This window comes from Pseudomonas sp. Irchel s3b2 (genome assembly GCF_900187445.1).
Lineage (GTDB): Bacteria > Pseudomonadota > Gammaproteobacteria > Pseudomonadales > Pseudomonadaceae > Aquipseudomonas.
Window position 1 is genome coordinate 1 of sequence record NZ_FYEB01000024.1, and the last position, 55,920, is coordinate 55,920.

General features: G+C 56.0%; 52 protein-coding genes and 1 pseudogene (1 of these 53 only partly in view). 36 read left to right on the forward strand and 17 right to left on the reverse strand.

Translation table 11 applies throughout. The annotated features are described in order from the left end of the window. The first annotated feature begins 298 nt into the window (after positions 1–298). The 10 genes from CKW20_RS28110 (at position 299) to CKW20_RS28155 (ending at position 8,460) form a co-directional block, all read left to right on the forward strand. Complete coding sequence (locus tag CKW20_RS28110; protein ID WP_030128737.1) at positions 299–577, forward strand: hypothetical protein; 279 nt, start codon at positions 299–301, stop codon at positions 575–577. 150 nt (positions 578–727) lie between these two features. Then, on the forward strand, positions 728–1,024 hold the full coding sequence (gene ihfB / locus CKW20_RS28115) for an integration host factor subunit beta (protein WP_003369729.1): 297 nt from the start codon (positions 728–730) through the stop codon (positions 1,022–1,024). Positions 1,025–1,051: 27 nt separating this feature from the next. Continuing rightward, on the forward strand, positions 1,052–1,291 hold the full coding sequence (locus CKW20_RS28120; protein ID WP_095055797.1) for a LapA family protein: 240 nt from the start codon (positions 1,052–1,054) through the stop codon (positions 1,289–1,291). Positions 1,292–1,517: 226 nt separating this feature from the next. Beyond that, entirely contained in the window at positions 1,518–2,594 is a 1,077-nt protein-coding gene (gene rfbB, locus CKW20_RS28125; RefSeq protein WP_095055846.1) for a dTDP-glucose 4,6-dehydratase, read from the forward strand. Then, on the forward strand, positions 2,591–3,484 hold the full coding sequence (rfbD, locus tag CKW20_RS28130; RefSeq protein ID WP_095055798.1) for a dTDP-4-dehydrorhamnose reductase: 894 nt from the start codon (positions 2,591–2,593) through the stop codon (positions 3,482–3,484). Before rfbB ends, rfbD begins: the two co-directional genes overlap by 4 nt. Next, entirely contained in the window at positions 3,481–4,371 is an 891-nt protein-coding gene (rfbA, locus tag CKW20_RS28135; RefSeq protein WP_095055799.1) for a glucose-1-phosphate thymidylyltransferase RfbA, read from the forward strand. Before rfbD ends, rfbA begins: the two co-directional genes overlap by 4 nt. A 49-nt stretch (positions 4,372–4,420) precedes the next feature. Continuing rightward, complete coding sequence (locus tag CKW20_RS28140; RefSeq protein ID WP_095055800.1) at positions 4,421–5,344, forward strand: glycosyltransferase; 924 nt, start codon at positions 4,421–4,423, stop codon at positions 5,342–5,344. Continuing rightward, positions 5,341–6,303, forward strand: coding sequence for an SDR family oxidoreductase (locus CKW20_RS28145; RefSeq protein WP_095055801.1), 963 nt, complete (start codon positions 5,341–5,343; stop codon positions 6,301–6,303). Before CKW20_RS28140 ends, CKW20_RS28145 begins: the two co-directional genes overlap by 4 nt. Beyond that, positions 6,300–7,325, forward strand: coding sequence for a glycosyltransferase family 4 protein (locus CKW20_RS28150; protein ID WP_095055802.1), 1,026 nt, complete (start codon positions 6,300–6,302; stop codon positions 7,323–7,325). Before CKW20_RS28145 ends, CKW20_RS28150 begins: the two co-directional genes overlap by 4 nt. Before the next feature lie 61 nt (positions 7,326–7,386). Then, positions 7,387–8,460: an acyltransferase gene (locus tag CKW20_RS28155; RefSeq protein WP_095055803.1), complete on the forward strand. Its 1,074-nt coding sequence runs from the start codon at positions 7,387–7,389 to the stop codon at positions 8,458–8,460. A 221-nt stretch (positions 8,461–8,681) separates the two neighbouring features. Here CKW20_RS28155 and CKW20_RS28160 read toward each other — a convergent pair whose 3' ends face one another. The 3 genes from CKW20_RS28160 to CKW20_RS29675 form a co-directional block, all read right to left on the reverse strand. Then, a complete protein-coding gene (locus CKW20_RS28160; RefSeq protein ID WP_095055804.1) occupies positions 8,682–9,743 on the reverse strand; it encodes an acyltransferase in 1,062 nt (353 codons plus the stop codon). A 521-nt stretch (positions 9,744–10,264) separates the two neighbouring features. Then, positions 10,265–11,353 (reverse strand): acyltransferase, encoded by a 1,089-nt coding sequence (locus CKW20_RS28165; RefSeq protein WP_095055805.1) that lies wholly within the window; start codon positions 11,351–11,353, stop codon positions 10,265–10,267. Between the two features lie 125 nt (positions 11,354–11,478). Continuing rightward, positions 11,479–11,724: a hypothetical protein gene (locus CKW20_RS29675; RefSeq protein ID WP_176466971.1), complete on the reverse strand. Its 246-nt coding sequence runs from the start codon at positions 11,722–11,724 to the stop codon at positions 11,479–11,481. Between the two features lie 10 nt (positions 11,725–11,734). Here CKW20_RS29675 and CKW20_RS28175 point away from each other — a divergent pair. Next, a pseudogene (locus CKW20_RS28175) lies at positions 11,735–12,656 on the forward strand (IS66 family transposase); the annotation flags it as partial. Positions 12,657–12,873: 217 nt separating this feature from the next. Here CKW20_RS28175 and CKW20_RS28180 read toward each other — a convergent pair. The 3 genes from CKW20_RS28180 to CKW20_RS28190 are packed head-to-tail and all read right to left on the reverse strand — an operon-like array spanning position 12,874 to position 18,288. Beyond that, complete coding sequence (locus tag CKW20_RS28180; protein ID WP_095055807.1) at positions 12,874–16,164, reverse strand: hypothetical protein; 3,291 nt, start codon at positions 16,162–16,164, stop codon at positions 12,874–12,876. After that, positions 16,164–17,480, reverse strand: a complete 1,317-nt coding sequence (locus CKW20_RS28185) for an ABC transporter ATP-binding protein (RefSeq protein ID WP_218228020.1) — start codon at positions 17,478–17,480, stop codon at positions 16,164–16,166. Before CKW20_RS28185 ends, CKW20_RS28180 begins: the two co-directional genes overlap by 1 nt. Next, positions 17,470–18,288, reverse strand: a complete 819-nt coding sequence (locus CKW20_RS28190) for an ABC transporter permease (protein ID WP_095055808.1) — start codon at positions 18,286–18,288, stop codon at positions 17,470–17,472. The genes CKW20_RS28185 and CKW20_RS28190 overlap by 11 nt, the downstream gene beginning before the upstream one ends. 764 nt (positions 18,289–19,052) lie before the next feature. Between CKW20_RS28190 and CKW20_RS28195 the strand changes: the two genes are divergently transcribed. From CKW20_RS28195 to CKW20_RS28220, 6 genes are all read left to right on the forward strand, one after another. After that, on the forward strand, positions 19,053–21,047 hold the full coding sequence (locus CKW20_RS28195; RefSeq protein ID WP_095055809.1) for a nucleoside-diphosphate sugar epimerase/dehydratase: 1,995 nt from the start codon (positions 19,053–19,055) through the stop codon (positions 21,045–21,047). 112 nt (positions 21,048–21,159) lie between these two features. Next, complete coding sequence (locus CKW20_RS28200) at positions 21,160–21,495, forward strand: helix-hairpin-helix domain-containing protein (RefSeq protein ID WP_095055810.1); 336 nt, start codon at positions 21,160–21,162, stop codon at positions 21,493–21,495. A gap of 206 nt (positions 21,496–21,701) precedes the next feature. Beyond that, a complete protein-coding gene (locus CKW20_RS28205) occupies positions 21,702–22,496 on the forward strand; it encodes an SDR family oxidoreductase (protein WP_095055811.1) in 795 nt (264 codons plus the stop codon). Between the two features lie 32 nt (positions 22,497–22,528). Further along, on the forward strand, positions 22,529–23,803 hold the full coding sequence (gene fabF, locus CKW20_RS28210) for a beta-ketoacyl-ACP synthase II (protein ID WP_095055812.1): 1,275 nt from the start codon (positions 22,529–22,531) through the stop codon (positions 23,801–23,803). 74 nt (positions 23,804–23,877) lie between these two features. Continuing rightward, positions 23,878–24,531: a GntR family transcriptional regulator gene (locus CKW20_RS28215; protein WP_095055813.1), complete on the forward strand. Its 654-nt coding sequence runs from the start codon at positions 23,878–23,880 to the stop codon at positions 24,529–24,531. A 16-nt stretch (positions 24,532–24,547) separates the two neighbouring features. Continuing rightward, entirely contained in the window at positions 24,548–25,399 is an 852-nt protein-coding gene (locus tag CKW20_RS28220; protein ID WP_095055814.1) for a DUF1989 domain-containing protein, read from the forward strand. A gap of 184 nt (positions 25,400–25,583) precedes the next feature. On the opposite strand, the gene CKW20_RS28225 is transcribed toward CKW20_RS28220, so the two are convergent. Beyond that, complete coding sequence (locus CKW20_RS28225) at positions 25,584–25,751, reverse strand: DUF2897 family protein (protein ID WP_008006000.1); 168 nt, start codon at positions 25,749–25,751, stop codon at positions 25,584–25,586. A 223-nt stretch (positions 25,752–25,974) separates the two neighbouring features. Continuing rightward, positions 25,975–27,339 (reverse strand): ethanolamine permease, encoded by a 1,365-nt coding sequence (eat, locus tag CKW20_RS28230; protein WP_095055815.1) that lies wholly within the window; start codon positions 27,337–27,339, stop codon positions 25,975–25,977. A gap of 399 nt (positions 27,340–27,738) precedes the next feature. On the opposite strand from eat, the gene kdpF reads away from it, so the two are divergent. The 6 genes from kdpF (at position 27,739) to CKW20_RS28260 (ending at position 35,885) form a co-directional block, all read left to right on the forward strand. Further along, positions 27,739–27,828, forward strand: coding sequence for a K(+)-transporting ATPase subunit F (gene kdpF / locus CKW20_RS28235; RefSeq protein ID WP_095055816.1), 90 nt, complete (start codon positions 27,739–27,741; stop codon positions 27,826–27,828). An 8-nt stretch (positions 27,829–27,836) separates the two neighbouring features. After that, a complete protein-coding gene (gene kdpA, locus CKW20_RS28240) occupies positions 27,837–29,531 on the forward strand; it encodes a potassium-transporting ATPase subunit KdpA (protein WP_095055817.1) in 1,695 nt (564 codons plus the stop codon). Between the two features lie 10 nt (positions 29,532–29,541). Next, positions 29,542–31,599, forward strand: a complete 2,058-nt coding sequence (gene kdpB, locus CKW20_RS28245) for a potassium-transporting ATPase subunit KdpB (RefSeq protein ID WP_095055818.1) — start codon at positions 29,542–29,544, stop codon at positions 31,597–31,599. Positions 31,600–31,798: 199 nt separating this feature from the next. Continuing rightward, positions 31,799–32,344, forward strand: coding sequence for a potassium-transporting ATPase subunit KdpC (gene kdpC, locus CKW20_RS28250; RefSeq protein WP_095055819.1), 546 nt, complete (start codon positions 31,799–31,801; stop codon positions 32,342–32,344). 142 nt (positions 32,345–32,486) lie between these two features. Further along, entirely contained in the window at positions 32,487–35,138 is a 2,652-nt protein-coding gene (locus tag CKW20_RS28255) for a sensor histidine kinase KdpD (protein ID WP_095055820.1), read from the forward strand. 48 nt (positions 35,139–35,186) lie between these two features. Continuing rightward, entirely contained in the window at positions 35,187–35,885 is a 699-nt protein-coding gene (locus CKW20_RS28260; RefSeq protein WP_095055821.1) for a response regulator, read from the forward strand. Positions 35,886–35,989: 104 nt separating this feature from the next. Here CKW20_RS28260 and CKW20_RS28265 read toward each other — a convergent pair whose 3' ends face one another. Continuing rightward, on the reverse strand, positions 35,990–37,030 hold the full coding sequence (locus CKW20_RS28265; protein WP_095055822.1) for a patatin-like phospholipase family protein: 1,041 nt from the start codon (positions 37,028–37,030) through the stop codon (positions 35,990–35,992). Between the two features lie 234 nt (positions 37,031–37,264). On the opposite strand from CKW20_RS28265, the gene CKW20_RS28270 reads away from it, so the two are divergent. The 3 genes from CKW20_RS28270 (at position 37,265) to CKW20_RS28280 (ending at position 39,357) form a co-directional block, all read left to right on the forward strand. Then, entirely contained in the window at positions 37,265–37,543 is a 279-nt protein-coding gene (locus CKW20_RS28270; RefSeq protein WP_095055823.1) for a hypothetical protein, read from the forward strand. A 93-nt stretch (positions 37,544–37,636) separates the two neighbouring features. Then, complete coding sequence (locus CKW20_RS28275; RefSeq protein WP_095055824.1) at positions 37,637–38,395, forward strand: CHAD domain-containing protein; 759 nt, start codon at positions 37,637–37,639, stop codon at positions 38,393–38,395. A 164-nt stretch (positions 38,396–38,559) separates the two neighbouring features. Continuing rightward, positions 38,560–39,357 (forward strand): acyl-CoA thioesterase II, encoded by a 798-nt coding sequence (locus CKW20_RS28280; protein ID WP_095055825.1) that lies wholly within the window; start codon positions 38,560–38,562, stop codon positions 39,355–39,357. On the opposite strand, the gene CKW20_RS28285 is transcribed toward CKW20_RS28280, so the two are convergent. From CKW20_RS28285 to CKW20_RS28295, 3 genes are all read right to left on the reverse strand, one after another. Further along, positions 39,358–39,726, reverse strand: a complete 369-nt coding sequence (locus tag CKW20_RS28285) for an Mpo1-like protein (RefSeq protein ID WP_095055826.1) — start codon at positions 39,724–39,726, stop codon at positions 39,358–39,360. Between the two features lie 211 nt (positions 39,727–39,937). Next, the gene (locus tag CKW20_RS28290; RefSeq protein WP_095055827.1) at positions 39,938–41,419 is read right to left on the reverse strand and encodes a methyl-accepting chemotaxis protein; all 1,482 of its coding nucleotides are present in this window, start codon (positions 41,417–41,419) and stop codon (positions 39,938–39,940) included. Between the two features lie 115 nt (positions 41,420–41,534). Then, positions 41,535–42,344: a TatD family hydrolase gene (locus tag CKW20_RS28295; protein ID WP_095055828.1), complete on the reverse strand. Its 810-nt coding sequence runs from the start codon at positions 42,342–42,344 to the stop codon at positions 41,535–41,537. 236 nt (positions 42,345–42,580) lie between these two features. Between CKW20_RS28295 and CKW20_RS28300 the strand changes: the two genes are divergently transcribed. From CKW20_RS28300 to greB, 6 genes are all read left to right on the forward strand, one after another. Next, positions 42,581–44,002, forward strand: coding sequence for a transglycosylase SLT domain-containing protein (locus CKW20_RS28300; RefSeq protein ID WP_095055829.1), 1,422 nt, complete (start codon positions 42,581–42,583; stop codon positions 44,000–44,002). Between the two features lie 103 nt (positions 44,003–44,105). Further along, entirely contained in the window at positions 44,106–44,540 is a 435-nt protein-coding gene (locus tag CKW20_RS28305) for a DoxX family protein (RefSeq protein WP_095055830.1), read from the forward strand. A gap of 260 nt (positions 44,541–44,800) precedes the next feature. Continuing rightward, positions 44,801–45,109: a hypothetical protein gene (locus CKW20_RS28310; protein ID WP_095055831.1), complete on the forward strand. Its 309-nt coding sequence runs from the start codon at positions 44,801–44,803 to the stop codon at positions 45,107–45,109. Between the two features lie 340 nt (positions 45,110–45,449). Beyond that, positions 45,450–45,746, forward strand: a complete 297-nt coding sequence (locus CKW20_RS28315; RefSeq protein WP_095055832.1) for a helix-turn-helix transcriptional regulator — start codon at positions 45,450–45,452, stop codon at positions 45,744–45,746. Beyond that, positions 45,743–47,065 carry a type II toxin-antitoxin system HipA family toxin gene (locus CKW20_RS28320; RefSeq protein WP_095055833.1) on the forward strand — a complete coding sequence of 441 codons (1,323 nt, stop codon included), beginning with the start codon at positions 45,743–45,745 and terminating at the stop codon, positions 47,063–47,065. Before CKW20_RS28315 ends, CKW20_RS28320 begins: the two co-directional genes overlap by 4 nt. A gap of 21 nt (positions 47,066–47,086) precedes the next feature. After that, positions 47,087–47,560, forward strand: a complete 474-nt coding sequence (greB, locus tag CKW20_RS28325; protein ID WP_095055834.1) for a transcription elongation factor GreB — start codon at positions 47,087–47,089, stop codon at positions 47,558–47,560. A 5-nt stretch (positions 47,561–47,565) separates the two neighbouring features. On the opposite strand, the gene CKW20_RS28330 is transcribed toward greB, so the two are convergent. Then, positions 47,566–50,070: an ABC transporter permease gene (locus CKW20_RS28330; protein ID WP_095055835.1), complete on the reverse strand. Its 2,505-nt coding sequence runs from the start codon at positions 50,068–50,070 to the stop codon at positions 47,566–47,568. Then, positions 50,070–50,753, reverse strand: coding sequence for an ABC transporter ATP-binding protein (locus CKW20_RS28335; protein WP_095055836.1), 684 nt, complete (start codon positions 50,751–50,753; stop codon positions 50,070–50,072). Before CKW20_RS28335 ends, CKW20_RS28330 begins: the two co-directional genes overlap by 1 nt. A 10-nt stretch (positions 50,754–50,763) precedes the next feature. Between CKW20_RS28335 and CKW20_RS28340 the strand changes: the two genes are divergently transcribed. From CKW20_RS28340 to CKW20_RS28350, 3 genes are all read left to right on the forward strand, one after another. Then, positions 50,764–51,369: an arylesterase gene (locus CKW20_RS28340; protein WP_095055837.1), complete on the forward strand. Its 606-nt coding sequence runs from the start codon at positions 50,764–50,766 to the stop codon at positions 51,367–51,369. A 56-nt stretch (positions 51,370–51,425) separates the two neighbouring features. Further along, a complete protein-coding gene (locus CKW20_RS28345; RefSeq protein WP_007899882.1) occupies positions 51,426–51,719 on the forward strand; it encodes a hypothetical protein in 294 nt (97 codons plus the stop codon). 272 nt (positions 51,720–51,991) lie between these two features. Beyond that, complete coding sequence (locus CKW20_RS28350; RefSeq protein ID WP_095055838.1) at positions 51,992–52,963, forward strand: L,D-transpeptidase family protein; 972 nt, start codon at positions 51,992–51,994, stop codon at positions 52,961–52,963. 123 nt (positions 52,964–53,086) lie between these two features. On the opposite strand, the gene oprI is transcribed toward CKW20_RS28350, so the two are convergent. After that, entirely contained in the window at positions 53,087–53,338 is a 252-nt protein-coding gene (gene oprI / locus CKW20_RS28355) for an outer membrane lipoprotei OprI (protein WP_003172710.1), read from the reverse strand. A gap of 630 nt (positions 53,339–53,968) precedes the next feature. On the opposite strand from oprI, the gene CKW20_RS28360 reads away from it, so the two are divergent. Then, on the forward strand, positions 53,969–54,250 hold the full coding sequence (locus CKW20_RS28360; protein ID WP_030132333.1) for a GNAT family N-acetyltransferase: 282 nt from the start codon (positions 53,969–53,971) through the stop codon (positions 54,248–54,250). 70 nt (positions 54,251–54,320) lie between these two features. On the opposite strand, the gene CKW20_RS28365 is transcribed toward CKW20_RS28360, so the two are convergent. Both CKW20_RS28365 and CKW20_RS28370 read right to left on the reverse strand, forming a co-directional pair. Next, positions 54,321–55,397: a 3-deoxy-7-phosphoheptulonate synthase gene (locus CKW20_RS28365; protein ID WP_038982203.1), complete on the reverse strand. Its 1,077-nt coding sequence runs from the start codon at positions 55,395–55,397 to the stop codon at positions 54,321–54,323. A 132-nt stretch (positions 55,398–55,529) separates the two neighbouring features. Continuing rightward, positions 55,530–55,920, reverse strand: the 3' portion of a protein-coding gene (locus tag CKW20_RS28370) for a PilZ domain-containing protein (RefSeq protein WP_052964035.1). It continues 38 nt past the right edge of the window; 391 of the gene's 429 nt are visible here — the last part of the coding sequence; the start codon falls outside the window, past its right edge; the stop codon is at positions 55,530–55,532.

Here is a 55,920-nt window from a genome sequence, read left to right on the forward strand (position 1 = left end):
ACCTTGGTCTGGTCTCAATACTGGATACGATCAACCGGCTTAGCTGCATAACCTGAACCGCCGTATACGGAACCGTATGTACGGTGGTGTGAGAGGACGGCGGATGTAAATCCGCCTCCTACTCGATTCTGCGATTTGGTGAATCCGGGAAGGATGGTGGCGCTACCAATATTTCTTTCGTGAAACCAACGATCTACATAAGCTGTCTGTAACTTCATGCAGGTCAATCGTCTATTCAAGGCTAGTCTTAGTCTGAAGTGAACGAGCGTTGGACGATCCGCCTGGTAAAAGGAAATAAATGAATAAGCTCATTGTCGTGATAGCAGTACTGACATTGGCAGGCTGTACCACTAGCGCCAAGACTCATGCGGTGCGCGGAGTTAGTGGTATAGAGATCGACTGTTCAGGGTTGGGCTCCGGATGGGAGAAGTGCCACAAGCGCGCCGCCAGGGAGTGCAAAGGCGCAGGTTATAAAGTTGTCGTAAGGTCCGATGACGCGAAGGAGGAAGATGAATTCCCTTTCGGCTTCAATCCTGCGGGTTATCTGACGCGCACCATGCTGGTTATCTGTAGATGAATACGGGGCTTGAGCACGCTTGCGGTGCTCTGAAATCGGGCATCTCATTGCCGGGAAATATATGTCAAGAACTCGGGCTGTTCAAATTCCTCCGGGCATGCTAAAACCTTTGAAGCGCTGATCTAGCTGCTTGAAAAAGAAGGGAAAAATATGACGAAGTCGGAGTTGATCGAACGAATTGTCACCCATCAAGGGCTGCTCTCATCCAAGGATGTGGAGCTGGCCATCAAGACCATGCTTGAGCAAATGTCCCAATGTCTGGCCACTGGTGATCGAATCGAGATCCGTGGTTTTGGCAGCTTCTCTCTGCACTATCGCGCACCGCGCGTTGGTCGCAATCCTAAAACCGGTCAGTCCGTCAGCCTCGACGGCAAGTTCGTTCCGCATTTCAAGCCAGGCAAAGAACTGCGTGATCGTGTGAACGAGGACGAGGAGGAAGGGCTTTGACAGCTGCTGCACTTCAAGGAACCGCTGATGCATAACCTCAAGCGCGTACTTCTCGCTGTATTTGTCCTGTTGCTCGTTCTAACGATCCTGGCGTTCGTTCTTGAGAACCAGCAAGGCGTGTCACTGTTGTTTCTAGGCTGGGCAGGCCCACAGTTGCCAGTTTCACTGATCATGGTGATTGCGCTGCTGATTGGCATGGTGATCGGGCCGATTCTTGGCTGGTTTCTGGGGCGTACGTCCAGAGCCTCACGCAAGCGCCTTGTCTGATTGCAAACAAACCCGTTGTGCGCGCCGAATTTGCGCCACAGCTTGTCCATATCCATTAGTAAAACCTTCATTAAGCTGTAAAATGCTGCGCTTGGTCGATAGGGTATTCCCGTATCGGTTCAGACTGACTCTGTCAGAAGCCACGGCGGGCTTGATGGCTTTTGCATTCATGGATTAGACAGTGCGCGGTTGGCGGCCCTGTCAGCAACTTAAGGGTATGGTTCGCGTGAAAATTCTAGTAACCGGCGGCGCCGGGTTTATCGGCTCGGCAGTCATTCGTCATATCATCTCCAACACTAACGATTCTGTCGTTAACGTCGATAAACTGACTTATGCCGGTAACCTTGAATCGCTGGCTGAAGTCAGCCAGAACTCGCGTTATGTGTTCGAACGCGTCGACATCTGCGACCGTGATCAAGTGGACCGTGTCCTGCGTGAACACCAACCGGATGCCATCATGCACCTGGCCGCAGAGTCCCACGTTGACCGCTCGATCTCCGGTCCGTCTGAATTCATCCAGACCAACATCATCGGCACCTACACCTTGCTGGAAGCAGCACGCCACTATTGGGCGGCACTGGATGATGCGCGCAAAGCCAACTTCCGCTTTCACCATATTTCCACCGACGAAGTCTACGGAGACCTCGAAGGTCCGGAAGACCTCTTCACCGAAACCACGCCGTATCAGCCAAGCTCGCCGTACTCGGCCAGCAAGGCCAGCTCCGATCACCTAGTTCGCGCCTGGGCTCGTACCTACGGCCTGCCGACCCTGGTCACCAACTGCTCGAACAACTACGGTCCGTGCCACTTCCCTGAGAAGTTGATCCCGCTGATCATCCTCAACGCACTGGAAGGCAAGCCGCTGCCGGTTTACGGCAAGGGCAACCAGGTTCGTGATTGGCTCTATGTCGAAGACCACGCCCGCGCACTCTACAAGGTCGTGACCGAAGGCGTGATCGGCGAGACCTACAACATCGGCGGCCACAACGAGAAGCAAAACATCGAAGTGGTGCATACCCTGTGCGCACTGCTCGACGAACTGCGTCCAGACTCCGCTCATCGTCCGCATGCCAGCCTGATCACCTACGTTCAGGATCGCCCGGGCCACGACCAGCGCTACGCGATCGACGCCAGCAAAATTCAGCGCGAGTTGGGCTGGACCCCGGAAGAAACCTTTGAAACCGGTATTCGCAAGACCGTCGAGTGGTACCTGAACAACACTGAATGGGTAGCTCACGTGAAGAGCGGCAGCTACCAGCAATGGATCGACCAAAACTACACGGATCGTTCGGACAAAGCATGAAAATTCTCCTGTTGGGAAAAAACGGCCAAGTGGGCTGGGAACTGCAACGCGCCCTTGCACCGCTTGGCGAATTGATCGCCCTGGACCGTCACCCGGTCGATGGTTTGAGTGGCGACCTGTCTGACCTCGACGCACTGCGCGCGACGATCCGCCAGGTCAAGCCTGACGTCATCGTCAACGCTGCGGCCTACACCGCCGTCGATAAAGCCGAGTCCGAGACTGAGCTGGCCGACCGCGTGAACGGTCAGGCGAGTCGGGTCATGGCTGAAGAGGCTGCATCCCTGGATGCCTGGCTGATTCACTATTCGACCGACTATGTGTTCAGCGGTGAAGGCCTGAAGCCATGGCAAGAGACAGATGCCGTCGCCCCGGTGAATCACTACGGCGCCAGCAAACTGGCCGGCGAGCAAGCGATTACCGCTTCGGGCTGCAAGCACCTGATCTTCCGCACTAGCTGGGTCTATGGCGCTCGCGGCAACAACTTTGCCAAGACCATGCTGCGTCTGGCCAAGGACCGCGACACCCTGAGCGTCATTGCCGACCAGATCGGCGCCCCGACCGGTGCAGATCTGATCGCCGACGTGACGGCATTGGCCATTCAGCAAGTCCTGCAGCGCCCTGAACTGGCGGGCCTGTATCATCTGGCGGCCAGCGGCGAAGTGTCCTGGCACGGCTATGCCTGCCATGTGATCGGTTTTGCCAAGGCCAACGGCGAAGAGCTCGCCGTCACGACGATCAATCCGATCGACACTACTGCTTACCCAACTCCGGCGCGTCGTCCTCTGAACTCACGGTTGAATACACAGAAGCTGCGCGACAATTTTTCTCTGCACTTGCCGGATTGGAAAAGTGGTGTCACCCGAATGCTTATGGAAGTCCTGAATAAATGACCACGACAAATCGTAAAGGCATCATCCTCGCTGGCGGCTCGGGCACTCGTCTGCACCCGTTGACCCTCGGCGTGTCCAAGCAGATGCTGCCGATCTACGACAAGCCGATGATCTTCTATCCGCTATCGGTGCTGATGCTCGCCGGCATGCGCGAAATCCTGATTATCTCCACCCCTGAAGACCTGCCGAACTTCCGCAAATTGCTGGGCGATGGCAGCCTGTACGGCATCAAGCTGACTTACGCTGAGCAGCCTAGTCCAGACGGTCTGGCACAAGCCTTCATCATTGGCGAAGAATTCATCGGCAAAGATCCTTGCTGCCTGATCCTCGGCGACAACATCTTCTACGGTCAGCACTTCTCGGAGAACCTGCGCTCCGCCAGCACTCAAGAGCATGGTGCGACCGTATTCGGCTATCACGTATCGGATCCAGAGCGTTTTGGTGTCGTCGAATTCGACGCTGCCGGCCGTGCCCTTAGCATCGAAGAGAAGCCGCTGAAGCCGAAATCCAGCTACGCGGTGACCGGCCTGTATTTCTACGACAACCAGGTCGTCGAAATCGCCAAGAACATCAAGCCATCCCCACGTGGCGAACTGGAAATTACCGACGTTAACCGTGCCTATCTCGAGCAGAAGACCCTCAATGTCGAAATGCTCGGCCGTGGCTTCGCCTGGCTGGATACCGGTACCCATGATTCGTTGCTGGAAGCCAGTCACTTCGTGCACACCATCGAGCAGCGCCAAGGCCTGAAAGTGGCGTGCCTGGAAGAGATTGCTTACCACAATGGCTGGATTAGTGCCGAGCAGCTGGGTACTCAAGCTGATGCTCTGAAGAAGACTGGCTACGGTCAGTACCTGCAGAAACTGCTGGACTCGCCTTCTCGCTAAGACGAGAGCTATCTCTCTCCAGTGTTCAAATCATGCAAGCAGGAATGGCATGCCAGTAAAATCTCCCAAGGTTGCAGTTTTACTGGCTGCCTACAACGGTATGCATTGGATCGAGGAGCAACTGGCCTCGATCCTTGCTCAGTCTGACGTAGACGTTACCGTACACATCAGCATTGACTCCTCCACTGACGGTACCGCAGCCTGGTGCGCGGCTTATGCAGCAGAGCATCACCAGGTAGTCGTTCTACCGGACGCCGGTAGATTCGGCGGGGCCTCGCGTAACTTCTTTCGATTGATTCGTGATGTCGACTTCGGCTCCTTCGATTTTATTGCCTTTGCCGACCAGGATGACATTTGGCACAAAAACAAACTGAAGCGTGCAGTCGACGCCATTCAAACTCGCCAGGTCGATGCCTACTCCAGCAACGTTACGGCTTTCTGGTCGGATGGCAGCACCCACATGTTAGACAAGGCTCAACCCCAGGTTGAATGGGACTACCTGTTCGAAGCTGCGGGTCCGGGTTGTACTTATGTGTTTAGCAAAAAGCTGGCAGAGTCTTTGAAAGCGGCGATGCTTGAGAATTGGCAGCATCTGCAGGAAGTTACTTTGCATGACTGGTATTGCTACGCTTTTGCCCGCAGTCATGGCTATCGCTGGTATATCGACCCGTTGCCATCCATGGACTATCGCCAACATGAGCGTAATCAGGTAGGTGCCAATAGGGGTTTGAGCCCATTGATTTCTCGTTACAAAACGATTCATGACGGTTGGTGGTTCAATCAGGTGCGGATGATTACTTGTCTGGTCGGGCAAGATTCGGACCCTTTTGTCAAAGCATGGCTGCATCTACGTCATTGGCAACTAATAAAACTGTCTTTCAGTGCTTGGCAATGTCGGCGTCGGGTGCGTGACAAAGTGTTCTTCTTTTTTATTTGTTGGGCTACCGCGTTGATGGGGTACAAAGCTAAATGAAAGCCCCAAAGGTATTGGTGACCGGGGCAAGTGGATTTGTTGGCGAAGCAGTGGTTTTCAGGCTGTTGCTGGACAAGAAATTCATCCCCGTTGCAGCGGCACGCGGCGCAACGCGGCTGAATGGGCTGTGCGCGGTTGTTCCTCTTGAGCTGACGGGTTCAAAAGCGTTGCCCGACCTCAATGGTGTGCAAGTCGTCATCCATGCTGCCGCTCGCGTACACGTGATGAATGAAACTGCCATAGATGCCTTGACCGAGTTTCGTAAAGTCAATGTGGAGGGGACCCTTCGACTGGCACGGCGTGCAGCTGAGTCCGGGGTAAAACGCTTCATTTTCATCAGTTCGATCAAGGTCAATGGTGAAAGTACTGTCTTGGGTAAACCATTCAAGGCTAATGATCTCCCAGCCCCGGCCGATCCCTATGGTGTATCCAAGTACGAAGCTGAAGAGGCGTTGAAGCAACTTGGTCTCGACACCGGCATGGAAATTGTCATCATTCGCCCGCCACTGGTCTACGGTCCGGGAGTGAGGGCTAATTTTCTGAGTATGCTGGGCTGGCTCAATAAAGGTATTCCATTGCCATTGGGAGCGATTGGCAATCAGCGGAGCTTGGTTGCGATTGGAAATCTGGTCGATTTGATTGTCACCTGCATTGATCATCCGGCTGCGGCCAATCAGATTTTTCTGGTCAGCGATAATGAGGACTTGTCTACCACTCAGTTGCTACGACGCCTGGCGTTTGCCCTAGGAAAAAGGGCCTGGTTGCTACCGTTGCCCGAGTGGCTGCTGAAGTTCGGGGCATTGGCATTTGGCAAGCAGACCATTGCGCTGCGCATTTGTGGATCGTTGCAGGTCGATATTAGTAAAAATCGCGAATTACTGGGCTGGTCACCGCCCGTAAACATCGAAAAAGCCATGCGTCAGACCGCTGGCCATTATCTGGAAAAGCAAACTAAATGACTTTTTGGTGGGCGCTACTTGCAGTATTCGTCGCTTCCTGGTTTTTGACGCTATTGCTGCGTCGTTATGCCTTGGCCAAAAGCTTGATAGACATACCCAATGCACGCAGTTCGCATTCCGTCCCGACACCACGGGGAGGCGGTGTGGCCATCGTTGTAAGTTTCGTGTGCGCGCTTCCGTTCCTTGCGGGTCTGAACCTGATGAGTTCGGTCGAATTTTACGCATTACTCGGTTCCGGATTACTGGTGGCGATTATTGGATTTGCCGACGATCATGGGCATATCGCTGCTCGATGGCGTCTATTAGGGCACTTCATCGCAGCCGCGTGGGCGCTCTTCTGGCTTAACGGACTTGCACCACTCACATTTTTTGATAGCACGATCGATCTTGGGTGGTTTGGGAATATTCTGGCGGCTATTTATCTGGTCTGGATGCTTAATCTTTACAACTTCATGGACGGAATCGACGGATTAGCGAGCGCCGAAGCAATCTGTGCATGTGTCGGTGCTGCCATGATCTATTGGCTTGCCGGCCACGCTGCAATTGCCTGGGCACCCTTAATGCTTGCGGGAGCGGTTGCAGGTTTTTTTTGCTGGAACTTCCCGCCTGCAAAAATATTCATGGGAGATGCGGGTAGTGGTTTTCTTGGATTGATCCTTGCTGTGTTATCACTGAGTGCTGCTTGGGTAGCCCCACAATTGCTCTGGGTCTGGGTAATTATGCTGGGGGCATTTATTGTCGACGCCACTTGGACCTTGCTCCGGCGTTTGATCCGTGGGGATGCGGTTTCCCAAGCTCATCGCAGTCATGCCTATCAATACGCCTCACGTCTTTTCAAAAGTCATAAGAAAGTGACCGTCGCGGTCGTTGCCATTAATCTTCTATGGTTATGGCCGATAGGCTTGCTGGTCGGCTTGCAGCGCTTGGAGCCTTTGTTTGGGGTGCTTCTCGCCTATTTGCCGTTAATCGGCGTGGCCTGCCTATTCAGAGCCGGTAGCCTGGAGTTGGCAGCGGACGATTAACGTTCAGAGCCTCCCGATTTTAATCCTCCCGTGATTGATCAATTCCACCAAGGAATGAAGAATGAAGAACCGAGTCCCTTGGCTGGACGTATGTCGCGCGCTGGCTATCTGTTTAGTCTTATTGTCACATGGTCGATGGTTTTTGATTCCTGTCGCACCTTGGACACAGACATTCAAGTTTGGAGGCTTCTTGGGTGTTGAATTGTTTTTTGTTTTATCTGGTTTTCTCATTGGCTCGATCATGATCAGCAAGGTTGAGTCCGCTGAAACCAATTTTGGATGGGTGCGAAACTTTTGGATAAGGCGCTGGTTTAGGACTGTTCCTAACTATGTGTTATTTGTTGTTATCAATATTTTATTACTTTTCAGCATTCGTCCGGATGCGATGCCGAATCTGTTTTTATATCTGACATTTTCGCAAAATCTTGCTTGGCAGCATCCCTCATTCTTTCCAGAAGCCTGGAGCCTGGCGGTGGAAGAGATGTTCTACTTAATCACTCCCCTTGTAGTCGGTGGCTTTTTACTGGTTTTGAAAAATCCGCGGCTTGCTATATTGAATACTGCTCTTACTATTCTGTTCTTTTCGGTTGGTGCGCGCGGATATATTGTTTTAAGTGGGAATCCAACTTTTGATGACGGTGTAAGGAAAATATCATTGTTGAGATTGGATGCGCTGATGGTTGGGGTGTTAATTGCTTGGGGGTATGCATATCTTTGGCATTGGAAACGTATATTTCAAAAGTTCTCGCTTCTTCTGTTTCCGCTATTTTTTGTTGCTGTTTATATTGCTGCGCAACCAGATTCATATTTGAATCAAAGCGTGTTTTTCAGGATTTTTCTTTTTAATTTTGCATCGCTCGGATGTGCTGGGCTGATAGTGTTGGGCATGAATGTTAAGATTCCATCGTTCGTAGATGCTGTGGTGTCAAGAATTGCCAAGTGGTCGTTTTCGGCATACCTGACCAATTTACCAGTGCTATTGTCGATTAGATACTTTTTTCCGGTGCAATCATTGTCGGTAATGTCGTGCGTATTACTCTGGGGTCTTTATGTGATGATGACGTTTTTTACAGCATTTTTAATTTATGAGTTTTATGAAAGAAAGTTCCTCGCTTTACGAGAGCGCATTTCATAAATTATTCCGTGTGACGTTTAAGCTCATAGCTCAAGGCCAATGGTGGGCATAAACTCCACCATCCAAGACGTAGATGTCATGTTCGTCGTGGCTTCTGTAACGGGCAGTCCTATGGTACCTAAGAGACGTTCTCCTGAGGCCTGACAAACGCACCAGTTCGTGGCGCAGTGACGTATCCTGTTAACCATTTTGAACATGACAGTCTTCGAAGAACCCAAAAATTACTGACCAAGCATAGCTTTCTCGGCTCTTAACTCTAGGTACTTTCTTTTTAGCGATAACATGGGCTTTTCTATGAATTTCCATGATATCGCACCGGCGATCCAAGATAGAGGGATTGAGATGATCGCTAGATAGACTGCAGCAATGTCAGGTATGTAGTGTAAAATCGTTGATTGTATGACGAAGGCATACAAATAAATTCCATATGAGAAATCTGATATTAATTTTGGTTTGGGTATTTTTTTGCTATATCCGAATAGCAAGACTACATACGCTATCGTGGTGAATAGTATCGGCATTCCTAGCATTGTTCCTTTGAGGAAGTAACTGAGTAGAGCGAGTGCAGTTGCGATGTACGGGGATATCAGAATATTACTTCGCAGGATGTAGAATGCAGCTCCAATGAAAAAACACATTACGATGTTTATGTTGTCCTTGGAGCCCGGAATTTGTGTTGATAAATTCTCGGAAATTGCATATAGAATCGTTGCGATAGCGGCGATGAATGCCACGCGACTTTTTACTATTGATAGCAGTCCAAGGACCCCAATAATAATGTACAAACGACCTTCGATTGGAATGGTCCAAAGGCTGCCATTTACACTCTTCTCAATCCCTGGCAAAAAGAACACAGTCGTGGAGAGAGATCCATTTGTTAGGATGTAACTCCATGTGCCTGGAGTGGAAAAATACTCAGCAAGAGAAAGGGTTGATATTGTTGGCCCTAAAATGAGTGCGGTAATCATTACGCAGACTATAAGTGCTGGAAAAATTCTTAATATTCTCGAGGAGAAAAAATCGATAATGGACTTGCTGTTGCACATACTTGCAGTTATAAGGTATCCGCTCAATGAAAAAAATATAAGAACTCCTAGTCCGTGAATGGGAAAGCCTAAAATCGTTAAGTGGCTCATGGCCTCTTTCGTATATTCTTTCGATAATCCAAGAGAATGTCCGGCAACTACCATGGTTGAAGCAAGTAATCTGATGTATAGGAAGTTGTTTGTTTTGTCTGTTGCCTTATTTTTAACTAATTCAGATAGCCATTTTCCGATACTCATCAAAATTCCACCAATCGTGCGAATCGCAAAATTCGCATATTTTACTCAATAACCGCCATCTGCGGTTTTTTTTTGCCTGGAGAAAAGTGATGACCCACTGGAGATACGCTATGCTGCGCTTCTCCGGAAGCGTCTACTACAATCCGGCCGCGTAGCGGCAGGCTCAACAGAGAAAGTGATGCTGGCGCTTGTGCTTAGTGTGGCCCGTGGACGCCAATACAGAAACCTGGCTGATGTCGATCCTACAACCTTTACACTTCTTATGTGCAATGGTTGTCCAGTACTAGCTATTAATGAAACAGGCTGCATGGTTCATGACGAAGCGCACGCCCCACTAACCTCAGAATGCTTCACGAATCATCGTCATCGAGAAAAATTTCTTCGGCACAGATCTAGCCGTTTTTCGCGTATAGAGCTATCAAGGTGAAGCTTGAACTTCTCAAGTTAGAAATGCTGTGCGACAGTTGGGGGCTGTCGACAGCAATATCGTTATGGTGGTCTAGACTTGGGGTGGGATGTTTTTATGCTCCAATATCTGTTGTTTGTCGATTGATCAATTTGAAATTTATGTTGCTTGTTTTTTTGAAAAGTAACGAACCGATTTTTATGCATTTCTTTTCAATTAGTATCCAGGAAATATACCCAAGAATGCAGCTTATTATTATTGCGATAATCTGATTGGCCAGGATCCCGTATTCAGAAATATATATTGAAAGGATTTGTTGTACTGGGAATCCCCACAAGTAAACCCCATATGAGATGTCATGGTTGGGTTTTATCTTGAGAAGTGCGGCGGTGCTCGATAGATATATAATCGTAATGAAAATCGCTGAGTATAGCGCGTACATCTCAATTTTTGATCCTTTAAGGATAAAAAATAGCGTCCATGATCCAATGGCGGTGCTGATATTAATATTGATATTTTCTTTAAGTATCGCCATGATTGACCCATACGCAAAGCATGGGCCAAGCATCAGGGTTTCATGATTTGTCGGGAATACGTTATATATAAAATCAAACTTTAATATGGGTGCCGCTGCTATAATTACGAACGTGAAAATAGCGAGAGCGTGGCTTCTGGATATGCCTATCATGAAAAGTGATAGGAGAGTCACGTATGCATAAACTTCATACGGGATTGTCCAGAGAGATCCGTTAACCGTATTTGGATATTTATTAAATTCAAAAACCCCTGGAAGTGCATAGTTTGTATGAAGTGATATATTGCCCGTTATATAGCTTGCAGTTGATGGGTCTGAAAAATACTCCTCTATTGTCTTTGTGCTTAGTATCGGTCCAATGATAACTGTGCATATGATTATCGTTGTTATTAACGCTGGCCAGATTCTAAATAGTCTTGATATGACAAACTCATAGGCGTTACCTTTAGATATAAGGCTATTTGTAACAACTAACCCGCTGAGGAAGAAAAATATCTTAACCGCTAGAGATCCAGAGTAATCATATTCAAGCATTCTCCCTATGAAGTCTGATTGGCCGTTGTTTGGAAGAAGTGCATAGGCATGGCCATATATGACCATTATTGCTGCCAGTATTCTAAATACATCTAGGTTGTTATTTTCTCTTTTAAGTATCGCTGACAGCTTCATTTCGTGCTTCCTGCATAGCGCATGATTTTTGCAGATTGTATCTACTTTGTAAGAAGATTTACATTTTTGAATGCTTCATTTGTTTGCCAATATTCCGTCGCTTAGGAGTTTCGAACCCATCAAGATCAGCGGCGTTTGGTCCTCTGCGGAGAGAAATTCGAAAAATCTTCCTCTACCCCGCGCCCGTGGACTCGGTTGAGCTGGATATCAAAATTGCAGTGTTCGATTTCGTACTTTCTTTTCTGAATCGTCACCCGTTCCGTCTGAGGCGCAAACGCCTCGAATTCGAGCGTTTCGCACATAAGCTTGCTGCTGACGAAGCGATCATTCTGAGGTCCAACTGGAGGCTCGATGGTTTCGACCTCTAGCATAACCGTCCGCATTGGCGAAGAAGTCAGCGAGCAGCTTTAGATCGCGCCGATGCAAATCCGAGTGATCAAAAATGTTCGTAAAGTTTATGGTTCCGGGACTGCCAAGTGGCGCCATTTACGGAGGACACCCCGGGCTCAGTTGATTGAAAAGAGCACGGCCAGCCCAAAAGATCTTGCGATGCTGCTGACCACCAACTACGTCGACGGTTTACCGCTTCATTGTTTCGAAAAAGTGCTGGGCCGCCACGGTATCGATATCCCACACCAGACGTTGGTACGCTGAAACACCTGCAACCCTTGCTCGACTTGATGCGTGATCGGCTGCTGGAAAGTCATGTCATCCGCTGCGACGAAACGTGCGTGCAGGTGCTGAAAGAGCCTGATCGAGAGCCGACCAGCCAATCCTGGATGTGGGTTCAAACCGGCGGGCCGCCGGATCAGCCGGTGATCATTCTTGACTACTCGACCAGCCGGGCGCGGGAAGTGCCATCGCGCCTGCTCGAAGGTTATCGCGGCTACCTGATGACCGATGTTTACGCTGGTTATAACGCCTTGGGCGCGCAATCCGGCGTCGAACGTTTAGGCTGTTGGGCACATGCGCGACGCAAGTTTGTCGAGACGCAGAAGGTGCGAAGGTGCAGCCTAAAGGTAAAACCGGGCGTGCCGATATCGCCCTGAACCTGATCAACAAGCTGTTGGTATTGAGCGAGATATAAAAGAAGCCAGCGATGAACATCGCCACGAAAGCCGATAGCAAAACAGCCTGCCATGCAAACATGGCTGGAGAAAACCCAGCTACAAGTGACGGCGCAAAATGCACTGGGCAAAGCCATCAGCTACCTGGCCAGCAACTGGATCAAGTTGGTGTGCTACACCGAAGCCGGTTACTTGCTAATATGGCAGAGCGTGCGATCAGGCCCTTCATTATCGGACACGACAACTACCCTGACACAGGGGGAGTGTAAGCGCTCCATGAACCCCACATTTTAAAGGTAGGGATCCTTGGCTATCTTGGAATTTGCGGCACGTAGTTCTAGGGCAGCAAGGCCTCAAAGTCTTCTATGCTCGAGGCTTGCCAAGGTGATCGTCTGGAGATGCGGTGAGTGCGGGTGGTATCCTCTGTCGAGTAAAGGCTACCACCTGACTCCGTTAGGGTTTGGGGCTGTTTTCGGAAAGTGCTTTATCGTTTTGTGCCTTGAAAACGTTGACCTTCTCTTGTAGCCGTTTCGCACTATCAGCAATTATGTCCGTATATTGGCTGTTTTTAAAGCCCCACAATGTCGACATGAGCTCTTCTTTGTGGCCTACAAGAAAAGGGGCTGTGGTAATAACGTCAATATTCACCTGCTCTTCAATGAAGCGATCAATGGTGTTTTTATACGGATCGCGGAAGCTTTCGTCCCACTCCATTACCTTTTGGAATACTCTTGCATTGTAGGTGTTGAGAACCATGCTGATCATTTTGTCAATGTGTATAAGTTCAAAGTCGTCAAACTTATCGATTGCTTTGATGTTAGTGTCAGCGTGTAGGTTGGCTATCAAACCAGCGAATATATCCCAGCTCTCACCCTGCGTTTCCAGATGTTCGTGGATCTGATCAAAGCGTTCTTTCCAATCGTTCAAAAACTCGACGTCATCTTCGCAGACAGTGATGTTTTTGAATTTTTGCTCGTGGGCTTTGCGCAAGATGAACTTGTAGCTGAGCCCGCAACCGATCCAGCCAGCGCTGTGGCGTAGCCCCGGGAAGTACTGGAAGCCGGTTTTATTATCCTTCTCGAAGTCTTTTCTGCGCTCTGTCGATTCAGGTAGGCCAAGGCACACGTAATCCGTTTTGAACTCGATATTGTGGCCTGCGATGTCGTAGAAGGTATCGAAATCGATGTGGTCTGTCGCGAGCAAGAAGCGCTGGAAGTAATATTCGAACTCATCTGGAGCGGCGCGCAGGGCTTCTCTGTTGAGCGCGATTTTTTGTTCGCGCCGTGCATCATCGGCCAACCAATAATCAACGTGCGCCATCATCTCATCGATATCGCCGATCTCCGTGAAATCGACGATATTCTGAAGGTTATTATGTTCTTCGATGTCCGAACTACTTTCTGAGACAATTAAAGCATCTTTGGATAGGCACTCATAAATACGGGTCGTTTCGAGAAGCGCGCCCTCATAGTAATGAATATTGACAATGAGTTTTGCTTTCGCGATTTCGTTGTAAAGTGTTTTGCCAAATATGTTGCTAATTACTTTGATTTTGTATTTTCTTTTAAGCGCTGTCAGGTATTTCTGGCGCCTTTCATTGTTTGCATCGCCGTAAAAAAGAATGTCATATTCTTTTTCTACAGGCGCTGTTGTCGCATAGTCGGGGATATAGGATATCGGGGTGTAATAGATCTGCTTAAGGCTTAAACCTTTATCTTGAAGGAATTGGATGTTGAGAGTCGAATAATCAAAGATGGCGTAAGAGTTTTCAAGCGTGCGCAAATAGCTTTCTTCAAACCAGCGTGAGCTGACAGATTGTTCCATCTGAAAGGCGATGTAAGTTCCTGGTAACGACGTGAAGATTTGTGGGCAAATAACAAAGTGCAGCGAGGATTCGAACCCAGTTGCCGGAGCTTCAAAAATGAGGTCGGCGGGAAATCCAGCCCTTTCCAAGTTGCGTTTGATCAATTCTGCAACGAAAATGCAATGTTTCGTAGTTAGAATGTAAGTAGTGGTCTGTTTGCTTAGTTTGATACCGCCAGTGCTAGCTACAAAGTTAACCTCAAGCGTCTGAGTTGAGCGCTTAAGGGTTGCTTTAAGGCCATGTTCGTTGATGTGGCGTACTAAGCGCAACAAAATTTTAGGGTCTGATTTTATTGTGCTGAAAATGCGTTTGGCATGCCTAGCATAAGTTGAAGTGCTATGCAAAAGTGCCGCCACGAGTCTTCTGCTGTAGCGAAGCGGTTTGGTCACTTTCCATGAAGAGCTGCTGAGAATTGTAGCCAGGCGGGCCTGTTCGTCTCGAATATTTCGCTCATACTGCTCGACGATAAGCGCGTTATTACGGACGAGATCTTCCTGCTCTTCTAGCAGTTTTTGATTTTGCTCAAGCAACTGTTGGTTTTCTTCTGACAGTGCACGTTGTTCAGTCAAGGCATGTTGTTGCTCAGTCAACGCCTGTTGGTGCTCGGATAATATCCGTTGGTTTCTCGCTGTAAGCGTTGCGATCTCCTCTGACATTTGTGTTCTTAACTGTGTGATTTTTTCCATGATGTGTTGCGTAGTCCCGTCGTGAATTATTTCTGCTAGAGAAGTGCACTTTTCGGAGTCATATCCATAGCTCTTCATATGCCATTTCAATATTTCGAGTTCAGACGGATTCTGCAATCTGAATCGAATGTAAGAAGGGCTGAAGGCGGCATCGAAAGGGATCAGGTAGGAAAATAAGTAAAATCCGAGACGATTTACTTTGTCCTGTTCAGACGTTGCTTGATTTATAAAAGCAAAGGAATTATCGCCCAGCGCGGTTACCTTTCGTTCGAATAGCAGCGCCTCCAGTCCTACACTGGAATTGATGGTTATAATCTCTCTGCACTTTCCAATAAACTCTATGCTGTTGGTCGAGTCGTCTATTTTGGAGTTAGTTATTTTTAGCGCAAACTGGCTATTAGGATGAGCGCGTATGAGCAGGTCTTTTTTCTCGAGATATCTAGCGTAGGCAATCAGAGAATTATTGTCATAGCCATTCGAGTAGGCAATCAGGTTGGAATCATCTTCTACCTGCAGGGGCACGCCAACGCTGTCGTCAGGGGTGCTCGGAACAAAGTCATAGTCGCAAGCTATAAAAAACTCTCTGAGTTTCTCAACAGTCGTCGGTTGATCACCAAAGGTAGAGGCGACTTTCTGAAAGCGGCTATTCGCCTCGGTGTTTCCATTGACGCCACTGAAATCAAAATACGCCGTCCAGCGATAGTTTGGTGCTCGCAAAGGACCTAGCTCAATATGGATGACCGGAACACCTTTCGCCTCAGCGACTGCCTCGAGAGAAGGGCAGTTTATGCATGTAACTATCGCCTCAGCTTTTTGCCGCTCGGAGGTAAACAGCATCGCTTCGATGGCTTTTTCTAGAAAAGGAATACGTTCGGTCAACAATCGCTTGAAGGCAAGGGTCGGATTGTTGCCCGAACTCTCCATCAGCTGGACAAAGACATCGTCGTTAAAGTGGCTGAAGTGGTGTTTTGCCAATACGTCCTCGGACGGCAAACTGTATCCTAGGTGATCGTAGGATGCAGCTTCGACCTCCCAGCGCTGAGCATCGACAAAGTGTTGTCCACTCTGAAGATAAGACGGCGACATCAGGAAGTGTAGAGCCTCTTCAGACTCATGCACAAACTTATAGAAGACCCAAAGATAAGGGGCTTCCAGGCCTCGGAACGGGAAGGGAGGAAGAAATATGGTCAGCATTAGGCATCTATTACGTTGACGGTGATTGGAGAGTAGACGACGCCCACTTGTTCGCGGGGTGTCCAGAAACGCAGGCGTTGCATAGGACGTCGCTGGTCAAGCTCTTCTCGTTTCCCGAGATGTGCACACGATAATCCACAATGGATCAGGTATTCACTCGCGCTGAGGGGTAGCCGAACCACGTATTCGATTTTACTTTGCCCTTTACGAAGCTTGATCACGGTACCAGCGCTCAGGTTGTTATCCCCCCAGATATCTCCCCCTTGAGCTTTACTGAGCGATATTCCCAGCGCTACGTCTTCGATCTCCTCTGAAGAAGCGATCACGAAGGAAAAACGCAGCTCTTCACCGGACTTGATGATCGGGCGTTCGGAAAGGTTGCTGCCGTCCATTCTGAATATATCGAGGCTTTTAATAATTGCCCGCGCCGAACCGAATCGTTTCTCACCAGTTTCGCTATTAAGTTCCGAGGCCTGGAAGTGTTTGAGTTGCTCTAGGGAATAGCTACCGGTGGACTCATGCGGTGCGAAGGATGGGTTGGACTTGGCTTGTGTGGCGACCATGCCTTTTTCATATGTCAACACGGCAGACAAGACATCTTCGGTGTCGGTGATGACACGTCCATTGTCGATGACCAAGCAACGGTTGGCGTACTCCAAAATGCTACCGGTAGAGTGGGTTACCATTAAAATGGTTGTGCCTCGATCGCGCAGCTTTTCAATTCGCTTAAAGCACTTGTATTGAAAGCCGATATCCCCGACGGCCAGCGCTTCATCGACGATCAGGATATCCGGTTCGATGCAGGCCTGTACCGCAAAGGCGAGACGTACATACATGCCGCTCGAATAGGTCTTTACCGGTTGTTCGATAAAAGAACCGATGTCGGCGAAGTCGATGATTTCATCGTATCGGGCGTCGATTTCAGCCTTGGTCAAACCAAGAATGCTGCCATTGAGATAGATGTTTTCGCGACCGCTGAACTCGGGATTGAATCCTGCGCCCAGTTCCAGCAATGCCGCCACTCGACCGTTGACTTGAGTGGTGCCAGAGGTGCTGTTCAGTGTCCCGCAAATAATCTGAAGCAACGTTGATTTGCCAGCACCGTTGCGCCCGATTATTCCGATGATTTCGCCTTTGCGAACCTCGAACGAGATGTCCTTAAGTGCCCAGAACTCACGGTAATAATTTTTCCTTTCCAACCGCAGCAGGCTTTGCGTCAAAGGAAAGATGAATTGCTTAAATCGATCACGCGGTTCTTCATATATATGAAAGCACTTGTGAATACCTTCGACTTTTATCGCGAGTTCAGAGGACATCAGCAAATCCTTTACGGGTTTTTTGGAACCAGGCGAAACTGATCAAGGCAAAAACGAGGCTGCCCAGAAAGTACAGGGAAAACTCCCTTGGATTCGGGATCACGCCTTGAATCATGACGTCCCTGATAAATTCTATGGAGGGGGTTAATGGGTTGTAGTACAGGAATTTTTGATAATCCACTGGCAACGCGGATACAGGGTAAAAGACCGGTGACATGAACAGCAGAGCGGTGGTGAAGATCCCGATGAACTGCGAAACGTCCCTGAAAAATACACCGAGCGATGACAGCAGCCATCCAGCCCCCATGGAGATAAGCACGATGGGGATGAGTACTATCGGAGTAAGAAAAATGGTCAGTGGCGGTAGCGAAATAAAAATACTGTAGAACGCAAGCCAGACCACCAAGCTGATCACGGTATGGAAAAGTGCCGCGCACAGCGAAATGATAGGAAGGATTTCCAGAGGGAAAATCACCTTCTTCACATAGTTGGTATTAGAAAGAATCAGCCCAGGTGCCCGATTGATATTCTCGGAAAAAAGATTGAATACCAGCAATCCGGCAAAAAGCACAAGTGCAAACTCGGCTTTGGAGTCACTACCGCCACTCCAGCGCGCTTTGAACACTACGCTGAAAACAAAGGTGTATACAGCCAGAGTCAGTATTGGATTGAACAGTGACCAGAGCAGGCCGAAGAGCGAGCCTTGATACCGGCCAACGACCTCTCGTTTTGTCAGTGCACTAATTAATCTACGATTTCTCCAGCTGGACCTGAAAATTTCGAGGGGAGAAATTGCATAACTCTGCATTAGGAAAAAGACTCCGCGGGGTAAGGATTGGCACAGTTTTTGTTCGGTGTAAAAGCTTCGTATGTGGTATCAATCGATTGTGGAATGATTGGACGCTCAAAACACCAGAAGCTGCCATGACCTGGGCGTGCACATGGAGGTCTGCGATGTTCGTCGCTTTCAGCAGCGTAGGGGGCAATCGGCGTCGGAAGGTCCCGCAGTTTCATAAATAGACAGTCTCGACCATCAGGTATTCTAAATGTTGACTTGATAGAGAAGGGAGAACTCCAAGCGCCTGCCAAGCGACCTTTGTGTGGTCCTTGGTGAAAACGTGGTTGCTCGTTAATGTACCATAGACGTCGTGTTTTTCCGATCCGCGATTCCCGCTCATCGAGGCGTGAGAGGTCGGTGGTGGTTGGTCAAGTGATGGAGTACTCCGGAAACGAGAGTTGGACGGCAGGTGCCCTCAGCGTCGATATCACTCCGCAGCGGCGCAAGGGTTACTTTCGCCCTTGCGAGTGATTTTTTTCTATCCGTCCGGTGCCCGACGGACAGGCAGATTCCATTCGGCTGTTTTTTTGTATCCACCCATTCCTTAAGATGGATTTTTTGAAGGTCAACGACACGTCCGCTTCGTTTTTTCTTGTGCGTGCGTGTATGAAAAACTTTGAGTGACCTATCATTTATCGATGATTGAGGTAAGACGTACGGCGGCGGGGTTGGATTTCGTATGCTGAAGAGGGCTCTCGCTCCAGGGAGCACCAGGTCTGAACGGTTGAGTATTTATGGATAAAATTCGAACTTTTTTGCTTGCATTGCCACGTAGGCACAAAAGGCTCCTGCAAGTCATAACCGATACAGTACTCGTATGGCTGGCTCTCTGGCTTGCATTCATCGTGAGGCTGGGCATCGACGATATGTACAACCCCCTGAAGGTCCACTTCTGGCTCTTCGCCTGCGCGCCGGTTGTAGCCATTCCTTTATTCATCCGCTTCGGCATGTACCGAGCGGTCATGCGCTATTTTGGCAACGATGCCCTGATAGCCATCATTAAGGCTGTCAGCCTTTCGTCGCTGATCCTGGCACTCGTCGTCTACTGGTACAGCAACCACCAGACTGTCGTCCCACGCTCCATCATCTTCAACTACTGGTGGCTAAGCCTCGTCATCATCGGCGGCCTGCGCCTGTGTATGCGCCAGTACTTCATGGGCGACTGGTTCACCGCCGCGCAGCACGTGCCGTTCACCAACCGCGACGACGGTCTCACCAAAGTCGCCATCTACGGCGCAGGCGTGGCAGGCAATCAGTTGGTTGCTGCCTTGCGCATGGGCCGGGTGATGCGCCCAGTGGCATTTATCGACGACGATTCCAGTATCGCCGATCGCTCTATCTCAGGCCTCAAGGTCTACAAACCCAAACACATTCAACAGATGATCGATGTCACCGGCGCCCAGGAAATCCTCCTGGCCCTACCGTCATCCACCCGCGCACGACGCCGGGAAATCCTCAATCTCCTGGAAGATTATCCCCTTCACGTACGAAGCGTGCCGAACTTCACCGATCTGGCCAGCGGCCGGGTCAAGGTTGAAGACATTCAGGAAGTGGATATCGCTGACTTGCTGGGGCGTGATGCCGTGCCAGCGCAGGCCGATTTGCTTGAGCGTTGTATCAAAGGCAAGACAGTGATGGTGACTGGCGCCGGCGGTTCGATCGGTTCGGAGTTGTGCCGGCAGATTTTCTCCCTTGGCCCGACCACGCTTTTGTTGTTCGAGCACAGTGAATTCAATCTCTACAGCATTCTGTCGGAGCTGGAGCAGCGCGGCTGCCGTGAGTCGGTGTCGGTCAAGTTGTTGCCCATACTCGGTTCCATCCGTCACCCGCACAAGCTGCTCGATGTGATGAAGACCTGGCGCGTAGATACTGTCTATCACGCGGCTGCTTATAAACATGTGCCAATGGTAGAGCACAATATCGCTGAAGGCGTGCTCAACAATGTCATCGGCACATTGAACACCGCTCAGGCTGCCTTGCAGTCGGGTGTGGCCAACTTCGTGCTGATCTCCACCGATAAAGCCGTACGTCCGACCAACATCATGGGCAGCACCAAGCGTCTGGCGGAGTTGACCCTTCAGGCCCTTAGTCGTGAAATCGCCCCGGTATTGTTTGGTGACAAGGCCAATGTATCCCGGGTCAATAAAACCCGTTTCACCATGGTGCGTTTTGGCAATGTGTTGGGGTCGTCCGGTTCGGTGATTCCGTTGTTCCATAGCCAGATCAAGTCCGGTGGTCCGCTGACGGTCACGCACCCGAAGATCACTCGCTACTTCATGACCATCCCCGAGGCCGCGCAACTGGTGATTCAGGCCGGTTCCATGGGGCAGGGGGGCGATGTGTTCGTGCTGGACATGGGCGAACCGGTGAAGATCGTCGAATTAGCGGAGAAGATGATTCACCTGTCCGGTTTGAGCATCCGTTCGGAGAAGAACCTGCACGGTGACATTTCTATTGAGTTCACTGGCCTGCGTCCGGGCGAGAAGCTTTACGAAGAGTTACTGATCGGTGATAACGTCGCAGCGACGCCGCATCCGATGATCATGACCGCCAATGAAGACCACCTGCCCTGGGACGTGCTCAAGGGCCGTTTGACCGAGCTGTTGTTGGCTGTCGAGCAGGATGATTATTCCCGTGTGCGCCAGCTCCTGCGCGAAACGGTCAGTGGCTACACCCCCGATGGGGAGATCGTTGACTGGATCCACCAGCAACGCCGTCTCGAGCCCTGATTGTTTCACATCCTGTAACGGACACATTTTTGACAGCTCCATTACATCGCCTAAGTTTAGGAGGCAGCTTCGGAAAAGCTGCTTTCTCAATCGATGTCATGGAGCTTCATTTATGCGTACTGGCTATTTCTACTCTCTGATTTTTGCCCTGCTCACCAGCGCCTCTATTGCGGCCATCGCTGCGCCGACGGTTGCGCCAGAGGCTGCCAAGGCACCCTTGATGCTGGACGTTGCCGCCAAGGCTCAAACCGCCAAGGTCGATCTCAATGGGGCCGATGCGCCGACTCTGCAGCGCGAGTTGTCCGGGATCGGTGAGGCGAAGGCCAAGGCGATTGTTGCGTATCGTGAGAGTAATGGGCCATTTTCGTCTGTCGACGAATTGTTGGAAGTGAAAGGGATCGGCAAAGCCATTCTGGACAAGAATCGCGAGAAGCTGGAAGTGAACTAAGCTTGTAAGTCCATGCCAAGAGGCCGGTCATTGACCGGCCTTTTTGTTTATTGCCGCAGAGGGTGATCTGACAGCCTTTCATCGGAGGGCGAAAAATTACGGCTATCATATGACACTTAAATTATGCCTATAATAAATTCGTCATTCGCTGAAGCGCCCTGACTTTAGGCGCTCGCCTTCCTCACGCATCCTCCAGGAGCATTGTCATGAATTCTGTCCAGACCCAAGGTACGGCCCTCGTCACCGGTGCTTCTTCCGGCATTGGTGCGGTTTACGCAGAGCGGTTGGCGGCGCGTGGTTTTGATTTGTTGCTGGTGGCCCGTGATCTGGAACGGCTGGAGGCCGCCGCGAGCAAGTTGCGCGCCGCGCATGGTGTTCAGGTAGAGGTGCTGAAGGCGGATCTGACGCTAAAGGATGATGTGCTGAAGCTTGAGCAGCGTCTGCGCAGCGATTCAACTATCAGCCTGTTGCTGAACAACGCCGGTGTCGCGGCGGATGGTTTGCTCGCCAATGCGGATATGGATCAGCTGGAACGTTTGATTCAACTGAACGTCATCTCGGTGACGCGCCTGGCCTCGGCGGCGGCGGCCGGTTTTTCCAAGGCGGGTCGCGGGACGATCATTAACATCGCATCCGTGGTGGCGTTGTTTCCGGAGCGGTTCAATGCGACGTACAGCGCAAGCAAAGCTTACGTGTTGAGCCTGACTCAGTCGTTGAACGCTGAACTGCAGGGCACCGGGGTTCAGGTTCAAGCGGTGTTGCCGGGCGTAACACGCACCGAGATTCTGGAGCGCTCCGGTATCGATGCGACCCAGATTCCGGCGGACATGATCATGGAAGCGGGGGAGATGGTCGATGCAGCATTGTCGGGTCTGGATCAGGGTGAGTTGATCACCATTCCTTCCTTGCCGAATGCCTCCGAGTGGGAGGCCTTTATGGCGGCGCGTCATGCGATGGCGCCGAATCTGTCCAGAAGTACGGCCGCCACGCGTTACAAGTGAGGTGCCATGAATCGGCTTGAGGTATTTGCGCTATGAGTAATCGTCGAGTAGTAGTCACGGGCATGGGCCTGGTGTCGCCGTTGGGTAGCGGCGTCGAAGAGGTTTGGGCGCGTCTGTTGGCCGGGCGTTCCGGGTTACGGGCGTTGCCGGACGAGGTAGTTGCCGATCTGCCGGCGAAGGTCGGTGGCGCGGTGCAGTCCCTGGCGGAAGATCCCGAGGCGGGTTTTGACCCGGATCGGGCAACGTCACCTAAAGAACAGAAGAAGATGGACCGCTTCATAGTGTTTGCCATGGAAGCGGCGCGTCAGGCGCTGGAGCAGGCTGGTTGGCAAGCGCTAGACGCCAATGCCCAGGAGCGCACTGCCACCATTATCGGCTCGGGCGTGGGTGGTTTCGGCGCGATTGCCGATGCGGTGCGCACCACCGACAGCCGTGGTCCGCGACGTTTGTCGCCGTTCACCATTCCTTCGTTTCTGGTCAACCTTGCGGCGGGCCATGTGTCGATCGAGCACGGTTTCAAGGGCCCTTTGGGAGCTCCGGTAACAGCGTGCGCGGCCGGGGTTCAGGCGATTGGTGACGCGGCGCGGCTGATTCGATGTGGCGAGGCGGACATTGCGGTGTGCGGCGGGGCGGAGGCGGCGATCGATCGGGTCAGCCTCGCGGGGTTCGCGGCGGCTCGGGCCTTGTCCAGCGGTTACAACGACACCCCGGAGCGCGCCTCCCGGCCGTTCGACAGTGGTCGCGATGGCTTTGTGATGGGTGAGGGGTCGGGCCTTCTGGTGATCGAATCCCTGGAACATGCCCTGGCGCGCGGCGCTCAGCCGTTGGCCGAGGTGGTCGGTTATGGCACCAGTGCTGATGCCTATCACCTGACAGCGGGGCCTGAAGATGGCAGCGGTGCACGACGGGCGATGTCGCTGGCGTTGGCCCAAGCGGGCATTTCGCCAGCGCAGGTGCAGCATCTCAACGCTCACGCCACTTCTACCCCGGTTGGGGATTTGGGGGAATTGGCGGCCATCAAGTCGTTGTTCGGCTCGGACAACAACATAGCCGTGACAGCGACCAAGTCCGCGACCGGGCATTTGCTCGGCGCTGCTGGCGGGATCGAGGCGATCTTCACCCTGTTGGCGCTTCGCGATCAGGTGGTGCCGGCCACGCTTAACTTCGATAACCCGGATCCGGCCACCCAAGGCGTGGACATTGTTCACGGTCAGGCACGGCCAATGGCGATTGAGTACGCGATGTCCAACGGCTTCGGATTTGGCGGCGTGAACGCCAGCGTGTTGTTCAAATACTGGGAGGGCTAGTTCACGACAGGTGATGGCACGAATAGTGATTACTCATTCGCTGACGATTGTTGAACAATCATGAGGCGTTGAGTATGAGCAGCGGACTGTCCCTGGCCGACCACATCACATTGGAGTTACGCGCTGACATCATCGGCGGGCGCCTGCTACCTGGCATGGCGCTGGTGGAAAACGATTTGGTGTCGGCCTACAACGCCTCGCGAAACACAATTCGCGAGGCGTTGCACCGTCTGGGGCAGGAAGGGCTGACTCGTTATGTCCGCAACAAAGGCGTGATGGTGCGCAGGCTGGGGGTTGATGATGTGCGCGATCTGTTCAAGGTCCGTCGCACCCTTGAACTGCAGGCCATCAGCGCCAGTCAGCCATTACGTGAGTATCAGTCCGACCGGATGCTCGAAGCCCTGGAGGCCGCCGAACTGGCGCGGGAGCGTGAGGACTGGCGCGCGGTCGGCACCCACAGCCTGGCATTTCACCAACACATCGTCGGATTGCTGCGCAGTCCATTGTTCGATGAGTTCTTCACCAACGTCGTCGCGCAACTGCGCCTGGTGTTTTGCACCGCGCCTGATGAATCACGTTTTCAGGCGCCCTGGCTGGCGCGTGACCGGCAGATACATGACTTGCTGGCCGACGGCGACAAACGCGCAGCCGGGGACGCCATGAGCCTCTATCTCGACGACTCCGAACACCTCCTGTTGCAAATGCTTGTCCCTTCTTCCCATCACTGATCGAGGATTTTGTGCCATGTACAAAGACTATCCGGCGGCCTATCAAGTCAGCAAAGGCTCGGCCTTGCAGGTGGACACAACTTTTTACGAACAGATCCGTGACCAGAAGACCGGGCGCACGCTGATCGAACAGTTCGAAGTGCCGATCCGCACCGGCCGCGCCTGGAATGTGCCGGCCGGGCATGTGTTCAGGGTCACGACCCCGGTCGGCCCGCAAGTCGGGGACTTCAATGTCTGGAATGCTCACGACCCGCGCGAACGTTTGTGGGCCGCACGGACCCGGCAATTACAGGGCGCCCATGTCAGCACCCATGACCGGCTCTGGTCGAACCTGCCGTTCTTGCGACCGCTGGTGACGATCACCGACGACAGTCTGGCCGGGTATGGCATCGACGAACATGGCGGGCGTTTGCACGATTTGCTGGGGACACGCTGCGATCCGTATGTGAACAAAATGCTGACAGGCGAGGACTTCCATCATCATTGCCACTCGAATCTGACTCGCGCCGTGTTGCCCCATGGCCTGACCGAGTTTGACGTGCATGATGTGCTGAACATTTTCCAGTGCACCGGCCTGAACCACGACGACATGTACTTCATGAAAGCCTGTCCGGCGCAGCAGGGCGATTATCTGGAGTTCTTTGCCGAGATTGATTTGCTGTGCGCGCTGTCAACCTGTCCGGGTGGCGATCTGTCGCTGGCCATGTGGGGGCCGGATGCGCAGGATCCGTTGAGCGTGTGTCGCCCACTGGGGGTGGAGATTTATCGGTTGGAGGCGTCGTTGCTTGAAGGCTGGAGCCAGCCGGAACGTGCGGCTTACAAAGGGCTGCATGGTTTGCACATTGCCAAGGCGGATTGGGAGAAATAGAACCGCTTTTGTGGCGAGGGGGGGCAAGCGCAATTCCTGTAGGAGCGGGCTTGCCCGCGAAGGCGGCCGTCCACCCGAAATTGATGTCGCCTGACACTCCGCTTTCGCGAGCAAGCTCGCTCCTACAGGGTTCCGCACCTTAACTGACAGGCATTGGGGCAAGCTCCCTCACCACAATTTTTGGTCAGCGGTCCTGCGCATCCTTGGCATCCGCTTCCGCATTGCGTTCGGCGACGCGTTTGCGTTGCTCTTCGGTCAACTCGACCTTGTTGGCGGTGTCGCGCAGCATCATCAAACCGCCAACGATCGAGCCGATGGCAACGATCAGAATCAACCAGGCATACCAAGGCATAACGGCTCTCCTTAAAAGCAGGCCGATGGGCGAGGGTTCGCCGATCGATCCTGCATACCACTTTTGAGCGAAAGCATTTCGCAGTGGTTCCATTCTAGGCCTGTTATGCCCCGTTCATCTGCGCCACGTCTTCGAAACTTGCACATTCCCCCCTCACATCATGCCGCGCCGATGAAAAAGCCTTCGCCGGCAAGCCGGGCTCCTACGGAAGCGGTGTGTGAAGTCAAAGTCCGGTCAACATCGCATCCGCCGGCGCATCGGCACGCAATTGCGCCGTCAGCATGAAATACACGAAGCCCACCGCCATGAAGCCGAGGAAGATCAACCCGATCAAGGTGTTGAACCAGGCCATCGCCACCAGGCAAATCACGGCCAACACCAGCGCAATGAACGGCACCAATGGATAGCAGGGCGCGCGGAAAGTGCGTTCCAGGTTCGGCTCGGTTTTGCGCAGTTTGAACAGGCTGAGCATGCTCATGATGTACATCACGATCGCGCCGAATACCGCCATGGTGATCATCGCCGCCGTCAATGTCATGCCGCCGAGGTTGATCAAGCCGTCGCTGTAGATCGCCGCGATACCGATTACGCCACCGGCGATGATCGCCCGGTGCGGGGTCTGGAAGCGCGACAGTTTGGCCAGGGATGCCGGCAGGTAACCGGCCCGGGCGAGGGCGAAGAACTGCCGCGAGTAGCCGAGGATGATCCCGTGGAAACTCGCCACCAGGCCGAACAGGCCGATCCACACCAGCATGTGCAACCAGCCGGAGCTTTCGCCGACCACGGTTTTCATGGCTTGTGGCAGCGGGTCGTTGATGTTCGACAGGGTACGCCAGTCGCCGACACCGCCGGCAAAGAACATCACGCCCATCGCCAGTAGCACCAGGGTCAGGATGCCGCTGATATAGGCTTTGGGAATCGTGCGTTTCGGGTCCTTGGCTTCTTCGGCGGCCATGGCTGCACCTTCAATGGCCAGGAAGAACCAGATGGCAAACGGAATGGCCGCGAACATCCCGGCAATCGCCGGTGCACCAAACACATCAGAGCCGGCCCAGCCATTAAGGGCGAAGTTACTGAAGCTGAACGCCGGGGCGACCACGCCCATGAACACCAGCAATTCGGCGACCGCCAGTACGCAGACCACCAGTTCGAAGGTTGCGGCCAGTTTCACGCCGAGGATGTTCAGACCCATGAACACGATGTAGGCGCCGACCGCCGCGTGTTTCGGGTCGAGGGCGGGAAATTGCACATTCAGATAGGCGCCGATCGCCAGGGCAATCGCCGGTGGGGCGAAGACGAATTCGATCAGGGTCGCCAGCCCGGCAATCAATCCACCTTTTTCACCAAAGGCGCGGCGGCTGTAGGCGAAGGGACCGCCAGCATGGGGAATCGCCGTGGTCAGCTCGGTGAAACTGAAGATGAAGCAGGTGTACATGGTGGCGACCATAAAAGAGGTCACCAGAAAACCCAGTGTCCCGGCAACGCCCCAGCCATAACTCCAGCCGAAGTACTCACCGGAAATCACCAGCCCGACCGCGATGCCCCACAAGTGCAGCGTGCCCAGCGTGGGTTTGAGTTGTGTGTTCATGCGTTGCTCCCCGAACGGTTTGGAATGCTCGGGGGAGGGCGTGTGCAGTGGGCATGCCATTTTGCAGGTGGGCGTCGTAAAGCACTGAAAGCTGTCGTATCGGGGATGTTCGCGGCTGGATGAGTGTTTTTTGTGCGCCAGTTGGGAGCGTTGTCGGTCGTTATGCCGTCTTCGCGGGCAAGCCTCGCTCCTACAGGGAATGTAGGGCTCCCGACATTGTAGGAGCGATCGGTGCGGCGATCCGACTTGCCCGCGAAGAGGCAGGTCCTGCCACCGCAAAACTTCCCACTCTTTACGCTTTATTTATGCCCCGCCACCTCCCTCGATCTCGCGCCTTTACAGCCTCCCTGCAGACAATCACTGCACACGCGGCAATACGCCGTAACAGGGAGAACTTCCATGAGCGTTCTGGACGGGGTGTCACTGCTATTGGCAGTGGGGCTGTTCATTTATCTGTTGGTTGCGCTGATGCGCGCGGACCGGAACTAGGAGCGGCTATGCACAGTTATGACTATTGGCTGATCCTCGCCTTCTTCGCCGTGGTGCTGATCCCGGCACCGTTTTTGGGGCGCTTCTACTACAAGGTGATGGAAGGGCAGCGCACCTGGCTTTCGCCGATCCTCGGGCCGGTGGAGCGTGGTTGCTATCGGGTGGCCGGCGTTGATCCGCAGGTCGAACAGAGTTGGCAGAAATACACACTGGCCTTGCTCGCCTTTAACCTCGCGGGTTTTTTGCTGCTGTTTACGATCCTGGTGTTTCAGGATCACTTGCCGCTGAATCCGCAACACCTGCCAGGTCAGGAGTGGACGCAAGCGTTCAATACCGCCGTCAGTTTCATGACCAATACCAACTGGCAGTCCTACAGCGGCGAAGCGACCCTCAGCTACTTGAGCCAGATGGTTGGCCTCACCGTGCAGAACTTCGTCAGCGCCGCCACCGGCCTCGCCGTATTGGTCGCCCTTTGTCGCGGCATCGGTCGCAAATCCACCAAGACCCTGGGCAACTTCTGGGTCGACATGACCCGCGCCACGCTCTATGGCTTGCTGCCGCTGTGCCTGCTGCTGGCGCTGTTTCTGGTTTGGCAGGGCGTGCCACAAACATTCGCTCAATACGTGAATGCCGTGACGATGCAGGGCGTCGATCAAGTAATCCCGCTCGGCCCGGCCGCCAGCCAGATCGCGATCAAACAACTGGGCACCAACGGCGGTGGCTTCTTCGGCGTCAACTCGGCGCATCCATTCGAGAACCCAACAGCCTGGAGCAACCTGTTCGAAGTCTCCTCGATCATTCTGATCCCGGTGGCGTTGGTGTTCACCTTCGGCCATTACGTGAAAGACCTGCGTCAGAGCCGCGCGATCATCGCCTGCATGCTGGCGCTGTTTTTGATCGGCGGCGCGACCTCGCTGTGGGCTGAATACCAACCCAATCCGACCCTGGTCAACGTCGCCGTCGAACAAACCGCGCCGCTGGAAGGCAAGGAAGCGCGTTTCGGTACCACCGCCACGGTGCTGTGGTCGGTGACTACCACTGCGGCTTCGAACGGTTCGGTCAATGGCATGCACGACAGCCTCAACCCGCTGAGCGGCATGGTCTCGATGATCAACATGATGGTTGGCGAAGTGATCTTCGGCGGCGTCGGAGCCGGGCTCTACGGCATGCTGCTCAACGTGCTGATCGCGGTGTTCCTCGCCGGGTTGATGATCGGCCGCACTCCGGAATACCTCGGCAAGAAACTGCAAGCCCGGGAAGTCCAGTTGCTGGTGGTGACCTTGTTGGTGATGCCGGTGGGTGTGCTGGTACTCGGCGCGATTGCCGCCAGCCTGCCAGGCCCGGTCGCGGTGGTGAGTAACCCCGGTGCTCACGGTTTCAGTCAGTTGCTTTATGCCTATACCTCGGCCAGTGCCAACAACGGTTCGGCGTTTGGTGGCTTCGGGGCTAACACCCCGTTCCATAACCTCATGCTGGGGCTGGGCATGTTGATCGGGCGCTTCGGTTACATCCTCCCGGTTCTGGCCCTGGCCGGCAGCCTGGCGATGAAGAAAACCGCACCGATCGGCCAGAACAGCTTCCCGACCCATGGCCCGCTGTTCGTAACGCTGTTGACCGTGACCATTTTGCTGGTGGGTGGTTTGACGTTCCTACCGACGCTGGCGTTGGGTCCGATTGCTGAACATCTGAGTTTAGGCTTCTGAGGAGCTGATGATGAATATGCCCGCAACTAAAGCCGCCGTCGTCAAGGCGCCGGAACAACCGAAAACCGCGATCTCGGCCCTCTGGCGTCCAGCGCTGGTGCAAGCGTTCGTCAAGCTCGACCCACGGCAATTGCAGCGCGCGCCGGTGATGCTGGTGGTCGAACTGACCGCGATTCTGACCACTGTGCTGTGCTTCATTCCCGACAACGCCGTGCCGACTTTCGTCGCCGCGCAAATCGCGTTGTGGCTGTGGTTTACCGTGTTGTTCGCTAACTTCGCCGAAGCGCTGGCCGAAGGTCGCGGCAAGGCCCGCGCCGACAGCCTCAAGGCCGGCAGTGAAGGCTTGAGTGCCCGGCGCAAAAACGCCAATGGCAGCTTTCAAGTGGTACCGGCCACCAGCCTGCGCAAGGACGATGTGGTGCGCGTCGATGCGGGGGAGATGATTCCCGGTGACGGCGAGGTAATCGAAGGTATCGCGGCGGTCAACGAAGCGGCGATTACCGGTGAATCGGCGCCCGTGATTCGTGAGTCCGGCGGCGACCGCTCGGCCGTCACCGGCAACACTCGACTGGTTTCTGATTGGCTGTTGGTGCGCATCACCGCCAACCCCGGCGAGTCGACTCTCGACCGCATGATCGCGCTGGTCGAAGGCGCCAAACGTCAGAAAACTCCGAACGAAGTGGCGCTGGATATCCTGCTGATCGGCTTGACCCTGATCTTCCTGCTGGTGGTGGTGACCCTGCAACCGTTCGCCCACTTCGCCAATGGCAGTCTGCCGCTGGTGTTTCTGGTGGCGTTATTGGTCACGCTGATTCCGACCACTATCGGCGGTTTGTTGTCGGCCATCGGTATCGCCGGGATGGACCGTCTGGTGCGCCTGAATGTGATCGCCAAATCCGGTCGCGCCGTGGAAGCGGCGGGGGACGTTCACGTCCTGCTGCTGGACAAGACCGGCACCATCACCTTCGGCAACCGTCGTTGCTCCGCGGTCTATGCCGCGCCTGGCGTCAGCGCCAAGGAACTGGCCGAAGGCGCGTTGTTCGCCTCCCTGGCCGATGACACCGCTGAAGGCAAATCCATCGTCGAGTACCTGCGCGGTCTTCACCCGCAACCTGAGCCATCCGCTGACGTATTGACCGCTGTGCCGTTCAGCGCTGAAACCCGCCTGTCCGGCGTCGACTATCAGGGCCGGGTCTATCGCAAAGGCGCGGTGGATTCGCTGCTGACCTTCGTTGGCCTGAAACGCGCCGATCTGGCTGCGCCTCTGTCCCGGGAAATCGACAAGATCGCTCAGAGCGGCGGCACGCCGTTGCTGGTGTGCGCGGACGGCAAATTGCTCGGTGTCATCCACCTCAAGGACGTAGTCAAGCCTGGCATCCGTGAGCGTTTCGCCGAGCTGCGCAAGCTGGGGATTCGCACGGTCATGGTCACTGGCGACAACCCGTTGACCGCTGCGGCGATTGCTGCCGAAGCGGGCGTGGATGACGTGCTGGCCGAAGCCACGCCGGAAAAGAAACTGGCGCGCATTCGTCACGAGCAGAACGACGGTCGCCTGGTCGCCATGTGCGGCGACGGCGCCAACGACGCCCCGGCCTTGGCTCAGGCGGACGTCGGCATGGCGATGAACGACGGTACACAAGCGGCGCGGGAAGCGGCGAACATGGTCGATCTCGACAGTGATCCGACCAAGCTGTTGGACGTGGTGCAGATCGGCAAGGAGTTATTGGTGACCCGCGGAGCGCTGACGACCTTTTCCATCGCCAACGACGTGGCCAAGTACTTCGCAATCTTGCCGGCGCTGTTCGCCTCGATCTATCCGCAACTGGGGGTGCTCAACGTCATGCACCTGAGCAGTCCGCAGAGCGCGATTCTGTCGGCGATTGTGTTCAACGCCCTGATCATTGTGGTGCTGATTCCGCTGGCGCTGCGCGGTGTGCGGGTGCAGGCGGTGAGCGCGGCGGCGTTGCTGCGGCGCAATCTGCTGATCTATGGACTGGGCGGGATTCTGGTGCCGTTCGTGGGCATCAAGGCGATCGATATGCTGCTGACGGCGTTGCATCTGGTTTGACGGCTGTCGCTGGAGTAGGGGCTTTTTTGTGGCGAGGGAGCTTGCTCCCGCTGGGCTGCGAAGCGGCCCCAAACCAGTCCACCGTATGTATTCAGGCACACTGCATTTGCCGGGTTTACGACTGCTGCGCAGCCGAGCGGGAGCAAGCTCCCTCGCCACAGGTGATGTGTGTGTCTCCACTGAATTCGAGGATTTTTAAATGTCCACACTGATACGTCCGGCCCTGAGCCTGCTGATGCTGATGACCCTGATCACCGGCGTCGCTTACCCCTTGGTGGTCACCGGCATCGCCCAGGTCGCTTTCCCGGACCAGGCCAATGGCAGCCTGATGCGTGACGCCGACGGCAAGGTCCGCGGTTCGTCGCTGATCGCCCAGAATTTCGTCGGCGATGCCTGGTTCCACCCACGGCCATCGGCCGGTGCCTTTGCTACCGTGTCGAGCAGCGCCAGCAACCTTTCGCCGAGTAATCCGGCGCTGGCCACTCGGGTTATCGACGAGGCCAATAATCTGTTGATACCCGGTCAGGGGCCGGTGCCGTTGGCCATGCTGACCACCTCCGGCAGCGGCCTCGATCCGCACTTGCCACCGGCGGCGATTGCCTATCAACTGGCGCGTGTCGCGGCGGCGCGCAATCTGCCGGTGTCTACGCTTGAGCAACTGATGGACGCGCACATCGAGCAGCCGTTGGTGGGGCCGCCGGTGGTGAATGTATTGGCATTGAACATCGCGTTGGAAAAACTGTAGTAAATGATCGTTCCCACGCTCTGCGTGGGAATGCATCAATGGACGCTCTGCGTCCGCTTCTGGATGGGACGCGGAGCGTCCCGGGCTGCATTCCCACGCAGAGCGTGGGAACGATCAATCAGAATGAGAGAGAACTTCAAGCATGAGTGACTCCGGCCGCGCCGACGCGCTGTTAGCAGACCTGCCCCGCGATGGCCGTGGCCGGCTCAAGGTGTTCCTTGGCGCAGCGCCAGGGGTGGGCAAGACCTACGCCATGCTGCAAGCCGCCCACACTCAATTGCGCCAAGGCGTGAAAGTCATGGCCGGAGTGGTTGAAACCCACGGTCGCGCCGAAACCGAAGCGCTGCTGGCTGGCTTGCCGCAGCAGCCGTTGGTGCGCTCGGAATACCGCGGCGTGATGCTCGAAGAAATGGACCTCGACGGCCTGATCAAAGCCAAGCCGAAACTGGTGCTGGTGGACGAACTCGCCCACAGCAATGCCCCCGGCAGTCGTCACGCCAAACGCTGGCAAGACATCCAGGAATTGCTGGCCGCCGGCATCGACGTGTTCACCACGGTCAACGTCCAGCATCTGGAAAGTCTCAACGATCAGGTGCGCGGCATCACCGGCGTACAGGTGCGCGAAACCCTGCCGGACTGGGTGTTGCAAGAAGCCTATGAATTGCTGCTGATCGACCTGCCGCCACGCGAACTGTTGGAGCGTTTGCGCGACGGCAAAGTCTACGTGCCGGAGCAGGCGCGTGCGGCGATCGATGCGTTTTTCACCCAGACCAACCTCACTGCCCTGCGCGAACTGGCGATGCAAACTGCAGCCGCTCAGGTCGATAACGATCTGGCCCAGGGGTATCGCCAGTTGGGGCATACCGCGCCGGCCGTGCGCGGTCGTTTGCTGGTGGGCGTCGATGGCGATGCTCAGGCCGAGCGTCTGGTGCGTCACGCCAGCCGTGTGGCCCAGCGGCGGCATCTGCCGTGGAGCCTGGTGCATGTGGACAACGGCCGTGTGCGCGACGAGCAATCGCGCCTGCGCTTGCAAAGCGCTCAGCAACTGGCCGAACGTCTCGGTGGCGAAGTGGTGTTGCTGCGCGCCGGCGAGGTGGCGAGAACGTTGATCCAGCACGCCGCCGAACGTCGTGCCAGCCTGGTGCTGGTGGGGCAGTCGCGTCAGCGTTTGCGTCGACGGCTATTCGGCGGCGGTCTGGCGTCCCGTTTGCTGCGCGATGCTCGCGGGCTGGAAATCAACGTGCTCGACAGTGACGAAGAACAGCATCAGCCGCGTCAACGCTCGGTGCAGTCGCTGGTCTGGTTCGACTATGCGTTGGCGCTGGTGGCGACGGTGCTTGCCAGTGCCCTGGCCTGGGCGGTGTCGAGCCTCTTGCCGCTGCCCAACATTTCGCTGGTGTTCCTCGCGGCGGTGTTGCTGGTGGCGGTGCGCAGCAGCCTCGGCCCGGCACTGGCCTGCGCGGCGCTGTCATTTCTGACCTATGACTTTCTGTTCATTCCGCCGAATTTCTCTTTCAGTATTCAGCGTGAAGAAGACGTGCTGACCTTGCTGTTCTTTCTGCTGATGGCGGCTCTTACCGGCAACCTGGCGGCGCGACAACGGCGGCAATTGCAGGCGTTGCGCGACACCCAGGAAGAAACCAGCGAACTGCTCGACCTGTCGCGCAAACTCACCGCCGCCACCGACCGTCAGGCAGTGGTCAGCGCTGCGGCGCAGCACCTCAATGGCTGGGCCGACCTGAAACTATGCCTGCTCAACCGCGATGGCCAGAGCGGCTGGAAAGTCGAAACCGGCGGGCCGCTGGAGTTCTCCGAAGCCGAGCGCGCCGCCGCCGATTGGGCCTGGCAACATGATCAACCGGCCGGCGCGGGCACCGGCACTTTGCCGTTCGGGCGCTGGTGGTGGTGGCCGTTGTCGGTGGACGATGGGCCGCTGGCACTGCTCGGCGTGTGTGCCAAAGAAGGTCAGACCTTGAGCGGCCAGCGGCGGCGCTTGCTGACTGCGCTGAGCCAACCACTGGCCCAGGCGTTGGCCCGGGCGCAATTGGCCGATGACCTTGAAGCCGCGCGCTTGCATGGCGAAACCGAGCAGTTGCGCAGTGCGTTGCTAGCCTCGGTGTCCCACGATTTGCGCACGCCGCTGACGTCCATGCGCGGCAGCATCGACAGCCTGTTGGCGCTTGGCGAGGCGATTCCGCTGGAGGACCGTCGCGAACTGCTCGAAGGCACCCGCGATGAAGCCGAACGGCTGGATCGTTACATTCAAAACCTGCTGGACATGACTCGTCTCGGTCACGGCGCCTTGAAACTGGCGCGGGATTGGGTGTCGCCGGCAGACATCGTTGGCAGTTCGCTCAACCGGCTGCGCGCGGTGCTGGCGTCGTTGCAAGTCATTACCGAAGTGCCGGCCGAACTGCCGCTGCTCTATGTACATGCCGCGTTGATCGAGCAAGCACTGGTCAACGTACTGGAAAACGCTGCGCGTTTCTCACCGCCCCGCGGTCGTCTTGAATTGCGTGCCGGGGCCACTGACAGCGAGCTGTTTTTTTCGGTGAGCGATGAAGGGCCGGGGATTCCGGAGGAGGAGCGGGCGAAGATTTTCGACATGTTTTACACCGCCGCTCGCGGCGATCGCGGGGGGCAGGGCACGGGGCTGGGGCTGGCGATCTGTCAGGGCATGGTCGGTGCCCATGGCGGGCGGATCAGCGTCACCGATGGCATTGAAGGACGTGGTACTTGCATCACACTGCATTTGCCATTGCAGACTCAACCGGGATTGGACAGTGAAGCCTGAACTCGCCTGCGCTACTCTCTTGCCACTTCTTTGTGTTGATATGAATTCATGAGCCAGACCGCGACCATTTTGGTCATCGATGACGAACCGCAGATCCGCAAATTCCTACGCATCAGCCTCGCTACCCAAGGCTACAAAGTGCTGGAGGCCGGCACCGGCACGGAAGGCCTGGCCCAAGCCGCATTGAACAAACCCGACCTGCTGGTGCTCGACCTCGGCCTGCCGGATATGGACGGTCAGCAAGTGCTGCGCGAGTTTCGCGAGTGGTCGACGGTGCCGGTATTGGTGCTCTCGGTGCGCGCCAGCGAAGGACAGAAAGTCCAAGCTCTGGATGGCGGTGCCAACGACTACGTGACCAAGCCGTTCGGCATCCAGGAATTTCTCGCCCGAGTGCGCGCGTTGCTGCGTCAGGCGCCGACGGGGGAGGCTCAGGAAGCGGCGCTCAGTTTCGGTCCGCTCACCGTCGACCTGGCTTATCGCCGGGTGCTATTGGACGGCGCCGAAGTGGCGCTGACGCGTAAGGAATATGCGGTACTGGCGCAACTGGCGCGGCATCCGGGACGTGTCATCACCCAGCAGCAATTGCTCAAGGACATCTGGGGCCCGACCCACACCGAGGACAGCCACTATCTGCGGATCGTGGTGGGGCATCTGCGGCAGAAACTGGCGGATGATCCGACTCAGCCACGGTTCATCGTCACCGAAGCGGGGGTGGGGTATCGGTTGTTGAGTGAGGGTAGCCTTTAGGTTTTGATCGTTCCCACGCTCTGCGTGGGAATGCCGCCATGGACGCTCTGCGTCCGCGTCACAGGATGCATTCCCACGCAGAGCGTGGGAACGATCGTCAGGCCTCAAGAATCCCGCTCATTCTCATACCGGTCCAGCGTATCCCGCGCAATCTCGCGCCCCAGCGCTATCAACTCCGGCGCCTTGTAGAACTCGAAAAACCGGCACACGCGCTTGGGCACGTTGATCAGGATATCCGGCGGATACCCGGCAATCTTGTACTGCGCCAAGGACGTCTGCATCACCTCGAAACTCTGGTTGATCAAATCCAGCAAGGACGCCGGCCCGACATTGTCGATGATGAACGACCCGGTGGCAGATTTGGGTGCGCCGTTGCTTTCCGGGGCCGCCGCCGGTTGCTGGCCTTCGGGCTCGGCGGATTCGATCCAGGGGTTGATATCGGCCGCTTCTGCCATCAAGGCTTCCTTTTCCAGCAGCAGCAATTGTTCGGCCTGTGTGCGGCGGAAGGGCAATTTCGAGCCCAGCGAGTTGATCAGGTTGTCGAAGCGGGTCTTGAACGCGGCCGGGCGCTGGATCACCGGCAGTTGATAGTGACGCTGGTTGGTGGAGTTGAGGTTGACCGCGATGATCAGGTCGCAATGGCTCGACACCACCGGCACGATCGGCAACGGGTTGAGGATACCGCCGTCCACCAGCATTCGATTGCCCTGCATCACCGGCGTGAACAGGCTGGGGATCGCCGCCGAGGCGCGCATGGCCTGGTGCAGGCAGCCTTCCTGGAACCAGATTTCCTGCTGATTGGTCAGGTCCGTGGCCACGGCTGTGTAGGGAATGCGCAGGTCTTCAATGTTGATCTCGCCGACGATCTTGCGGATCTGCCCGAAGACCTTTTCCCCGCGAATCGCGCCCAGGCGAAAGCTGACGTCCACCAGACGCAAGACGTCGAGGTAATCCAGGCTCTCGATCCAGTCGCGATAATCATCGAGTTTACCGGCGGCATAGATCCCGCCGACCACCGCGCCCATGGAGCAACCGGCGATGCAGGCGATGTCGTAGCCGCGCCGTTCGATCTCTTCAATGACGCCGATATGGGCGTAGCCCCGGGCGCCACCCGAGCCCAACACCAGTGCGACACGCTTTTTCATGAATCGACCTCTCTGACAAGGTTCAACAATGCACCCATCGAGGGGCAAGCTTCAATCGCTATGGTCGTTCGGCAAGACCAGTGCGTCGTTTTTTGACACTCTGGGAGAGCTAATGGGTATTCTCGCGGGCGCTGTGATTTCCACGGCGGGTTTCCACTGCGGCCCAAGGCACTTTTCACCTGCCAGACCGTCTTACGTGCATGACTGTGTTTACCTATCTTTGAGGTGTGAGTGATGAAAGCCTGGATCTGTGTGCCATTGATTGCCCTGGCACTCGCCGGTTGTGCCGGTAAAACCGCTTACCGTGACAGCTGCGGTAGCCAACTCGACGCCGCCTGGCGTGAGCTGGACCTGGCCAAGGTCGAAGGCTTCGCCGGGACCGTCAGCTACTCCAAGGCACTGTCGTTGCTGACCGGCGCCAAGACCCAGCAGCAATTCGAAGCATATGAGGGTTGCACCAAGAAGGCCGAGAAGGCGCGCTTCTACATTCGTGAGTCCCGCGCGGGCCGATAGAAGCAGCTACAGTCTATAAGCAGCAAGCGACCAGTGCGTCGTGCCGGCTTCAGGCTTACTGCTTGAGGCCTGCCGTTGTTTACGGAGAAAACCATGATCGATCGGTTGGTGGCTCATGTTCTGAGCCTGGACGTTCGCCTGCTCGCCTGTCAGGCACGATTGAGTGCCCGCACCGACTCTGAGGCATTGCACGATCTACGCACCACCGTGCGGCGTTTGCGCAGCCTGCTGCGGCCCTTGCGCGGTTTGCCCGGGGTCGAACAGCTGGAAGCAGCGGCGTCCCGGGTCGGTGACTTGACCACGCCGTTGCGCGATCGCGAAGTGCTGGCGGCGTACTTGCTTCAGCATGATCAACCCGAAGCCGCACACCGACGCATGGTGCGGATGGCTGAGGCTTATCCCATCGTGGCGACGAGCCCGGAGGTGGCGCAGCTGCTGATGATCCTTGACGCCTTTCCGCGTTTCCTGCGGGCTTCCCAGCGTCAGGGCTTGCTCAAGGGCTTGCGCAAGCGCATCGAAAAACGCCTGGGCAAACAATGGAAGAAACTCGACAAGGCTCTGCATGACCCGGCCCATGACCGCCATCGTTTGCGCCTGCTGATCAAGCGCGTGCGCTATGGCATCGAAGCCTATCCCGAACTAGATCGTTTGCCGGAAGCGGCGCTGCCCAGACTGAAAGAGGCCCAGTCCGCCCTGGGTGATTGGCACGACAGCTGGCAGTGGCTGGACCGGGCCAAAGAAGAGCCCGATTTGCAGCCGTGTGTCACAGTCTGGAAAACCACCTTGGCCAAGGCTGAAGAAAACGCCGACCACGTTCTCGACAAACTCAGCAGCGCCTGCTTCAAATCCTGAACACCCTAAAGATCAAATGTGGGAGCAGGCTCGCTCCCACATTAGTTTGTGTGTTCGATGCAGACGCGGCTCATCTGTCAGTGATTTTGGCCGGAATAAGCGCTGTGCCGGTTTTGCAGGCTGGTTAAGATCGTTCCATCCATTTTCCTGTCTCTGAGGTTTCCATGCGCTTTTCCGATCTGCTCGACGCTGTCCGCAGCCAACCGCAAGCGCTGTCTATTCCGGCCGAATGGGGTCAGGGGCGGGCGACTTTTGGCGGCCTGATAGCCGCCTTGCAATACGAAGCCATGCGCGCAAAAGTCCCGGCAGATCGTCCGGTGCGTTCGCTGGCAATCACCTTTGTCGGCCCGGTCGAACCCGATGTGCCGGTCAGTTTTGAAGTCGATGTGTTGCGCGAAGGCAAAGCCGTCAGCCAGGTGCTGGGCCGGGCAATGCAGAAGGGGCAAGTGGTGACGTTGGTCCAGGGCAGCTTCGGCGCCTCACGACCGTCCGAGGTGGCAGTCACGGCCAGCATAGCTCCCGAGATGAAACACCGGGACGACTGTCAGGAACTGCCGTACATCAAAGGCGTGACCCCGGAATTCATGCGTCATATGGCAATGCGCTGGAGTGTCGGTGGGCTGCCGTTCACCGGCAACACATCCCGCGAGATGGGCGGCTGGGTGCGTTTGCGTGAGGCTGCGAGAGAAGAGGCGGTCAGCGAGGCGCACATTCTGGCGCTGGTCGACGCCTGGCCGCCGGCCTTGTTACCACATCTGAAGAAACTGGCGGCAGGCAGCACGTTGACCTGGACCATCGAATTCGTCCAGCCGTTGCTGGCGTTGAACACGCTGGACTGGTGCAAGTACCTGGCGGAAATCGAGTATGCCGCTGACGGCTACGGGCATGTCGCCGCAAAACTATGGAACACGGACGGTCAGTTGATCGCCATGAGCCGGCAGACCGTCACGATTTTCGCCTGATCAGTGACGACGACGGTGGCGTTCACGCCAGGCGCGCCACCAGCCTCCACTGAAGAAAAACCGTGGAAAGGTCAGGAACTGCTCGACCAGCAAGCGTGATACTGCATCTTTGCGATCACTGAACGGCTCGGACGCTTGCGCCTCCAGGCGGTGACCGTGACGCTGCAAGGCCAGGGCCGCGAGCAGACCGATAACGCCGATTGCGAAGCTCGCCAGATCCAGGCTGAACACCCCCGAGACCATCAGCAAAAACGCCACGATGAACAGCGGCACGGCAATCAGGTGCAGCACCAGATTGGTCGGGTGCTGGTGATTGTGCGGGTACATTCGCCATTGCCAGGCGGGAAGGTTGGGGTGACGTTTGCCCATGATGCATGTCCTTTGATTCGTTGAGGCGATTGAATAAAGAATAGGCTTGGCACGAGCCGTCGGCGAATCAAGGCTGGCTATCGAAGTGATAGGGGTCATGGGCAATATTGATGTCGACTGGGCTGACGCTTTCGCGGGCAAGCCTCGCTCCTACAGGGATTTGTGAGCGCACCATTCCCTGTAGGAGCGAGGCTTGCCCGCGAAGAGGCCCTCAAAGCTTGAGTTGCCCGACGGCCTTGCTCAATTCCCCCGCCAACATCGCCAGCTCATTGCTGGTAATCGCCGAATTCACGGTCTGCTGCACGGTGTTTTCGGTCACGTCGCGAATGCTCACCACCGCCCGATTCATCTCCTCCGCCACATGGCTCTGCTGCTCGGCCGCCACCGCGATCTGCGTATTGCTTTCACGCATCTGCGCCACCGCACCGGTGATTTCGGCCAGGGCCACACTGGCTTCCTGAGCCTGCTGCATGCAGTCGTCCGCCTTGTACGAACTTTCCTGCATGAAGTCCACGGCGTCCCGAGTACCGGCCTGCAGCGCTGAAACCATGGTGGTGATCTCGTCGGTAGACGCCTGGACTCTCTTGGCCAGGTTACGCACCTCATCGGCGACCACCGCAAACCCGCGGCCCATTTCACCGGCCCGGGCCGCTTCGATGGCGGCGTTAAGGGCCAGCAGGTTGGTCTGTTCGGCGATGCTGTGGATCACGCTGACCACGCCATTGATCTTCTGGCTGTCCTCGGCCAGACGCTGAATCATCTCGGCGGTTTGCTGCACGCCGGTGGACAACCCGCCAATCGATTTCTGCACCCGAGCGACCACTTCCTGGCCACTGCCGGCCAGGGTGTCGGCGGTTTGCGAGAGGTCGCGGGTGGCGCCGGCGTGTTGTGCGATGTGATGGACCGTGGCGGTCATTTCGTTGATCGCCGTGGCGGCCTGATCGGTTTCGCTTTGCTGACCGAGCATGCCGTGACGCACCTCGTTCATGCTCGAGGCCAGCCGCGCGGCGCCGACATCCAGTTGCCGGGCGGTGTTGGCGACGGTGTTGACCACCCGCTGGTAACCGGCCTGCATGGCATTGAAGGCGTTGGCCATCTGCCCGACTTCATCCTTGCAAGCCAGCGGCACACGGGCCGATAGGTCACCGGTTTTCTCGACGTGGAGCATCACGTCTTTCAAGGTGTTGAGCTGGCAGAGCAGGAAGCGGATCAACAGTTGCGATGCGCCGAGCATCGCCAGCATCAGAATGAACACCGCTACTGCGTAGTGAGTGAAGCGTTCGCCGAACACTTGGCTCAGGCTCGGGCCATAGGCAATCACCGCGGCCTGTTGACCGTCAGGGCGAGCGAACACCTCGGCGCCCATCAACGGGTTTTCACCGTACAGCGGCATGGAGTTGATTTCGGTCCAACCGTTAGTATCGGTCAGCTCCAGCAGCGGTTGCCCGTTCAGCAATGGCGCCTGTCCGCGATTGAAGGTCAGCAGGTTATCGGCCTTGGGCAGCGGCTGCCCGACAGGCCATGCATTGAGCAACCGTGCCTGGGCTTGAGCCGAAGCCTGGGCGGCGTGGCTTCGGGCCTGTTGTTCGAGCTGCACGGCGTACAGCACCAGCAACAGAGTGGTGACGAAGGCGACGGCGTTGACCGCCCAGAATTTGTATTTCAGCGAGATGTTGCTAAGCCAGGCACCCATGGAGGTCTTCTCTGATAGCGGAAACAGTTTTGGCAAGGTGCCATCATTGTGCCGCTATTCAGGACGTCGAATCTTGATGTGGATCAACGGGCGCCATCGCCTAGGGGATTTGTGGTTATTGGGGGATTGAGGGCAGACCGAAAAATGCTCGCGCACAGGCAGTACTGTGAGCAGCCACATCTTCCACCGTTTCCCCACGATGCAACGCCACCTCACGCAACACTTCAGTCAGATACGCCGGCTCGTTGCGACCATTCTTCGGCTTTGGACGCAGACTGCGGGGCAGCAGATATGGCGCATCGCTCTCCAGCATCAAGCGCCCGCGTTTAATCTCTTTGACCAGCGGATGCAGGTGTGTGCCCCGGCGTTCGTCGCAGATCCAGCCGGTGATGCCAATGTGCAAATCCAGATCGAGATAACTGAACAGCGCCTTTTTTTCACCGGTGAAGCAGTGCACCACGGCGGCAGGCAACTGGTCGCGGTAATCACGCAGGATCTCCAGCAACCGTTGGCTGGCATCGCGTTCATGCAGAAATACCGGCAATTGCAGCTCGACCGCCATCGCCAGATGTTCTTCGAGGACTTTTTCCTGTTGCGGGCGAGGCGAGAAGTCACGATTGAAATCGAGGCCGCATTCACCCACGGCCACCACATTTGGCTCCTTGAGCAAACTGCGCAGACGCTGAGCACTATCGGCGTTCCAGTCGCTGGCCGAGTGCGGATGAATACCGGCCGTGGCGAACAGCCGCTGAGCGCTTTCGTCCCATTGCTGGCACAGCTCCAGAGCTTGTTCACTGCCCTCGACGCTGGTCCCGGTGAGCACCAGTTGGCAGACCCCGGCAGCATAGGCACGGTCGAGTACAGCCTGGTGTTTGTCGGCGAAACTGGGGTTGGTCAGGTTGACGCCGATATCGATGAGTTGCATGGTGCTACCTCGGACCAAAGGCCGGAAAGCATATCAGAGCTGTAGATTTATAAGAAAAGCCAAGAACTACAATGAGTTAAAGCTGTCTGTTGAGGCCGCGAGACAGGCCGGGTTGGTAGAGTTGCCATCATTGTGCCACTCTCACGCACTTTATCAGCGCTTCAGGCGCTCTGTTTCTGTCGCTCGACGTCATGAAATCACCCATGAGGTCGGCCAGTATTCTTTCCGGAGAGTGGATGATTCGTCCCTCGGTTTTGTTACTGCTGTGTTGCTCGTTGCTGCTGCCCATGCCGGCGGTTGCGCGTCTGGCCGGGCCGTTGCAAGCCGTGCCCGCGGCCAAGGTCCGCGATCTGGCGGAAATTCGCAGCAGTCGCGTGTTGCGGGTGTTGGTCAACCAGAGTCGCAATAGCTCCGGTGAAGTCCAGGGCCAGGCCATCGGCGTCGAATACCATCGCCTGCGCGCTTTCGAACAATACCTCAATGGCCATGCCCGTGACGGCCAGGAAATAACCCTCAAAATCATTCCCAAAGCCAAGGATCAACTGCTCGGCGCGTTGCAGCGCGGGGAAGGTGATCTGGTCGCGCCGGGGGAATTGCTCGATCCGCAACCGGGCCTCGCGGTCAGCACCAGTCAACCGGTTGCCAGCAACGTGCCGTTGCTGTTGGTGGGGATCAAAGGCGAACGACGTTACACCCGTCTCGAACAACTTTCGGGCAAAACCCTCGCGCTGCCCACCGGCAGTGCCGCCGGGGATGCGGTCAGTCAGATCAATCAGAAACTCGCGCTGCACAAATTGCCTGCGGTGACGATCGAGTGGGTCGACCCAAGCCTGGCGGTCGAGGATGTGCTGGAAATGGTCCAGGGCGGGATCTTTCATTTGACGATCGTCGAGCAACCGATTGCCGAACGCTGGGTCAAGATCCTGCCCAAGTTGCGCTTCGATCGTCAGGTCCTTATTAGCGAGCCAGGCGAGGAATACTGGTTCGTGCGCCGCGACGCCTCGATGCTGCGTTCGAGCATCGATCGCTTCCTGACAACCTACAAGAAGCCGTCGGACCAGGATGCGACGTTCCTGCGGATCTATCGACGCTTGTATCAAGTGCACTATCCCTTGGCCAAGGCTGATCGGCAGCGCCTGGAAAAACTTCGACCGGTGCTGCAAAAGCATGCTGAAGCCCAAGGCATGGACTGGCTAAACCTGGCGGCGCTGGCTTTCAAGGAGTCGGCGCTGCAACCCAACGCCAGAAGCGGCAGCGGCCCCACCGGCCTGATGCAAATCACCCCATCCGCGGCGCAACGGGTTGGGGTCAGTAATATTCAAAACCTCGACGCCAATGTGCAGGCCGGCGCCAAGTACCTGGCGATGATCCGCCGCAAGTTTTTTGCCAGCCCCAAACTCAATGAGCGTGAGCGCATGGCGTTCGTGCTGGCGGCCTACAACATGGGACCGGAGCGGGTTCAGGGCATGCGCGCCGAGGCTCGGCGACGGGGCTTGAATCCTAATCAGTGGTTCTTCCAGGTTGAGCGCATTGCCATGGAGCAGGTGGGAATGGGTGCTGTCAGCTATGTTAATAGCGTGAACAAGTATTACCTGGCGTTCGATCGGGAGCGGGAGTCGTTGGAGCCCCAGGGGCAAAAAGTTGCCTCACGGAAATGATCGACTAATCTGATTGTTATGGTGGGTTTTTTGCGCTTTTAACATGAGTTTTATTGATTAATATGGCGGCCAACCAACACACATTCACAATGGATGACACAGCATGAGCACACTGATCAACAAGGTACTGTCCACCCGCGCGGGCTACGGTCTGACGATTCTGCGTATTTTCGTCGGCATCATCTTCGCGGCCCATGGCTCACAGAAACTCTTCGGGGCATTCGGCGGCTACGGCATTGCCGGCACCGCTCAGTACATGGAAAGCATCGGGCTGGCACCCGGTCACCTGATGGCGATCCTGGCCGGTGGTACCGAGTTCTTCGGCGGTCTGGCGCTGATCATCGGCCTGCTGGCACGTCCGGCAGCGCTGGGGCTGACCTTCCTCTCGCTAGTAGCTATTTTCACGGTGCATATCAGCAACGGTCTGTTCATGTCCAACAACGGTTATGAATTCGCCCTGGCTTTGCTCGGTGGCAGCCTCGCGGTGCTGATCGAAGGTGCAGGCAAACTGTCGGTCGACCGCGCCATCACCAACTGACCGTTCTGACTCAACAAAAAGGCCTGCATTGTGCGACGCACTGTGCAGGCCTTTTTTGTTGGGCGTGATTCTTGACACTGTCCGGTCAGCTTCTCTAGGATGCTGCCCATGCGCCGATTTAAACAGCTACTTGCGGGGCGCCAGGTGACTCATTCAGTTGCCGATAGAAGCTTGAAACAGGCTTCGAAATACCGCTAAAGCGCTGGTTCGGTGTTGCCTCTCACCTGCCATGCAGACTTCTGAGGCAGAGACACGACACAATGAATGCATTAAGCCCCGTTATACGCCCCGCGCCGATCACGGCACACCTCACCCAACGCAATCCAAAAATCCTGCTTGGTGGTAAACATCAGCCGACGCTGTTGCGTTACCTCGATGGCTGGCCACGTCGTACCGGTGGGCCTGCTGCCTTCCTGATTCAGTTTGTCGACGACGGCGAGTCACTGGCGCGGTTTGCCAACGATAGCTTCGATCTGGCGGTGATTCAGGCGCCCAGCATCGAGGATGCGCCGGAAGTGATCAGGCAGCTGACTCGTGTGGCGCGCCAAGGGCTGATTACCCGCCGCTGAGGCTCAGAGCGCTGTGGCTCAGAGATAGTCGTTCGGCGTCCAGCGCCTGCCGATCAACTCCCGCGCCAGCGGTGAGTCGATGCCGATCAGGCCTGGCTACCCAACTCATCCGACTTCCCTTCACCGTTTGTTCCCTTGATCAAGCAACTGAAGGTTGGCTTTGCTATTGGTCATATATGACCTTTTTATCTTGTTAATTGGTCGCAGCTGGTCAAATATGACCATTAATATAATAATTTACGTATATTATTGTTTATTCAACTGGTCAGAATTGATCCTTTGTTTGATGTTATTAGTCATAATGGTTCAGTTATAACCAATAGTGTGCTCGGAGAAAGCTATGTCACTTATGCATTTTTTGTACAGCCCGGGGGAAATCGCACGCGAGCTGGGGAAGAATGCCGAATCGTTGCGCTTGTCCAAGAACCTTTCTCGCAAAACCTTGGCTGAGCAATCCGGAGTGTCTGAGTCCTCCATCAAGCGGTTCGAGCACTCAGGCTCGATCACCCTTGAGTCCATGATTCTTCTGGCCACGGCGCTCGATGAGCTAACGCCGGTGATGAGTCTTTTCAAACCCTCGCATCCAGGCTCAATCGACGAGCTAAAAAATCTTAAGCGTAAACGAGGCACTAAATGAGCCCGCCTATCCGCAGGTTCAAGCCCACCGAATCGCTCACAGTCACCGCCAATGGCGTAATGGTTGGCGAATTGAGTCGTATCGAGGGGAAAGGCATCTACTTTGTGTACGACAAAGAATGGCTGGCCAAGGGGTTCGACCTTTCTCCCCTGACAATGACATTTGATGACAAACCACAACTCGCTCGTGAAGGTCGTTTGTTCAAGGGCCTGCATGGCCCATTTGCAGATTCCTTGCCGGACGGTTGGGGGCTTCTGCTGATGGATAGATTCTTCGACGCGACCTTTGGAGCAGGCACCTCGCTGACGCTCAGTCCGCTAGATCGGCTGGCCTACATAGGTGATCGAGCCATGGGAATCTTTGAGTTCCATCCCAAAACAGAAAAGGTCGCCGCCGAGTCGGTGAATCTTGCTCGCCTATTCGAGGCATCTGTCGAGGTACAACAAGGAGACACCCCAAAAGTGCTCAAGGGGTTACGCTTGGCGGGTGGTTCCCCCGCTGGTGCTCGCCCCAAAGCAATCGTTGCACTGTCACATGATCTTGAGACTGCGACTTCAGCTTTTGGCCAGCTTCCACCTGGATACGCTCACTGGCTTGTGAAGTTCAGGGCTCTGAGTGAGCCTTTGGAGACTGGCTGTATCGAGCAAGCGTATGCAGTGATGGCCAGAAAGGCTGGGGTGAATATGGCGCATACGGAACTGCTAGAGGTGCAGATGCGTCAGGGCGGATTTGAGCGATTCTTCGCAGCCAAACGTTTCGATCGTGATGGCGATCGCAAGATTCATATGATTACCCTCTCAGCGTTGGTCTACGCAGACTTCCGGGCGCCGACGATGGATTACAGCCAGATACTCAAGCTGACCAGCGCGCTGACGAAAAACGCTGCCGAGGTTGAGAAAATGGCAAGACTCATGATCTTCAATGCGGTGTTCCACAACTACGACGATCACACCAAAAATTTTGCGTTTCTGTATCACGAACCTCAGGATAAAAACGGGCAGGGAGTCTGGACGCTGTCCCCAGCATACGACCTTACTTTCTCCGATGGGATGGGCGAGCACTCCACTGCATTTTCAGGTCATGGTAAACCGACGCGAAAGGTCATCAGAGATCTATGCAAGGATTACAAATACCTCAAGCCTGATGACTACATCGACCAGACCCTCGCGGCGCTTGATGATTGGGAACGTGTGCTCAGAGCGCTGAAAATCCCCAAGTCTGCGGGGGTTGCGATTCACCGGGTTCTCAGTGATGCACGGGTGCGCTTCGAGGATAATTCTCCGGCTTTACGATCCTTCCAAGAGCGTTCTGATAGGTAAATCATTAATGAGAAATCCATCTTGAGTACGAACATCATCACAAAGGAAGGTCATGAGGCTCTGAAGCAGGAACTCGACTACCTTTGGCGAGAAAAACGTCCTGACACCACACGCAAGGTCACTTGGGCGGCGTCGCTCGGCGACCGTAGCGAAAACGCGGATTACCAATACAACAAGAAGCTGCTCCGGGAAATCGATCGGCGTGTTCGGTACCTTCGCAAGCGCCTCGAAGATGTCCGGGTGGTTGCGTACTCACCTGAGCAGGAAGGCAGGGTCTTTTTCGGGGCTTGGGTCGAGATCGAAAACGAGGCAGGTGAAATCAAGAAATTCAGGGTAGTGGGGTATGACGAAATCTACGGTCGCAACGATTACATCTCCATCGATTCGCCAATGGCGCGTGCGCTTTTGAAGAAAGAGGTCGGTGATGAGGCCGTTGTGCAGACTCCGAGCGGAGAAATGTTGTGGTGGATAAACGAGATCAGATACCCGAAATAGTTTTATCAACCCTCGCGCAAGACTGTCAGGGGGCTGGCGTTCAAGGCGCGGCGAGTGCCGAACACACCGGCACCGCCGATCAATACTGCACCGATCAGTGGCAACACCAACAGCCATGGATGCGGATGCCAGGGCAAGTCGAAGGCGTAGCGGTAAAGCACCATGCTCACCAGTTCCGAACCCAGTGCCGCCAGCAACCCGCTGACCGCGCCGAGTAAACCGAACTCGATCCGTCGAGCCCTGACCAGCAACTGCCGCTCGGCACCCAGCGCTCGCAGCAATGCACCTTGGCGAATGCGTTCATCGAGGGTTGCCTGCAAACCGGAGAACAACACCGCCATCCCTGCCGCCAGCACAAACAACAGCACGTACTCCACCGCCAGGGTGACCTGAGCGAGGATGCTGCGCAACTGCGCCAGCAAGGCTTCGACTTGCAGAATGGTCACTGCCGGAAAGCTGCGGGACAGGTCGACGATCTGCTGATCGTGACCGGCCGCCAGATAGAAACTGGTCAGGTAGGTCGCTGGCAAGTCCTTCAAGGTGCCGGGCTGGAAGATCATGAAAAAGTTCGGCTGAAAGTTGTCCCAGTTGACCTCCCGCAGACTGGTGACTTTTGCCTCCCGGTTGACTCCGCCGACGGTAAACACCATGTGATCGCCGAGCTTGAGCTTGAGGCTCTCGGCGACTTGGCCCTCCACCGAAACACCGGGTATTTCATCCGCTGGTTGCTGGTTCCACCAGTTGCCGGCGGTGAGTTTGTTGCCCGCCGGCAGGTCTGCCGCCCAGGTCAGGCTCAGGTCGCGTTGAATGGCTCGATCACCGGCTGAATCCTTGCTAACGATGTCCTGCACCGGTTCGCCATTGATGCTGATCAGTCGTCCTGGCACTACCGGGTACAGCGGCGCCGATTGTGCCGCCAATTCCATCAGGCGATCGGAAAAGGCTTGTTTGTCCGCCGGCAGAATGTTTAGGGCGAAATAGTTCGGGGCATTTTTAGGCAACTGGTTTTGCCAGGTATCGAGCAACTCGCCGCGCAGCAAAGCGATCAGCGCCATGGACAGCAGAATCAAACCGAAGGCCAGGGATTGACCCGCCGCCGCCAGTGGATGGCGTAGCAGTTGGCCCAACCCGAGGCGCCATGGCAATGCGGCGCGTGCCAGCATTCGGCGCAGGCTCTTCAGTAGCAACAATAACAAGCCACCCAGCACCAGCGCCGCGATCACACCGCCGCCGAGCAGGGCGAAGGTCAGCAACAGGTCCAGGCTCAAGCGCCACATGATCAGGCCGAGGGCACCCAATGCCGCGCCATAAACAATCCAGGTGCTGGACGGAATCGGCAGCATGTCACGGCGCAACACGCGCAGCGGTGGCACTCGACCCAAAGCGGCCAGTGGCGGCAGGGCGAAGCCGGCGAGCGCGACCAGCCCTGTGCCGATTCCGGCGAAGGCCGGGAACAGCCCCCCCGGTGGAACATCGGTCGGCAGTAAGTCACGCAGCAGCGCGAAGAGCCCGAGCTGTGCCAGCCAGCCGAGCAGGGCGCCGTTGATGCTGGCGAGCAGTCCGAGTACGGTCAGTTGCAGACTGAACAGCACCATGGTTTCCCGACGGGACAGACCCAGGCAGCGCAGCAATGCACTGGCATCGAATCGGCGCGTGGCGAAGCGGGTCGCCGACAAGGCCACTGCCACGCCGGACAACAGCACCGCTACCAGACTGGCCATGTTCAAATAGCGTTCAGCCTTGCCCAAGGCACCGCCGATCTGTCGGTTGCCGTCCCGGGCATCCTGTATGTGTTGGTTGGGCGCCAGTCCGGGTTTGATCAGCTGACGATAGGTTTCCAGCGCCTGGGCGTTGCCGCGCCAGAGTTCGCGGTAACTGACCCGGCTGCCGGGTTGCACCACGCCGGTCGCCTCAAGGTCGCCAAGGTTGATCAGCACCCGTGGCGTCAGGCTGTAGAAATTGCCGGCACGATCCGGTTCGTAGGTCAGCACTCGTGCCAGCGTCAGGGTTTTCATGCCGACGTCGATGCTGTCGCCAATCTTCAAGTCCAATGCGGTCAACAGTCGCGCTTCGACCCAGGCTTCGCCAGGTTTCGGACCACCGCCGGGTTCTTCAGGCGCGAAAGGAGCGGGGGCGCTTTTCAGTTCGCCGCGCAACGGGTAGACGTCATCGGCGGCTTTGATACTGGACAGTTGAATGCCGTTGTCGGTGGCGATGACGCTGGAAAACTCCACCACTTGAGCGTGTTCAAGGCCCAGCTCTGTGCCGCTCCTTACCTGTTCCGGTCGCGCCGGTGAGCTGCCTTCGAGCACCAGGTCGGCGCCGAGAAACTCGGTGGCGCGCAGCAGCATGGCGCTGTTCAGGCGAGCGCCGAAGTAACCGATGGCGGTACTTGCCGCGACGGCCACCAGCAAGGCAAAGAACAACACGCGCAATTCACCGGCGCGGGCATCGCGCAGCAATTGACGGATGGCGAGACTGAACAGGCGCAACAGCGGCAAGCGTGCCATCAAGGCTCCAGAGGGGCGACCAGCAGGCCGGCTTCAAGGCGGATCAGGCGCCGGCAGCGATGTGCCAGGCGTTCGTCGTGGGTCACCAGCACCAGGGTCGTGCCGCTTTCCTGGTTGAGTTCGAACAGCAGATCGCTGATGCGCTCGCCGGTGTGGCTGTCGAGGTTGCCGGTGGGTTCATCGGCGAACAGCACGTCGGGCTCGGCGGCGAACGCCCGGGCAATTGCCACGCGCTGCTGTTCGCCACCGGAAAGCTGACGCGGCGAGTGGGTCAGGCGCTGGCCCAGGCCGACCCGTTGCAGCAGTTCGGTGGCGCGCTCACGGGCGTCTTTGCGGCCATCGAGTTCCAGCGGCAGCATGACGTTTTCCAAAGCGTTGAGACTGTCGAGCAGCTGAAAAGACTGGAAAACAAACCCTACATGCTCGGCGCGGATGCGCGCGCGCTGATCTTCATCGAGATTGCTCAGGCCTTGCCCGGCGAGGGTGACTTCGCCGCCGCTCGGCAAGTCGAGGCCGGCGAGCAGGCCGAGGAGGGTGGATTTGCCGGAACCGGAGGCGCCGACGATGGCCAGGCTGTCGCCCTTGTTCAGTTCCAGGCTGAGTTCGTGCAGGATAGTCAGTTCACCTTCCGCGCTCGGAACCACTTTGCTGAGGTTCTTCGCGGTGAGAATGCTTGCGCCCATGGAGAATCCGATGCGTGTGTGGTTTTTGAGTGCTGGCCTGGCCTTGATGTGCATGGCCCAGAACGCAGCGGCGGGTACAGTCCTGATCGTTGGCGATAGTATCAGCGCCGGTTTCGGCCTGGATACCCGCTTGGGGTGGGTGTCATTGCTTGAGCAACGGCTCAAGCGCGAAGGTTTCGACGATAAGGTGGTCAATGCGTCCATCAGCGGCGACACCAGTGCCGGAGGCCGGGCGCGCCTGCCGGCGCTGCTTGCAGAGCATAAACCGGAGCTGGTTATCCTCGAGTTGGGGGGCAACGATGGGTTGCGGGGAATGCTGCCAACACAATTGCAACAAAATCTTGCGTCGATGATCGACAGCTCCCGCGCCAGTGGTGCCAAGGTACTGCTGCTGGGCATGCAGTTGCCGCCCAACTACGGCGCGCGTTACACCCAGGCCTTTGCCGAGGTTTTCACCAAGGTCGCCGATGAGAAAAAGATTCCACTGGTGCCGTTTTTTCTTGACGGTGTAGGCGGTCATCCGGACCTGATGCAAGGCGACGGCCTGCACCCGGCTGCAGCGGCTCAGGACAAGTTGCTGGAAAATGTCTGGCCGACACTGAAACCGCTGCTTTGACGCTTTTCTAGCGGCGGTGTTTCGGCTAAGGTGGCGCCCCCGATTTGGAGCCCCCGATGCCGCGTCCTGCCTGGTCCCTTTTTGCCTACCAACTGATCGAGCCTGACGAACAGCTGGATCTGTTCGCCTGTCAGGAAGTGCGGGTACATCTGGTGACCCGTCAGCTGGAATTGGGCGGCTCGGCGGACCGAACCTTGTGTGGCAGCCTGTTGCCGGCGCAACCGCGCTGGTCGAGCGTCGACCGTACAGTGTTCCAGGACCAGCGCCTGTGCTCGCTGTGCCGGGCCATTCTGGAATCGCAAAAGCGCGGCACCTCACCGATATGGCCTGAGTTGCGGTTCGAGCTTTAGATCCCTGTGGCGAGGGAGCTTGCTCCCGTTGGACTGCGAAGCAGGCCTAGATTCCGATCACCGGGGTTCTAAAGTAAAAACGCATCTACCGGTTTCACGACGGCTACGCCGCCGAGCGGGAGCAAGCGCCCTCGCCACAGACAAGCTCGCCACAGGCAGGCCCCTCACCGCCGATCCCCCCAACCACAGGTCTTTACGTCTCCCCGAAATAACAGGCAGCGGTGTACAATCCTGTTTTTATACCCTTGTCGATCATGCGAAGGATTTTCCGGATGTTGCCGCGCTTTCCCGCCGTCACCCGCTGCCTGTCTCTTGCCGCCCTCTGTGTCGCGGGTCCGGTAGCAGCATTGGAGCTACCCCTGCCACCCCCCGGTGAAGACATTGTCGGTCAGGTGCAGGTGATCAAGGCCAAGTACGAAGACACCTTCGCCGACCTTGGCACTACCTACGATCTGGGCTATTCGGAAATGGTCGCGGCCAACCCGGGCGTTGATCCATGGTTGCCGGGCGCAGGTACCGAAGTGGTGCTGCCGACGCGCTTCATCCTGCCGCCGGGCCCCCGTGAAGGCATCGTCATTAACCTGGCGGAATACCGTCTCTACTATTTCCCGAAAGGCCGGAACGTGGTGTACACCTTCCCGCTGGGTATCGGTCGTGAAGGCTGGGGCTCGCCGATTGCCCATACCAGCATCATCGCCAAGACGCCGAACCCGACCTGGACCCCTCCAGCGTCGATCAAGGCCGAGCACGCCGCCGATGGCGATCCACTGCCGAATGTGGTGCCGGCCGGCCCGGACAACCCGCTGGGGCCGTTCAAATTCACGCTGGGCACTCCGGGTTACCTGATCCACGGTTCGAACAAGAAGTTCGGCATCGGCATGCGCACCAGCCACGGTTGCTTCCGCATGTTCAACAACAACGTGCTGGAAATGGCCAGCATGGTGCCGGTCGGGACGTCGGTTCGGATCATCAACGACCCGTACAAGTTCGGCCTCAGCGCCGGCAAGGTTTATCTGGAAGCGCACACGCCGCTGGACGATCTGGGCAACCCTTCGGTGGTCGACAAACACACCGCAGTGATCAATGCGATGCTCAAGCGTGAGGACATCACCAACAACTTGCGCATGGACTGGGATGTCGTGCGTGACGTGGTTGCCGCTGAAGATGGTCTGCCGGTGGAAATCGCAATACCGAATCCGTCGGCGTCGATGGTATCGAGTGCACCGATCGACCTGCAGCAGTAACGCGTTAAAGCAACCCGCCGATGCAAGCCGCGTCGGCGGGTTTTTTATGGCCTGCAGAAATGGTGGGCAATAAAAAAGCCGACCCAAAAAATGGGTCGGCTTGATAACAATCCCGAAGGACTATTACTTGCGGCTAGCTTTTTCCAGCATGCGCAGAGCACGCTCGTTAGCTTCGTCAGCAGTCTGTTGTGCTTTTTGAGCAGCAGCCAGAGCTTCATCAGCTTTACGGTAAGCTTCGTCTGCACGAGCCTGGGAGCGAGCTGCTGCGTCTTCAGTAGCAGTCAGACGTGCTTCGGTTTCTTTCGATACGCTGCTGCAACCGGTAGCCAGAACTGCGGCCAGAGCCAGAGCAGAGAATTTCAGAACGTTGTTCATCGGGTTCCCCTTCAAGGACTTTCTATTAAGTAGCTGTCTCCTCAGAGTGAGGAAATAGCCGGCGTACATACTACCCATTACTTGTAGTAAGTAAACTGACGTCGAGCAAGAAGCAAAAAAAATTGTAGGCGTTGATTCTTTTTCGAGCAACTTTTAACTGCGTTGTATAAAAAATATCCAGTTGCGAAGCCCGAACTGAGCGAGCCGCCAAAGAAAAGTTCCCGGCGTCGGCAGCTGTTTTTCAGTCTCGACTAAAGTCTGCCTACATGGAATCGTCCACACTTTTGTTCGGATTTTGCGTAGCGGCTCTCATATCTTTATCCATGTTGAGGTGACTTAAACAAAGGGCGCTCGTCTTAAGTCTCAATGTCCGGCAATGTTCAGGCTTGGACTCGGGAAGATCCCGGTCGAGCCGCCCCTGCATTACCCCAGGCAACACCCTCCTGCCAGCATGACGAGCGTCCCTTGAGCATTTCTGCCAATGGTGCCTACTATTTGTACGTGCTCGGTTGCGCGAGATGGGTGTTGCTCTCTCGGTGTCCATTCAGGCACGGGGTGGCGTAGATGTTCCTTCGCCGGAAAAACATCGGTAAGGTAGGGGTCAAAATCAAAGACCCGCGAGGAGTAGTGATGAGCGAGGCGTTGTCCATCCACCATGACCAGGCTGGTCATCAGTTCGAGACCACTGTGGACGGTTATCGTGCCTACCTGACCTATATGGATCTGGGGAAACAGACCCTGGATATTTATCGTACCTTTGTACCCAACGCGCTGCGTGGTCGCGGCATCGCGGCGGCGTTGACCGAGCAGGCACTGCAATACGCCGAGGAAATGGGCTACACGGTCATTCCATCGTGTTCCTACGTGGAGCGCTACATGGAGCGTCACCAGCGGCATGCCGCCAAGCTGTGAACAAAGCGAACGCATAAAAAAACGCCAGGTTTAAGCCTGGCGTTTTTTTATGCGTGAAACGAAACGGCGATCAGCTGCGATTGCGTTTAGGCAGCACGTCCTTGAGCTTGGCGTGCATGCTGCGCAAGGTGTTTTCGGTGGCGGTCCAATCGATGCAGGCATCGGTGATCGACACGCCGTATTGCAGATCGGCGAGGTCTTTCGGGATCGCCTGGCAGCCCCAGTTCAGATGACTTTCGACCATCAGGCCGATGATCGACTGGTTGCCTTCGAGGATCTGGTTGGCGACGTTCTCCATCACCAGTGGTTGCAGAGCCGGGTCCTTGTTGGAGTTGGCGTGGCTGCAATCGACCATGATGTTCGGCTTGATCTTTGCCTTGTTCAGCGCTTGCTCGCAGAGCGCGACGCTGACCGAATCGTAGTTCGGTTTGCCGTTACCGCCGCGCAACACGACGTGACCGTAGGCGTTGCCCTTGGTGGTGACGATCGACACGCCACCTTCCTGGTTGATGCCCAGGAAACGGTGCGGGCTGGAGACAGATTGCAGGGCGTTAATGGCCACTGTAAGGCCGCCATCGGTGCCGTTCTTGAAACCGACGGCCGAGGACAGGCCGGAAGCCATTTCACGGTGAGTCTGGGATTCAGTGGTACGTGCGCCGATCGCCGACCAGCTGATCAGGTCCTGCAAGTATTGCGGAGAGATCGGGTCGAGGGCTTCGGTCGCGGTCGGCAGGCCCATTTCGGCCAGGTCCAACAGCAGCTGACGACCGATGTGCAGGCCATCCTGAATCTTGAACGAGTCGTCCAGGTACGGGTCGTTGATCAAGCCTTTCCAGCCGACGGTGGTACGTGGCTTCTCGAAATACACGCGCATGACCAGATACAGGGTATCGGACACTTCGGCCGCGAGCACCTTCAGGCGTTCGGCGTATTCGTGGGCAGCCTTGATGTCATGGATCGAGCACGGCCCGATCACGACGAACAGGCGGTGGTCGGTGCCATCAAGAATGTTGCGAATGACTTCGCGACCCTTGGTGACGGTGCGCAGGGCAGCGTCGCTCAGAGGGATATCACGCTTGAGCTGATCGGGAGTGATCAGGGTCTCGTTGGAGGCGACGTTAAGGTCGTTGATCGGTAAATCAGCCATCGTTTACTCGTCAGGTCACGGGTGCCGGCCGCCAGCGAACCCGCGCGGCGGAGCACAGCAAATTAAGCGCGTCGGGAAGCTGAACCTTAGCGCGTTACACCGTGGCTAGACAATGGGCAGACACCGGTTTAACTATGCAAATGCCTTGCGGACCGTGTCATGGGAGAACTCGTCGGCGTGCTGCTGGACCCATTCGAGAGCGAGGGCCTGAATATCCTGCAGGTCGTCGTGCGCGTCATGCTGGCGGCGGTAACGTTCGATCTGACAGACCTGTTCGCCCATCCTGGCACTGAACAGCATCTGTTCGTCAACAAAGGCGATGCCGACCAGGTAGCCGCGCTTGCGTCGCAGGCACCAAGCCACATAACCCAGAAAACGCAAGTCCGGGTTCAGCGTCGGCATGCGTATTTCCAGCGCCGTACCGTGGCGCCACGCGCGGTGGTAATTGCAAGCCATGCCGCCGAGGCTGATAGTGTGCAGCTGTTGTCGCGAAATACACTCATGTTTGAACAACGTTAATTCA

What these genes read in the sequence shown, in the direction of transcription:
- CKW20_RS28110 (WP_030128737.1), top strand. Translation starts at nt 299, where the DNA reads ATGAATAAGCTCATTGTCGTGATAGCAGTACTGACATTGGCAGGCTGT.
- ihfB (WP_003369729.1), top strand. Translation starts at nt 728, where the DNA reads ATGACGAAGTCGGAGTTGATCGAACGAATTGTCACCCATCAAGGGCTG.
- CKW20_RS28120 (WP_095055797.1), top strand. Translation starts at nt 1,052, where the DNA reads ATGCATAACCTCAAGCGCGTACTTCTCGCTGTATTTGTCCTGTTGCTC.
- rfbD (WP_095055798.1), top strand. Translation starts at nt 2,591, where the DNA reads ATGAAAATTCTCCTGTTGGGAAAAAACGGCCAAGTGGGCTGGGAACTG.
- rfbA (WP_095055799.1), top strand. Translation starts at nt 3,481, where the DNA reads ATGACCACGACAAATCGTAAAGGCATCATCCTCGCTGGCGGCTCGGGC.
- CKW20_RS28140 (WP_095055800.1), top strand. Translation starts at nt 4,421, where the DNA reads ATGCCAGTAAAATCTCCCAAGGTTGCAGTTTTACTGGCTGCCTACAAC.
- CKW20_RS28145 (WP_095055801.1), top strand. Translation starts at nt 5,341, where the DNA reads ATGAAAGCCCCAAAGGTATTGGTGACCGGGGCAAGTGGATTTGTTGGC.
- CKW20_RS28150 (WP_095055802.1), top strand. Translation starts at nt 6,300, where the DNA reads ATGACTTTTTGGTGGGCGCTACTTGCAGTATTCGTCGCTTCCTGGTTT.
- CKW20_RS28155 (WP_095055803.1), top strand. Translation starts at nt 7,387, where the DNA reads ATGAAGAACCGAGTCCCTTGGCTGGACGTATGTCGCGCGCTGGCTATC.
- CKW20_RS28160 (WP_095055804.1), bottom strand. Translation starts at nt 9,743, where the DNA reads ATGAGTATCGGAAAATGGCTATCTGAATTAGTTAAAAATAAGGCAACA.
- CKW20_RS28165 (WP_095055805.1), bottom strand. Translation starts at nt 11,353, where the DNA reads ATGAAGCTGTCAGCGATACTTAAAAGAGAAAATAACAACCTAGATGTA.
- CKW20_RS29675 (WP_176466971.1), bottom strand. Translation starts at nt 11,724, where the DNA reads ATGCTAGAGGTCGAAACCATCGAGCCTCCAGTTGGACCTCAGAATGAT.
- CKW20_RS28180 (WP_095055807.1), bottom strand. Translation starts at nt 16,164, where the DNA reads ATGCTGACCATATTTCTTCCTCCCTTCCCGTTCCGAGGCCTGGAAGCC.
- CKW20_RS28185 (WP_218228020.1), bottom strand. Translation starts at nt 17,480, where the DNA reads ATGTCCTCTGAACTCGCGATAAAAGTCGAAGGTATTCACAAGTGCTTT.
- CKW20_RS28190 (WP_095055808.1), bottom strand. Translation starts at nt 18,288, where the DNA reads ATGCAGAGTTATGCAATTTCTCCCCTCGAAATTTTCAGGTCCAGCTGG.
- CKW20_RS28195 (WP_095055809.1), top strand. Translation starts at nt 19,053, where the DNA reads ATGGATAAAATTCGAACTTTTTTGCTTGCATTGCCACGTAGGCACAAA.
- CKW20_RS28200 (WP_095055810.1), top strand. Translation starts at nt 21,160, where the DNA reads ATGCGTACTGGCTATTTCTACTCTCTGATTTTTGCCCTGCTCACCAGC.
- CKW20_RS28205 (WP_095055811.1), top strand. Translation starts at nt 21,702, where the DNA reads ATGAATTCTGTCCAGACCCAAGGTACGGCCCTCGTCACCGGTGCTTCT.
- fabF (WP_095055812.1), top strand. Translation starts at nt 22,529, where the DNA reads ATGAGTAATCGTCGAGTAGTAGTCACGGGCATGGGCCTGGTGTCGCCG.
- CKW20_RS28215 (WP_095055813.1), top strand. Translation starts at nt 23,878, where the DNA reads ATGAGCAGCGGACTGTCCCTGGCCGACCACATCACATTGGAGTTACGC.
- CKW20_RS28220 (WP_095055814.1), top strand. Translation starts at nt 24,548, where the DNA reads ATGTACAAAGACTATCCGGCGGCCTATCAAGTCAGCAAAGGCTCGGCC.
- CKW20_RS28225 (WP_008006000.1), bottom strand. Translation starts at nt 25,751, where the DNA reads ATGCCTTGGTATGCCTGGTTGATTCTGATCGTTGCCATCGGCTCGATC.
- eat (WP_095055815.1), bottom strand. Translation starts at nt 27,339, where the DNA reads ATGAACACACAACTCAAACCCACGCTGGGCACGCTGCACTTGTGGGGC.
- kdpF (WP_095055816.1), top strand. Translation starts at nt 27,739, where the DNA reads ATGAGCGTTCTGGACGGGGTGTCACTGCTATTGGCAGTGGGGCTGTTC.
- kdpA (WP_095055817.1), top strand. Translation starts at nt 27,837, where the DNA reads ATGCACAGTTATGACTATTGGCTGATCCTCGCCTTCTTCGCCGTGGTG.
- kdpB (WP_095055818.1), top strand. Translation starts at nt 29,542, where the DNA reads ATGAATATGCCCGCAACTAAAGCCGCCGTCGTCAAGGCGCCGGAACAA.
- kdpC (WP_095055819.1), top strand. Translation starts at nt 31,799, where the DNA reads ATGTCCACACTGATACGTCCGGCCCTGAGCCTGCTGATGCTGATGACC.
- CKW20_RS28255 (WP_095055820.1), top strand. Translation starts at nt 32,487, where the DNA reads ATGAGTGACTCCGGCCGCGCCGACGCGCTGTTAGCAGACCTGCCCCGC.
- CKW20_RS28260 (WP_095055821.1), top strand. Translation starts at nt 35,187, where the DNA reads ATGAGCCAGACCGCGACCATTTTGGTCATCGATGACGAACCGCAGATC.
- CKW20_RS28265 (WP_095055822.1), bottom strand. Translation starts at nt 37,030, where the DNA reads ATGAAAAAGCGTGTCGCACTGGTGTTGGGCTCGGGTGGCGCCCGGGGC.
- CKW20_RS28270 (WP_095055823.1), top strand. Translation starts at nt 37,265, where the DNA reads ATGAAAGCCTGGATCTGTGTGCCATTGATTGCCCTGGCACTCGCCGGT.
- CKW20_RS28275 (WP_095055824.1), top strand. Translation starts at nt 37,637, where the DNA reads ATGATCGATCGGTTGGTGGCTCATGTTCTGAGCCTGGACGTTCGCCTG.
- CKW20_RS28280 (WP_095055825.1), top strand. Translation starts at nt 38,560, where the DNA reads ATGCGCTTTTCCGATCTGCTCGACGCTGTCCGCAGCCAACCGCAAGCG.
- CKW20_RS28285 (WP_095055826.1), bottom strand. Translation starts at nt 39,726, where the DNA reads ATGGGCAAACGTCACCCCAACCTTCCCGCCTGGCAATGGCGAATGTAC.
- CKW20_RS28290 (WP_095055827.1), bottom strand. Translation starts at nt 41,419, where the DNA reads ATGGGTGCCTGGCTTAGCAACATCTCGCTGAAATACAAATTCTGGGCG.
- CKW20_RS28295 (WP_095055828.1), bottom strand. Translation starts at nt 42,344, where the DNA reads ATGCAACTCATCGATATCGGCGTCAACCTGACCAACCCCAGTTTCGCC.
- CKW20_RS28300 (WP_095055829.1), top strand. Translation starts at nt 42,581, where the DNA reads ATGATTCGTCCCTCGGTTTTGTTACTGCTGTGTTGCTCGTTGCTGCTG.
- CKW20_RS28305 (WP_095055830.1), top strand. Translation starts at nt 44,106, where the DNA reads ATGAGCACACTGATCAACAAGGTACTGTCCACCCGCGCGGGCTACGGT.
- CKW20_RS28310 (WP_095055831.1), top strand. Translation starts at nt 44,801, where the DNA reads ATGAATGCATTAAGCCCCGTTATACGCCCCGCGCCGATCACGGCACAC.
- CKW20_RS28315 (WP_095055832.1), top strand. Translation starts at nt 45,450, where the DNA reads ATGTCACTTATGCATTTTTTGTACAGCCCGGGGGAAATCGCACGCGAG.
- CKW20_RS28320 (WP_095055833.1), top strand. Translation starts at nt 45,743, where the DNA reads ATGAGCCCGCCTATCCGCAGGTTCAAGCCCACCGAATCGCTCACAGTC.
- CKW20_RS28330 (WP_095055835.1), bottom strand. Translation starts at nt 50,070, where the DNA reads ATGGCACGCTTGCCGCTGTTGCGCCTGTTCAGTCTCGCCATCCGTCAA.
- CKW20_RS28335 (WP_095055836.1), bottom strand. Translation starts at nt 50,753, where the DNA reads ATGGGCGCAAGCATTCTCACCGCGAAGAACCTCAGCAAAGTGGTTCCG.
- CKW20_RS28340 (WP_095055837.1), top strand. Translation starts at nt 50,764, where the DNA reads ATGCGTGTGTGGTTTTTGAGTGCTGGCCTGGCCTTGATGTGCATGGCC.
- CKW20_RS28345 (WP_007899882.1), top strand. Translation starts at nt 51,426, where the DNA reads ATGCCGCGTCCTGCCTGGTCCCTTTTTGCCTACCAACTGATCGAGCCT.
- CKW20_RS28350 (WP_095055838.1), top strand. Translation starts at nt 51,992, where the DNA reads ATGTTGCCGCGCTTTCCCGCCGTCACCCGCTGCCTGTCTCTTGCCGCC.
- oprI (WP_003172710.1), bottom strand. Translation starts at nt 53,338, where the DNA reads ATGAACAACGTTCTGAAATTCTCTGCTCTGGCTCTGGCCGCAGTTCTG.
- CKW20_RS28360 (WP_030132333.1), top strand. Translation starts at nt 53,969, where the DNA reads ATGAGCGAGGCGTTGTCCATCCACCATGACCAGGCTGGTCATCAGTTC.
- CKW20_RS28365 (WP_038982203.1), bottom strand. Translation starts at nt 55,397, where the DNA reads ATGGCTGATTTACCGATCAACGACCTTAACGTCGCCTCCAACGAGACC.